The sequence below is a fragment of the Pseudomonas songnenensis genome (assembly GCF_003696315.1).
Classification (GTDB): domain Bacteria; phylum Pseudomonadota; class Gammaproteobacteria; order Pseudomonadales; family Pseudomonadaceae; genus Stutzerimonas; species Stutzerimonas songnenensis.
In genome coordinates this window covers 1-56203 of the sequence record NZ_RFFN01000001.1, presented here as the reverse complement: position 1 = coordinate 56203, position 56203 = coordinate 1, and the positions used below count along the sequence as shown (strand labels likewise).

Here is a 56203-nt window from a genome sequence, read left to right as displayed (position 1 = left end):
CCCGGTGTGCGTCGGCTTCGGCATCCGCACGCCGGAACAGGCCGCCGCCATTGCCCGGCTGACCGACGGCGTGGTGGTGGGTTCGGCGCTGATCGACCAGATCGCCGGGGCCAAGAGCCCTGAGGCTGCGGTGGAAGGTGTGCTCGGCTTGTGCCGCGAGATCAGTGCCGGGGTACGCGGCGCCCGCGGCTGAGGCGGGTTGCCGGAACCGAAAAGCCGCTGCCCTCTCACGGGGGCAGCGGCTTTTTCATTCAGCTGTCGGGCATCCGCGGTTTGCCTGAAAGGGCCTAGCGGATGGGCTTCAAGCCCGACACCGGTCCACCGCTGGCACCACTGCTCTTGCGCAAAGACCACCCACCGCTTCCCTGCGCAGGCGTGGCGCCCCGCGCGGGTTCATCCTTTCTTTTTCTTCTTTTTCAGTGCCTTCAACCGCTGCGCCGCGCGCTCTACCGTGGCCTTCTTGTCCGGGCGCTTCATGCGCTTCCATTTGCGGATCTCGTCCTTGGTGCGACCACAACTGGTACACAGCTCGTCACTGAGCTTGCAGACGGAAATGCACGGATTCTCGACGTCCTTGCCCACAGTCAGTGCCGTGTCGTGGCGTTGCGGGCCAGGCGACGTTGCCAGTCACCGCCATCGCTGCGCGTGCAGGCTTCCTCGCTGTCGAAGCGCACCGGTGCAATCAGGGCGCTCATGTCGATACCCGCCTCAGCAAGCGCCGCTCGGGTTAGCGTCTGCATGCGTGCGGCCTGTCCTGAGCCAATCGCCAAAGCCCTCTGCGCCTCGGTGACGAATATCCAGGTGACCTGCAGGCTCTCGGGAAAGCGCGCGTAATCGACCTCATGGGTGAGCCAGCTGAATCCGACGATCTCCGCCTTGCCCGCTTCGCAGGCCTGGCTCAGGCAGCTGGAGAGTTGCCGTTCCATACGGGTCTGATCGCGTTTGCTGAGAAGCATCGTGCCGTCCTGTTACGGTTTGGCCCCGAATCGAAGGGACAGTAAGGCGGAGTCTAACGCGAGCGCCGCATGCCGGATCGTCGGCACCGCTTGCTGGCAGTACCGCTGATCGATACGTCGCGAGCAGCGGATAATAGGTTGGACGATTAGCATCGAAGATGCGCGACCTGCTGATTCGTTCGATCTGCCAGCAGGTCGCCGACGGCACGCTGGGCATGCCGGACGCGATCAGGCGACTGCGTCACCAGGTTGAACCAGGCCCGCTTCGCCAAGCGGTGCAAGAGCTCATGCGCGCCCTCAACCACCTGGGAATACGGCGACGGCAACTCCACGCTCAAGACGCTGGAATCGGTGTTCAAGGTATCCGGCATGCGGATATCGCTGGCGATGATGACCGGGCCGGCCGATACACAGTGAGGCGCGAGCACAGGCTACCACGCGCATTCACGAAGGCAGGACCCTCGCCGCTACAGTTTGCGGTAGCGGCGACACTGCTGAACAACGTATTTGCGCACATGCTGCACCTTCGCCCAACCCGCCTCATCCATGCCAACCGTCTGCAGTTCAGCTTGCAACTCAGCGCTGTTGGCAGCTGGCTCGAGCAGATCCAGCATTTGCCGCAGCTCCCGCAGTACGAACGGCGGCGCAAGGCCCATGTGGCGCGCCAGCTCTTCCCAATCGGCTCTGCGCAGCTGCTGCGGATGGAAGTTACTGCCGACCGCGAAACCAAGACTGGGGCTGTATGGCAGCACCATCGTACATACCAGGTCATAGGCCGGCGCCAATGACCAGCGCCCGCTGGCGTCTTGTAGCAGCGAAATGTTCTTGGCATGGCCATCGCTGTTGCCGGCCAGCACGTTGAATATCTGCCAGCGCAGCAGCTGGCGCACCTGCAGCGCCGGCGTGGCCGTCACCGCGCGCAACAGGCCTGCGCAGGCTGCCAGCGTCGGGCCGCCCTCTTCCTGGTACTTGAGCCGCCGCGGATAGCCAAGCGCCTGGCACATGTCCTCCTGGTGCACACGCTCGATCTGGTTATCCACGCGCTCACGATCGTAACGAGTCACAGCAAGATAGTGAGCCTTCCCTGCCTGACCTGCGTGCGAGTCGGGAACCATAAGCCCAGCGATCCGAGCCAGGCGGTTCATATAGAGCTCGTTGAAAACCAACGCCGGCTTTAGCGAGAACTTGATCAGATGCGAAGAAGCGGCGGCGCCGCTCGGGAGGTAGAGCTGGCCGCCTTCGAGGATTACGGGAATCTTGTCCTGGGCGCCGGCAAGCGAAAGCCGTGTCGCCTTGCCCGGCTGGAACAAGGCGTAGCGCTCCTTACCCTGCGCCCAGCGCGCCAGCTGATTGGGGTCGACCGGCTCCCGGCCAGATTCAATCAACGCATTGGCCCGCTCCGGGTCAACAATGCGCAACGCACCGGCACAATCGCCACCGATGGCGGCCAACAGCGAAAAGTCGTCATCGGCGATCCCAAGCCGGTTCACCAGCAACTGCCGCGAAGCTTCTTCGGGAAGCAGATTGGCAAACCAGTTGTGTGCCGTGCCAAGCGTTGGCGCAAACATACCGGTTGCAAGCGGCAAGCTATTGGAGATTGCGAACCGCGCCGCTTCGCTATAACGAAAACCCATGCTGCGGCCATCGTCACCCAGCCAAATCTCACCGATACGGCAATCACCCCGGTAGACGCCGAGCAGTCCGCTCACAGGTCGCCCCCGTCACGTCTAGCCGCCAACAGCTCGATGCCAAGCGTATGACACACGTTCAGCACCCGTCCGAACGAACAGCTCTCACGGCCATTTTCCAGCTCGCTCAGAAAGCGCACGCTCACGCCACATAGGCCGGCAGCGTCCACCAGACGCAGCCCCTGACCCTTGCGGGTGCGCTGGATCAGCTTGCCCAGCTCGGCCATTGATACAAATGCGGTAGGCTCAGCCATTTTCCCGTTCCGTACAATTCGTCCTTCGGAAACAGCTCACTTCCAATTTTTTCCCAATAGGGAAAATACTCTCCGCCGCAGGTCGATGCACTGGATTTTTTACCGATCGGGAAAAAGATCTTCCAGTTCACCTCAAAAAACCACCTCCCGAACAAACCATCGCCCATCGATGACCAATATCGACTCGCTTGATTTCGACAGCGCCGGCCGAGGGCGTAGCATGCCCTGCACATCCCCAGTAGCCACCGAGGAGATTGCTCATGCCTGATACCCCTTACGTCCCGCCGAAGGTCTGGACCCACGACGCGCCCTCGGGCGGCAAGTTCGCCAGCATCAACGCCCCAACCGCCGGTGCGCGGCAGGAGAAGGCCCTGCCGGTGGGCAAGCATCCGTTGCAGCTCTATTCGCTGGCGACGCCCAATGGCGTGAAGGTTTCGATCATGCTCGAAGAGCTGCTCGCCGCCGGCCACACGGGCGCCGAGTACGATGCCTGGCTGATCAACATCGGTGAGGGCGACCAGTTCGGCAGTGGCTTCGTCGAAATCAATCCCAACTCGAAGATTCCCGCGCTGGTGGACCGCAGCGTCGAAGGCGAACCGCTGCGCGTGTTCGAGTCCGGCTCGATCCTGGTCTACCTGGCCGAGAAGTTCGGCGCCTTCCTGCCCACGGACATCCGCGCACGTACCGAAACGCTGAACTGGCTGTTCTGGCAGATGGGTTCGGCGCCCTTCCTCGGTGGCGGCTTCGGGCATTTCTACGCCTACGCGCCGGAGAAATACGAGTATCCGATCAACCGCTACGCGATGGAGGTCAAGCGCCAGCTCGACGTGCTCGACCGCCAGCTGGCCGAGAACCGCTACGTGGCCGGTGATGCATACACTATCGCGGACATGGCGATCTGGCCCTGGTACGGCGTGCTGGCAAAGGGCGAGCTGTACGACGCCGGCGAGTTCCTCTCCGTGCAGGACTACAGGCACGTGCAGCGCTGGGCCGCGGAAGTCGCTGAGCGCCCTGCCGTGATCCGCGGACGCAAGGTCAACCGTACCTGGGGCGACGAATCCGAGCAGGCGCCGGAGCGCCATAGCGCCGCTGACCTGGACTGAACCGCAACCCCATCGGGCGGTGGCAGAGGAGCTGTCCTTGCCACCGCCCCTGTGCGCGCCGCCACGCAACCGGCGCGCGCTGCTTCGAAGCCTTCCCCAGCGCCGCGCAGCAACTGCACGGCCCTGGTCCGACCGCTGATCCTCCACGCTGAACTATGCCGGTGCGCTCCGACCCAATGTCTATGAGCGCCGTTAAATCCGCGGAACAGGCGGTTAGCACACGACCGCCGCGTCGCGACAGGCGCAGCGCTCACAACCCGGTTGTTCAACACAACGTGAGGTGGATCATGAGACATACACTGGTAGCAGCGTTTGCAACGCTGACCGACGCCAACCGCACCCGCGGCGATCTGATGTCGCGGGGCATCGCGCGGGAACAGATTCACGCCATTGGCGCCGAGAGCGCCGACATCCATGCCTACGATGCGCCCTACACCACCACTCCCGACGTTCCGGTGGATCGCACGCATCACGAGTCCAAGATCACGCATTTCTTCAAATCGCTGTTCGGCCATGAGCCGCACGAAACGCACCGCCACTACGCCACGGCCTATCCGGATGCCGTGCGCCGCGGTGCCCTGGTCATCGCCGTGGATGTCGAGGACGAAGATCAGCTGGCCAAGGCGCGCGATGCCCTGGAATACAACGGCGCCATCGACATCAACGAGCGCGGCGGCACTGGCACAGTCGAAGGTTACCCAGGCCCGAGCAGCCCCTATGCCGGCGCCACGGGCGGCGACAGTCACCTGGACAAGCATTTCACCACGCCTGCAACCGGCACCGCTGCGACCGGCACGACCGGCACGACCGGCACCGGGCTGCATTCGGCCACTGAACGCTTCGGTGAAGATGCGGGCACCCGCGCCACTGCCGAAGTCGGCGGTCATGCCTCCGCGCCCACCGACTACACCGACCGCAGCTCGGCCGATACCGGCCGCTATGACATCGGCAGCGCGGCAAAGCGGGCCGGGACCGACTACCCGGACACCACCGCCACCACTGTCCCGACTGGTGCAGGCACGACCGGCCACGGCACCAGCAGCGAAATGCCGGAAGTCGTACCGGACGTCGCCAGCCGCGACGCCGGGCTGGGCCGCGAGCGTATCTGCGTGATCCAGCGACCGAGCTGACCGCTGCTGCGCAGTACCACGGGCCGCATCACGCGGCCCGTTTTCCGTCATGTCCCGGCCGGACAGCCACACCCTGACGACGCGCAATCCATCAGGGCCATGGCCTGCTGCGACGATTGGCGCAGGGCCGGACTGCTGAGTGCTGGCTGCGCCTGGCGTATTCTGGCGCTTCAGGCGGCCTGAGCGCTGCCACGCATGCAGAGGGCCACGCCATGCCTACGCTGAGCACCATCTCGTCCTGCCTGATGTTCTGCCTTGCCACTTCGAACGCCTGGGCCGCACAGCCGGCCATGGAGCAGACGGAAGGCGCATCGAAGAGTGCCTTCGTCCTGCATGAAGGCGGCAACATGCACACCGACCAGGCGGCGCTGCGGGAACGTCGCGCCAGAGCCTACGAAGTGGAGGTACGGGAAGCCGAGAACGAGCTGCTGGCCGCCAAATACGCGATCACCCAGAAATACCTGGCCAAGCTGCCGGCCCATGAGCGCGAGGCCATGCAGGCCGAACTCGCCGCGCAGCACGCCACCTTCGCCTACCGCTACCCCGACGCCCATGCGCGTCTGCTCCAGAGCAATCCGCACAAGGCCAAGCACACGCCCGACTGACGGCCCCGGCACCACCGGCGTAGGGTGGAAAACGGCAACGCCTTTTCCACGCGTCCCCCACTGCTACGCGAACGCGAAGAGTGCATGGCTTCTCACTGCCCGCGCCGACCATCTCCCAGCGCCCGCCGCAACCCAGCCCGGCCGACCGTCAACGCCAGACATTCCTCCACCGCACCCAGCGCCGCGTTGACCAGCGGCCTGGGCTGATAGGGCTTGCGCAGGCTCAGTCCGATCTTGGCTGCGACCAGCGCCGCCGTCGCGCCGAGCAGCGCCGGCACCAGCATCGGCTCGCGGCGCACGCCGGCCAGCGCCGCCGCACTCACGCCGCCGGAAACCGCGCGGAACATCATCGACGGCACGATGGTGCGATCCGGCGCGAAGGGCATCTTGTCGCCGATCATCTCGCTGGCCGCGAGCACGGGCAGGAAGGTCTGCGGCGTATCCGATGTGAGCAACTGCGCGGCCTCCCCCGCCCCGGCAAGATCTTCGCGCTCGCTCAACGCCCGGCTGACCAGTGTCGGCGCCAGCATGCTGCGCATGCCCGTCACCGCCCCGATCGCCAGCGCGGCCCATAACAGATTGCTCGAAGTCGACATCGTCAGTTCTCCCGGTGGTTGCTAATACCGACCGGGCGCCCGCCGCAAGCGTTCGGCTGCGCTGCACGGGCAGCGACGGATGACATGCCTGCAGCAAGCCGTGGCATCTGGCCCCGAAACCGCACGTCGGCTCTCACCGTAACGCCAGCCAGCCGTCATCAACCTGCCACCTGCGCTTCCTAGTTTCGGAGCGACCCCATCGCCCGAGGACAACAACAATGCGCAAGCGCGTACTGGATTGGCTGATCGCCGCTGGCCTGGCCGGCCTTGCCGCCCCTGCCCTGGCACAGACTCAGCAACCGCTTCCGAAACAGCCCGAACACGGCTCCATCGAGCAGGACTACCGCGAAGAGCGGCAGGAAGGCCTGCAGGCCAGGCAACAGGCCAGCGAACGGCGCAGCTGGCGTGCGCCGGACTGGCGCCCCGAGCCGGTGGTGTCGGTGAACATCCTCGGCATCAACGACTTCCACGGTCAGCTGTCGCCGCGCAGCGTCGCCGGACGCCCGGCAGGCGGCGCGGCGGTGCTGGCCTCCTACCTCAAATCGGCCAGCCGCGAGTACACCCTCATCGTTCACGACGGCGACCAGGTCGGCGCCTCGCCACCCAATTCCGCGCTGCTGCGTGACGAACCGGCGATCAGCCTGCTCAACCTGCTGGCCAACCCGTTCTGCCGTCCGTTCGGCTGGCAGATGGAGCTGCCCCGTCGTGCGCAGACCCTCGGCCAGCAGCGCTGCAACGTTATCGGCACCCTTGGCAACCACGAGTTCGACTACGGCAAGCAGGAGCTGCTGCGCCAGCTCACCGGCGGCGACCACGCCAACGGGCCTTACCTCGAAGACGGCTGGCAGGGCGCGCGCTATCCCACCGTGTCGAGCAACGTCATCGACCAGCGCACCGGCCAATCCCTGCTGCCGCCCTACTCCATCTACAACGCCGGCGGCATTCGCATCGGCGTGATCGGTGCGGCGCTGAAGGAAACCCCCTCCATCGTCTCGCCCAGCGGCGTCGCCGGTCTGCGCTTCATCGATGAAGCAGAGGCGATCAACCGTTCGGTAGGCGAGTTGCGCAGCCAGGGTGTGCGCGCCATCGTCGTCGCACTGCACCAGGGCGGTCAGCAGACCAGCTACAACGGCCCGACCAACGCCGAGGCGGACACCGTCATCGGCCCGGTGGTCGACATCATCAAGCGCCTGGATGACGAGGTGGACGTGGTGCTCTCCGGCCACGCCCATGGCTTCACCAACGCACTGCTGCCCAACGCCAACGGCAAGCCGATCCTGGTGACCCAGGCCTTCTCGGCGGGCACCGCCTATGCCGACATCGAGCTGCTGGTCAGCCGCCGCAGCCGCGACATCATCGAGAAATCCGCGGTCATCGTCACCACCTGGGGTGACCAGGGCGCGGGCCTGACACCGGACCCGCAAGTCGCCGCGCTGGTGGCCCGGGCCGATGCGCGCGTGGAACCGCTGGTGGCCCGCGTGGTGGGCCTCGCGCAAACCGCCATCACCCGCAGCGAAACACCGGCCGGTGAGTCCGCACTGGGCAACCTGATCGCCGACGCCCAGCGCGTAGCCACCAGTGCGCAGATCAGCTTCATGAACCCGGGCGGCATCCGCGCGGACCTCGACAGCGGCGAAGTGACCTGGGGCGAGCTGTTCGCCATCCAGCCGTTCGCCAACGACCTGGTTTCGATGGACCTCAGCGGCGCGCAGATCAAGACGCTGCTGGAACAGCAGTGGATCGGCCAGAGCTACCCGCGCCTGCTCAAGCCCTCCGGCATCCGGTACAGCTGGTCGGCGAGCCGCCCCGAAGGCAACCGGGTGGTCGAGATGCGCGACGTCGGCGGTGCGCCGATCAATCCGGCGGCGACCTATCGCGTCACGGTGAACTCCTTCCTCGCAGGCGGCGGCGACAACTTCACGGTCCTCAACGAAGGCCAGAACCGCGTCGTCGGTCCGGTGGATCTGGATGCGCTGGTGGGCTACATCGAAGCCCTGCCGCAGCCGTTCAGTGCCAGCGTCGAAGGTCGCATCCAGCGGCTGGACTGACGCGCCAGCACCCAAGGGGACACGGGCACCTGTCCCCTTTTATCGCTCCGTTGCTCCGGGACGCAGCTATCTGCTGCCAGTCCATCACCCCGCACGCATTGGCGGGGCTGGCTGGTCCATACTGGGTCCTGCAGCGCACCTGAACGCTCCAGCCACAGCCGCAAGAGCCGAGGGAAGCAAGACACTTCCCGGTGACCAGGCCCGTTGTGCGGCGTATATCCCGTCACGGAGCAGCCCAATGCGTTTAGCCGACTTTATCCTCGACAACCTCGAGCCGATTCTCCAGTCATGGGAAGACTTCGCCAGAAGCATACCCAGTGCAGCTCGCTCGCTGGACGCGAAGGGTCTGCGTGACCACGCCGAGCAAATGCTCCGGGCCATCGCCGACGACCTTCGCACCAGCCAGTCCGTCACCGAACAGATCGACAAATCCGTCGGCAAGGCGGACAGACGCCTGGACAAAACGGCGGCAGAGATTCACGCGGTCCTGCGGCATGACGCTGGTTTCAGCATCGACGAGATGGTTTCGGAGTACCGCGCTCTGCGCTCCAGCGTGCTCCGCAAGTGGTTGCAGGCGATCAAGAACGGCACCGCCTTCGAAGTCGAAGACATGACGCGCTTCAACGAAGCCATCGACCAGGCGCTCGCCGAATCCGTCGCCAGCTACTCGAGGACCGTGACAACCACGCGCAATGTCTTTCTCGGCATTCTCGGGCACGACCTGCGCACGCCCCTGGGCGCCATTCAGCTTGGCGCCGAAGTGTTGCTGCTGGACGACAACCTGGGCGCCAAACCGACCAAACTCGCGTCGCGGATCTTCACCAGCGCCAAGCGCGCCAACAAGATCGTCACCGACTTGCTCGATTTCACCCGCTCGCAGAGCGGCGCGGGAATTCCCCTGCACCGGCTGGAAATCAACCTCGCCGCGGTGTGCGAAGGCATGGTCGAAGAAGTGCGGGCCTACAATCCCGAGCATCAGATCATCTGCAAGACCAGAGGAAATCTGACTGGACGGTTCGACGCGGCGCGCATGGAGCAGGTGTTTTCCAACCTGATCAGCAACGCCGTGCAGCACGGCAGCAGGACCGCACCGGTCAAGGTCGACATGCATGTCGATGAGGACCATGCCGTGTTCACGGTGCATAACCAGGGAGAACCCATCGCCAGGAGCGCGCTGGCGGATATCTTCAATCCCTTAAGCCGCCATTCCCACTACGCGGCCGGCGAATACGGGCCACAGTCGGGACTGGGCCTGGGCCTGTATATCGCCAGCGAGATCGTGTCGGCGCACAAGGGCACCATTGGCGTCGAGTCGAGTGCCAAACAGGGCACCACCTTCACCGTGCGACTACCGCTGGCATACGAATCACGGCGCCCGGCCGACCCGGTCGATGAAACCTCGCCCTGATCGGGCTGTTGCAACGTTCGCTTCCAATGACAGCCGAGCGGCTCTGCTGCCTTCAAAGCCGCATGACCGCTTTCGCTGTGATGCCTGCATGAGCGGCTTGGCGAATTCAGCGCGAAGCAACAGCTGGCCGGGCAGCGCCCTCACCACTGGTAGAGCCCGTAAGCGAGCACGCCCAGGCCGAAGCCCATCTGTGCCAGCAGCAGCGCCCGAATGGCGAAGGTGTAGCTGATCACCCGGCTCTGCCCCAGCGCATCGGCGGCGAACAGCCGGTAACTCTCGGGATAGTCGGCCTCCATCTCCTTGAGTGCGACGATGGTCAGCTCCAGCAGTTGCCGGCTGCGCGCGTCCACCAGCCAGAACACCTGCGCCAGCAAGACGGTGAAGGCACCGAGCAGGATCAGCAGCCCCGGCGAGAAGCCCTGCTGCAGCGCTGCCAGCACACCGCCATCGGCAAAGATCGCCAGCACCACGAAGAAGTTGAAGCCCCGCAGGCGCTGCTCGGCATTGAGCTTGAAATGCGCCCAGACAAACTCTCGACCATCCACGCGATTGCCCTCTGCTAAGCCAGGCGGCGGCACACCACGACCATCACCCCGGTCGCGACCGTTGGCGGGCTGAAGCCCGCCGCTGCATATCGACCTCAGAGCGGATCGACCAGGTCCTGCCATTGCTCGTGGCGCTCGATGTACCTGGCGATGAACTCGCACTGCGGCACCACGCGCTTGCCGCGCCGCCGTGCATCGCCCAGCGCGCCCTTGGCCAGCACGCTACCCAGGCCCTGCCCGGACAGGCTGGGGTCGACCTCGGTATGGGTGAAGACCATCCGCTCGCCCTGCTCGCTGTACGCAGCGAAGCCGAGTGGCTGCCCCTCCACCAGCAGTTCATAGCGCTGCTGCGCAGCATCGTGGCGGACGCTGGCTTGTTTATCGGTCATGGCAGATTCCCTCTCGGTTCTTTGGCTGTGGCTAGAGGTACGAGTGGACGCGGTGTGGGAGGGTTCAGATGGATCGACGATGAAACGCCCTGCGCCGACTCGCCCAAGGTGGGCCGCAAGTAGGCTCGGGCCGGGTATGAAACTCAATCACCGCTGGTTTGAAGCTCGGCTTGGCCGCCCGACAAGGCGATCGCCTGGTTATTGCTGAATGGTCGGAGATCCAGCGCATCCCCATACTCTTTCAGCACCTGCTCGACAGCCTCGGCAAACGGCTCGTTTCGGTAATGCGGCAGCGGGTAGAAATCGACCAACCCCAAGGCCGCAAAGGACTCGAGATCAGGCGCGGCAGAAACATCGTCCAGCGCCGTTATGTATTCGATGCTGGGGGCGAGTATCGCGGAGCCGGCGGATTCGCCGATGTAGCACTTCCCGGCTTTGACGTGTTCGGCGATCAGCAGGTCCGCGCCTGTGCGCTTGAGCTCCTGCAGCAGAAAGAAGGTGTTGCCGCCGGACACATAGATGTAATCGCCGCGTTCGAGCTTGCTGACGATTTCGTCCTGAGTTGCGGTTGAAACCTCGAGTTCATCGATCACCAGACCGGCTTCGACGAGCGCCTCCCTGGCCGCAACAAGGTAGGAATTGACCTCCTCAACAAGACTCGCCGTAGGAATCAACGTAACCGTCTTACCGCTGCACTCGCCCTTGGTGAACCTGACAAACAAGTCCACGACTTCAGCAAAGGAGGATGTCAGGAAAATGTTCATATGCACCTCTGCGCTCGACTGGATTCAGGCTCGCCCAACCCGCCCCTGGTTATTGAGAACACGGCGGGACAGCTCAGCGCTGCCGCGCCGCGCCTTCCAACAGGCCGACAAGCAGAGTGGACGAAAAACCCCTGGCTTGCCCGTTTCCTATCAATCCACCCCGACAAAGCCACCGGTCTGGTGTTGCCACAGCCGCGCATAGAGGCCACCGCGGGCGATCAGCTCGGCGTGGGTGCCGGTCTCGATCACCTGCCCCTGGTCGATCACCACCAGCCGATCCATGCGGGCGATGGTCGACAGCCGGTGGGCGATGGCGATCACCGTCTTGCCTTCCATCAGGGTATCCAGGCTCTCCTGAATCGCCGCCTCGACCTCCGAATCCAGCGCCGAGGTGGCTTCATCGAGCACCAGGATCGGCGCGTCCTTGAGCAGCACCCGGGCGATGGCGATACGCTGCCGTTGCCCGCCGGAGAGTTTCACGCCGCGCTCGCCCACCATGGCCTCGAAGGCCAAGCCGCCCTGACTGTCGTCCAGGGTCTTGATGAACGCGTCCGCGCGGGCCTTGCGTGCCGCGGCCCAGAGTTCTTCCTCTGTTGCGTCGGGCTTGCCGTAGCGCAGGTTGTCGCGGATCGAGCGGTGCAGCAGCGAGGTGTCCTGGGTGACCACGCCGATATTGGCGCGCAGGCTTTCCTGGCTGACCTCGGCGACGTTCTGCCCGTCGATCAGGATGCGCCCGCTTTCCAGGTCATAGAGGCGCAGCAGCAGGTTGACCAGCGTCGACTTGCCCGCACCCGACGGCCCGACCAGGCCGATCTTCTCGCCCGGACGAATATCGATGCTCAGGCCACTGATCACCCCGCCGCTTTTGCCGTAATGGAAATGCACATCCTCGAAGCGCACGCCGCCCTGCTCCACCTGCAGCGGCCTGGCATCCTCGGGGTCGAGCACGTCGCGCGGCCGGACGATGCTCTTCATGCCGTCCTGCACGGTGCCGACGTTCTCGAAGATGCCGTTGACCACCCACATGATCCACTCGGCCATGTTGTTGATGCGGATCACCAGGCCCAGCGCCAGGGCGATGGCGCCTGTGGTGATCAGCGCCTCGCTCCACAGCCACAGCGCCAGCGCGCCGGTGCCGACGATCAACAGGCCGTTCATGCAGGTGATGAGGAAATCCAGGCTGGTGATCACCCGCGACTGCAGGCGGAACTTGCCGAGCAGCTCCTGCATCGCCTCGCGGGCGTAGCTCTCTTCCTCCCGCGAGTGGGCGAACAGCTTCAGCGTGGCGACGTTGCTGTAGCCGTCCACCACCCGCCCCATCACCTTCGAACGCGCCGCGGACGCCGCCGCCGAACGCGCGCGGATACGCGGCACGAAGTACCAGAGCGCGGCGCTGTAGCCGACGATCCACAGCAGCAAGGGCACGATCAGGCGCAGGTCGGCGGCGGCGAACAGATACAGCGCACTGCCGGCGTAGACCACCACATGCCACAGCGCATCGATCACCTGCATGGCCGAATCGCGCAGCGACGGCCCGGTCTGCATCACGCGCTGGGCGATGCGCCCGGCAAAGTCGTTCTGGAAGAAGTTCAGGCTCTGCTTGAGCACGTAGCGGTGGTTCTGCCAGCGGATCAGATTGGTCAGCCCCGGGTTGATCGCCTGATGCGTCAGCAGGTTGTGCAGGCCGAATACCAGCGGCCGGATGACCAGCGCCACCGCCGCCATCCACAGCAACGCGTTGCGGTGCTCGGTGAAGAAGGTTCGTGCGTCATCGGTCGCCTGGGCCATATCGATCAACTGCCCGAGAAAGCTGAACAACGCCACCTCGATCAGCGCCGCGAAAAAGCCGACCACCAGCACGGCCGTCATCAACGGCCAGACCTGCTTCAGGTAATGGGCATAGAAGCGCAGCATCCCGGCCGGCGGCGCAACGTCCGGGCTGGGCTTGAAGACGTCGATCAGGTTTTCGAAACGGCGGAACAACATGGGGAGGTCTGCTTTGTGGCGGGGTGGGCGGGCGTCTTTCCCGAATTCGACCGCTCGGGCGCGGCATCCGGTTGGACGCCCCGAACCCGCGAGCGTTTCGCCAACCACCTGCCCTGCCCGTCGATTCGCATCGGTGGACAAGCGCAGCGTTGTCCACCCTACGCCACTCGGCCTCCTCTGCCGACACCGTGCATGCGTAGGGTGGAAAACGGCGAAGCCTTTTCCACGCGCTACGTCCAGGCTACCTCGCTAACCGCAAGAGCTGCCGCCTTTAAGACATAGGTAAAAGCTCGAAACACAGCACCCAATAAAACCCAGCGGCGCGACACACCGGCGTGTTTTGATTGGTAGCGTATTGCCCTGTTGATAATCTCTGCCGCCGTCGCCAGCGAGGCGACCGCACCCTTTCGATGACCTGCTGTTGATTGTTCCTGCGGCAAGCCCGGGCACTACCGAAAACCTCGAACTGGAATCGACGATGACCGAGGACGCAGTAAATAACCCAGATACCACAGGGCTGATCCTCTCCGGCGGCGGCGCGCGAGGGGCCTATCAGGTTGGTGTGCTGTCGGCCATCGCCGATCTGCTGCCCGACTCGTCGGGCAATCCGTTTCCGGTGATCGTCGGCACCTCGGCGGGCGCGATCAATGCCGTCAGCCTGGCCTGCGGCGCCCTGCATTTTCGCGAGGCGGTGCGGCGGTTGAGCAGCGTGTGGCGCAGTTTTCATACCGATCAGGTCTACCGCAGCGACTGGCCCGGCGTGTTGCGCCAGGCCAGCCGCTTCCTCGGCCACAGCGTGCTCGGTATCGGCAAGCAGGTGCCGGTTGCGCTGCTCGACAGTTCGCCACTGGCCGGGCTGCTCGAGCGTGAACTGGATTTTTCCGGCATCGCCGCGGCCCTCCGCCAGCGGCAACTGCGCGCGATAGCGGTGACGGCATTCGGCTACGAGTCGGCCGAGGCGGTGACGTTCTATCAGGGGCATGCGGCAATCGACCCATGGCTGCGCCATCGTCGGGTAGGTGTGCCGACCCGCCTGGGGATATCCCATTTGCTGGCCAGCACCGCCATTCCGCTGGTCTTCGAGCCGGTAAAGATCAACCGCGAGTACTTTGGCGACGGCGCGGTACGCCAGACCGCACCCATCAGCCCTGCCCTGCACCTGGGCGCCACGCGCGTGCTGGTGGTCGGGGTCAGTGGCAACCCGGTGGATGATCAGAGCGAGGCCGCTCCAACACCGCGGCCGACCGGCGCCAGCCCCAGCCTGGCGCAAATCTCCGGGCACATGCTCAACAGCACCTTCATCGACAACGTCGAGAGTGATATCGAACTGCTGGAGCGCCTCAACCTGCTGGGGCAACTGGTGCCGGCCGAAAAACGCAAGCGCGCCTACGGCCTGACGCCCGTCGAGGTGCTGGTGATTTCCCCGAGCCAGCCGCTGGACAGGATCGCCGCCCGCCATCGAAAAGAGCTGCCCGCCGCCATGCGCCTGTTCCTGCGCGGCCCTGGCGGCACGCGCGAAGGCGGCGGTGGGCTGCTGAGCTACCTGTTGTTCGAACCCGGCTACTGCAGTGAGCTGATCGAACTGGGTTACCAGGACGCCATGGCCAAGCAAGCCGAGCTCAGGGCTTTTCTCAGGCTTGAAAAGCCAGAGCAGCGCAGCCAGCAGCTCTCGCCAACCGCGCGCAGCGCTTCAGCGGTGAGCGGTGACCGGTGACCGGTGAGCGGTGAGCGGTGAGCGCGTAGCGTGGAAAACGGCGAAGCCTTTTCCACGCGTCACCTCCAGGCCACCTCGGCTCAAGGGCATGCCCCATCGCCTGGATTACCGTAATCCGAGCTCCAGCGGCCTGCGCAGCTACAACGGTAGAGCAGCCATTACCCCTTCGGAACCGACTCCGGCCGCAGAGAGGGCAGCATGTGCGCCACGTAATCCGCCTTGCCCAGCTCGATCCCTTCCTTACGCAGGATCGAATACGCGGTCATCACGTGGAAATAGAACTGCGCCAGCGTCCAGTCACGGGCGTACTGCTCCGCCGTCAGGTCGAAGATCATCCCGTTTGCCAGCTCATGGGCGATCGGCTTGTCCGCCTCCATATTCAGCGCATCGGCGGCGAGGCCGTCGAGCAACGCCACCGTTTCATCGATCCGGGCATAGGCATCGGCCAGCGTGCCCGGCCGCTCACCAGCGTGCCGCCCCTCGTCCAGCAACTCGTTGATCACAGCCGGAAAGGCCTCTCCCCTCAGCCGGCACACCGCCTCCCGCGCCTGCACACAGGCAAAGCGAACCTGAGTCGACAGCGGAAACATATCCGGCGCCAGCCGCGCGGATAACAACCCCTGCGCCTCCGCTTCCGGTAGCTGGGCCTGCGCTTTTTTCAGCCAGCCGGAGAGGGTTTTGAGCATTTGCGTGTAGGTTGGGACGAGGAGGGTTGTGAGCTGCACGGGTTCTTACCTTGTGGTAGACGAGACCGAATTAGCAGACCAAGTGGCTAAACCACTTGTTAGGCTTGTGTAGGTTGCCTTGTTTTTAGCCAGGCTTCGATTTTTCCACGTATTTCAGGACCAAAATAACCGCCCCGTGGATTTTTTACGAACTTTATATGTTCGCACTCTAATGAACTATCGATATTCCAAGCCCAGGCAGCTCTACAGACGACAATGAATCTCTCGCCTCTTTGAGCTTGTGGAATTAATACACTGTGAAGATAGCCGATTGCAACTTGTGAGCTCGGAAGCTTCGCAATTATTGATGGGGTTAAAAGTCTTGCATCCTTGGAGGCGTACGAGCAAACATTGAATATAGAGACATTACTAGCAATCTGCTCTTCTGTCATATTGCCAATTCTGACCCTTGGCAAAAACCATCTCTTCCATCTAGCAAACCAAAGGGGGAAATCACTTTCGCCTTGGATTTGTTTAAAAAGTCGCTCTCTGGATTTATCACTGTCAAAGATATTCCTGTCTTCTTCCTCAAATCCTGGATTCAGAAAGAGCGCCACCACAGGTGCTGTTTTTAACCGGCCGTTGATATGCCCAGGAGGTACATTAAGTTCAAAAACTGCTCGATGTTCATTAAGGACACCAATGTCTTTTGGATGAATGCACGCTTTTTCGGGTAGATCCTTCCAGAATTCAAATATCATAATTTTTAGCAAAAGTTTTTAGATAATCATTAAGCAATTAAAGAATAGCTAACCCGAGCGCAACATGGATGTTTTTTCAAATTGACATTATTTTTTGGCAGCAGTGCCAGGCGATTTATACGCGCCGGGATATCAGGGCGGGAAAGGAACAGAAAATACATCCATCCCTTTTTACGACCATTATGAAGCTAGTCGACGAAAAATAAATTGCCCCGCTTTTCTATAAAGATGAAAGAATGCGGTTACCACTATAATCAAAATCCTTAACCCTAACTTCAATGCTTTCCACCAAATCACTTAAATTAGAAGCAAGCTCACGCACCGAATCAAGCGAAATTGAAAGTCTGTTTCCTTCTTTGTCATAGCCGCCTCTGTGCACGCAATGATGCCTGATTGTTATAGCCTTAAAAAACCAGCCGACATCTCCAAAATCGAAACCCAGCACAGATTTATACATTTCTTTGGTTTTATGTAGATTATGAAATATTAGGTCCTTAAGATACTTCTCAATTTCACTACTTAGAACTTCCTGCCTAGAAAATATTTCCGACAAAGAAAACGTTCTCTTTGAAAATTCCGGGTCGCTTTCCACTAAAGACCTGACTAAGACATCAGAAGATTTAACATGCTCGATGAATGTTGAATACAAATACCCTTCAGCCGCAGCTACGGCGTGACCATGAAGCATCACAGATAGCCCGTGAATTACATCTTCAGAAAACTGAGATTCGACAAGCAAATTTATGGTTTTCAACTGTTGCCGAAAAATAAGGATTCGCTGGCTGTCCTCGCCGAGCCAAGGCAGTTCTTCTTTAGATTCTGATGGATACGGCACTCCAACCCGAGGATCAATGTCTCCATTATCTACGGAACACTGAACCCCATAGAAACTACTTCGTAGAGAAACGATGTACGGACGCCCGCAACTGTCACACTCTAGCTCATGCTCGGTCTCAGTCTCCGCTTTACGCTCTTGCTCCGTTGAAAATCTTGATGCCGGATATATCAAGCTATCCTCAACGACACTCCCGCATTCACAGTCAAAATTCACATCGAGATACATACACTTATCCAAACCGAACAAGAGATAGAAAGGGAAGTAAATAACAAACGGGGCAGATTAATTATTATTCTTACAACTCTCCTGCCGGTTAGCGCGCCTTGGCGCCGGACCGGGACGTTGCTCCAGCAGAGAGGTAGATCGTCTTCCAGCAGCTTTTCCAGCCGCCCGGCAAAACGCCGCTCACCGGGTGTTTCGAATCGGCATTGCGAGCGAACAGGAAACAAACGCGCCATCTGTACCTTCCTTGGTAGCGGACCGGTGCAGATCGTGCGTCGCAGCGGAACCGTGATCGAGTGCGCAATTCCTGCGCGTGATGGCACATTAGCCACTGCTTCCGTATGGGTAAAGCAGACCATGGATCAATCCTCGGTTTTTCACGCCGTCACCTACGCGTGATCACTTGCGCCATTTGCACTTTCCCGCCGCCTACCCTGTCCACCCCTGCATGGCTCAGTTGCGGAGGTGATCGTGGAAGGCATGTTTTTCAGTAGTGGAGCGACGCTGATACGCACGCTGGTGGTGGGCGTGCTGGCCTATATCAGTCTGGTGTTGCTGTTGCGCCTGTCGGGCCGGCGGACGTTGTCGAAGATGAATGCGTTCGATCTGGTGGTGACGGTGGCGCTGGGCTCGACCTTCGCGACGATTCTGCTCAATCGCGATGTGTCGCTGGCCGAGGGGGTGCTGGCCTTGGCGCTGTTGATCGGGCTGCAGTACGCCGTCACCTGGTCCAGCGTGCGGGTGGCGTGGGTGCGGCGTACGGTGACGGGCGAGCCGGCGCTGCTGTTCTTTCGCGGGCGTTTTCTCGGCGATGCCTTGCGCGCGGCGCGGGTGACCGAGGATGAGGTGCGGGCTGCGGCGCGCAGTCAGGGGCTGGCCGCGCTGGATGGCATCGAGGCGGTGGTGCTGGAAACCGATGGCAGTTTCAGCGTGATCACAGATGGCGCCGGCGACAGCCGTTCCACGCTGGACGGGGTGAATGTGCCGGGGCCGAACGAAAAGGGCGTTTGAGGCCGTGGCACCCTTCACCGGCGGCTGATCGACGGGCCTGCCGCCGGGCGGCCGCGCCGGTTCGGTTGCCGCCACGCGGTGGTGCCGCCAGACTCGTTGCTTCCCGCCACCCCTTCGATGCGATTCCCACCGATGAAAACCAACCTCGACGAAATGCTCGCCTTTGTCAGCGTGGTCGACAGTGGCTCGATCAGCGCCGCGGCCGGGCAGCTGGAACAGACCGCCTCGGGTGTCAGCCGGGCGTTGAGTCGGCTGGAGGACAAGCTGGCGGTGACGCTGTTGCGCCGCACCACACGGCGCCTCGAGCTGACCGAGGAGGGCGAGGTGTTCCTGGCGCAGGCGCGGCGCATTCTGGCCAGCGTGGAGGAGGCCGAGGAGCAGATGGCGCTGCGGCGGCAGACACCGGCAGGGCGCCTGCGGGTCAACACCGCCTCGCCGTTCATGCTGCATGTGATCGCGCCGCTGATCGGTGACTTTCGCGTGCGCTACCCGCAGATCGAGCTGGAGCTGTACAGCGACGACCGCATCATCGACCTGTTGGAGCGGCGCACCGACCTGGCCATCCGCATCGGCCCGCTGCCCGATTCCAGCCTGCATGCACGGCCGCTGTGCCACACCATGCGTAGGGTGCTGGCGAGCCCGGCCTATCTGGCGCGGCATGGCGCACCGCAGCAGGTCGAGGACCTGGCGGAGCACAGCCTGATCGGCTTTACCGAGCCGGACCGGCTCAACGAGTGGCCGCTGCGCCATGCACTGGGCGAGAGCTGGCGGATCACCCCGGCGCTGCGTGTCTCCAGCGGCGATACAGCGCGTGAACTGGCGCTGGCCGGCGAGGGGCTGGTGTGCCTGTCCGACTTCATGACGGACAAGGATCGCCAGCGCGGCGAGCTGATGGAGGTGCTGGCGGCGCAGCGCGTCGACGTGCGCCAGCCGATCAATGCGGTGTACTACCGCAACACCGCGCTGGCTTCGCGCATCGGCTGCTTTATCGACTTTCTCAGCGAGCGCCTGGGCGCGTAGCCGGACACCAATCAGCCGTTGCCGAGCATCTCGCCAACCTTGGTGGCGAAGACATCGATGGCGAAGGGCTTGGTGATCACCGCCATGTCCGGGCCGAGAAAATCGTTGGCGGCAAAGCTCTCGGCATAGCCGGTGGCGAACAGCACCTTCAGGCCGGGCCGTTGCTGGCGGGCGATATCGGCCAGTTGCCGGCCGTTCATGCCGGGCAGGCCGACGTCGGAGATCAGCAGGTCGATGCGCTGCTCGCTCTCGGTGATGCACAGCGCTTCGCTGGCTTCGCCGGCCTCCAGCGTTTCATAGCCCAGCTCGTTCAGCACCTCGACCACCAGCGAGCGGACCACCGGCTCATCCTCGACCACCAGGATGGTTTCGCCAGCGCCTGTGGGCGTGCGCTCGGGCTCGTGGGCGAGGGCGGTGACTTCGCCCTGATGCACCGGCAGGTAGAGGTGCACCCGGGTGCCGATGCCCAGCTCGGATTCGATCTGGATGTAGCCCTTGGCCTGCTTGATGTAGCCATACACCATCGACAGCCCGAGCCCGGTGCCCTGGCCGATCGGCTTGGTGGTGAAGAACGGCTCGAACGCGCGGGCCATGACGTTCGGCGCCATGCCGGTGCCGGTGTCGCTGACGCTGAGCAGCACGTACTCGCCGGCGCCCAGGCCACGTTTCTTCGGGTCGGGCGTGTCGCCCATGGTGAAGCTGGCGGTGGACAGGGTGATGCGGCCGCCGCTGGGCATGGCGTCCCGCGCATTGATGACGAGGTTGATCAGCGCGCTCTCCAGCTGGTTGACGTCCATGCAGGCGGGCAGCAGCCCGGCGCTGAGGCGCGTCTCGATGGCGATGTTCTCGCCCGTGGTGCGATGCAGCAGGTCCTCCAGCGAGGCCACCAAGTGGTTGACGTCGACCGGCCTGAGGTCGAGCGCCTGCTGCCGGGAGAAGGCCAGCAGCCGCTGGGTCAGCGCGGCGGCGCGCTGGGCGGACGTCACGGCGGCACCGATATAGCGCTCCAGCTCCAGCGCCTCGCCACGCTGATGACGACGCTGCATCAGGTCGAGGCTGCCGATGATGCCGGTCAGCAGGTTGTTGAAGTCGTGGGCGATGCCGCCGGTGAGCTGGCCGACGGCCTCCATCTTCTGCGCCTGGCGCAGGGCTTCTTCGGCGCGGCTGCGCTCGGCGACCTCGGTGGCTACCCGCGCCTCGAGAGTCTCGTTGAGCTGACGCAGGCTGTTTTCGCTGACGCGCAACGCGTGTTCGGCATGCCGGCGTGCGCTGATGTCGGTGCAGGCGCCGGCAACATAGGCCAGCGCGCCGTTGGCATCGCGAAACGCCTTGGCCTTGCAGGCCAGCCAGCACTGCGCGTCGGCACGCAGCAGGCGAAACTCCGTGGTGTAGTCGTCGCCCCTGGCGTAGTGCTCGAAGGCCAGCCGCACATCGGCGCGGTCTTCGGGGTGAACCTGCTCGACGAAGGCATCGACGCTGGTGACCTTCAGCCCGAGCGGCAGGCGGAAGAGCTGCTCCAGCGCGCTGTCCAGGCTGAGGCTGCCATCGCTGAAGAACCAGGTGAAGGTGCCGATGCCGGAGCCGAGCAGCGCAGCGCGAAAGCGCTCCTCCAGGAAGCTGAGACTGGTGCTGCTGCCCTGGCACAGGACGTCCTCGGTCACGTCTTCGACCTGATGGATGATGTAGAGCACCGCGCCGTGCTCATCGAGCACCGGGACATTCAGCGGCCGCCAGTAGCGCAGTTCGAAACCGCCGCCTTCTGCCGCAGGCCGCGGGATGTCGTAGCGAGTGATCGCCATGCGGTCCGGCGCCCGGGAGCGCAGCACGCGCTCAAGCGAGTCGCGCAATACGCTGGTGCCGAACTCGGTCGGATCGTCCGGGTTCTTGCGGAATACGTCGAACACTGGTCGGCCGATGCTTTCTTCCCGGCGCATGTGGGTGGCGCGCAGTTGCGCATCGCTCGCGGCCAGGATGGTGAAGTCCTGATCGGGCGCGAGGACAAGATGCAGGTTGGGGACGGCTTCGAATATCGCCTGATAGTTGAGCATCTGCGTCATCGGACAAGCGGAACCTTTGAATGGAAACCTCGCGGGGCGGCTATCCACCAGCGCGAAGCTGCATGGTGGGGTTGAGCGTGCGTTTCCCTCGCTGCGGCAGGGCGTAATCAGCGAAGCCGATCAGGCCTGGCGCGTTTGCATATTCAGCAGAGGCGGCGATGGCGACGATGGTTCCAGCCACCTGACGGAGCGCAGGTGAATACCGGGTCAGGACGACGCGCGGGCATTTTTTGCTCGGCCGCGCGGTCGCCGGCAGCTGCAGGAAGCGGCCCCGAGGGCCAGGCGAGGCCAGGGCGGTAGCAGGGTGGTGCAGATGATCGGAACGGCCGCAGCGGGCCCAGGCGATGCGGCCCTGCCCAGCGAAGTGCTGAACAGGGCCGCGGGTCGTTCGCTCTGTGCGGTGGCAGCCGCCGCCTGGCGTTACTGGCCGAGCAGACCGGCGTTGTGCGCCGAGCCGAAGGCGAAACCGACGAATTCCTGCACGCTCATGTCACGGCCGTTGAAGGTCACCTTGTCGTTGGCGTAGTGCAGCGAACTGACCAGGCGCTCGCCTTCCAGGCGCGACCAGCCGGTGTTCAGCGCCATGCCGCTGAACAGCTCGGTGGCGGCGTCCGCTTCCTGCTGCAGTGCCGTCAGGTCGAGCTGGCCGTCACGCCGGTTGTTCTGCGCAACCAGCCCGGCGATGTCACGCACCAGATCCTTGTCGATACCGGCGTCGGCCTTGAGCGAGGCGAGCATGCTGGTGATCATCGCATCCGGGGTGAAAGCCTCTGCGCTCGGGGACTGCAGGTCGAGCACGACGGACAGGCGGGCGGAGCCGTGGGCGGTCTCGAAGCCGAACTCGTCGAGGGCCAGGCTGGGCTTGTGTTCGAGCAGCTCAAGAGCACGGGTTTGCAGTTCCTGCTGCTGGGCGTCGGTCATGCCGGCGAAGGACTCCTGCGGCGTGGCATTGCCGTCGAGAATTTCCCTGTAGCTGGCCACCAGCGCCTTGAGGCTGCTTTCCTCGAGGTTACGCAGGCTGAAGGCGAGGGCGAGGTTGCGCAAGGTCTGGCCTTTGGCGCTGATCTCGCCGATGCGGTAGGCGATGGTCTGGTCGAGACCACGGCTGCCGCGGCTCAGCACCTCGTCGACCGAGGCGTTCTGGATGACCACGGCCGGTTCGTCGCCCGCCTTGATATCCATGCGCTCCAGGGTGATGGCGGACGGTCCGAAGCCGATGCCATCGGCATAGTCCTGCTTGTCCGCACTCAGGCCGATGCCGCGCAGGCTCACCTGTACCGGCTGACCGCTGTCGGTGCGCTTCCGATCGAAATCGACTTCGGCCAACTGGCCGTCCATGCGCACATTGCTGCCGTCCTTGTCTGCCGCGAAATTGAGGGTGGCGGGGGCGATGCGCATGCTGCCGTCTTCATCCTCGATGTTGAAGGCAGGGGTACGCAGATCGCCGGACTGGCCGCCGTCGTAGCCGATGGTCACCTCGCCCACCAGCGGCACGTTGCCGGCGGCGGCATCGAACAGCTTCTGCGTCAGCGGGGTGCGCTCGAGTTCGAAGTGGCTCTGCGCGGCAACCGGCACCAGCTGGCCACGGGCCAGGCGCGATACGGGGAACGGGCCGTGTTCGAGGCGATCGTTCAGCAGCAGGCTGTACTGACGGTCGTTGCCTTCGTCATCCGGGATGTTGAAGTCGATCTGGTAGCGCGCGGCGCTGGACAGCAGACCGCGCTCGAAGCTGAGCAGCGTGAGGCTGACATCGGCAGCCGCGCCGACGCTCATCTCGCGCAGCTTGAGGTTGGCCTGGTCGACGGCATCGCGGGCGGTCGATTCGACCTGGGTGCTGGTGTAGACGGTGGCGGCGCCGAAGAGCGCCAGCGATACGGCAACGGCGAGTGCAAGCTTTTTCATGGAAGCATCCTGTGCGGCGGCTGGGCAGACGTCCTGTCAGCCGGTGGTTGGCAAGCGGCGGCACTCTAGCAGCGCGCTTCGGCGGGCTCCAGCGCGCCTGGCAACGGGATGAAAAGGCTGAGAACGTCGCAGCAGATTCGGGCGGGACGACACGTCATGCGCCTTCGCCGCCCGGCCGGCGGCGCTAGTGGGTGCTGTCGGATTTCGGCATCGGGATGGCCACGCTGCTTTCGATGCCGCCGGCCTCGGCGTCACCTTCCTTGTAGAAGGGCTCGATTTCCTCACGGGCCTGTTGCCAATGCTCGGCGTCCTTGCCTTCGGGCTGGCCTTCGGCTTGCCAGATTTCATAGGCGCGCTGGCGGATTCGTTCGTCGACGTTCATGTGACAACCTCCTGGTCACGGGCCCGCGAACGCGAGCCGCTAAGCAGTGGAAAGGGGGCTGCGGTGGAGGTTCCGGCGGGGCGACGAGCGCGCTTGGCCAAAACGTCGCAGGCTGGATAGCGCCGCGCATGGAACCGCCGCCGCTGGTGCGGTCGAAGCTCTGGATTAATGGCGCCAACTGGCGTTTCATTCGCTTCGCGCTGCGCCCGCCAGGGCCGGCGTACCGCCTTTTCGCACAGGACTGACCGATGAGTATCGCCCCCAACGCAGGACGCCTGCCCGACCCGCACACCCTGACCCACCTGCCGCGCCTGGTGGCGCGCTACTACAGCGACCGGCCGGACCCGTCCGACCCGGCGCAGCAGGTGGCGTTCGGCACGTCTGGGCACCGCGGCTCCTCGCTCAAGGGCAGCTTCAACGAGTGGCACATCCTCGCCACCACCCAGGCGATCTGCGATTACCGCCGCCAGCAAGGCATCGACGGCCCGCTGTTCATGGGCATGGACACCCACGCGCTGTCCGAGCCGGCATTCATCTCGGCGCTGGAAGTGCTGGCGGCCAACGGCATCGAGACACGCATCGACGCCGGCTGCCCGGAAACCGGCGGCGAGCCGGGCTATACGCCGACCCCGGCGATCTCCAACGCGATCCTCAGCTACAACCGCGGCCGCACGAGCGGGCTGGCCGATGGCATCGTCATCACGCCGTCGCACAACCCGCCGGGCGATGGCGGCTTCAAGTACAACCCCACCAATGGCGGCCCGGCCGACACCGGCGTGACCAAGTGGATTCAGGAGCGCGCCAATGCGCTGTTGGTCGCCGGTCTCGATGGCGTCAAGCGCATGGATTACCGCCAGGCGCTGAAGGCCGCCACCACCCAGCGCTTCGATTTCATCGACGCCTATGTCGGCGGGCTGGAGCGGGTGATCGACCTCGACGCCATCCGCGGCTCGGGCCTGAAGTTCGCCGTCGACCCGCTGGGCGGCGCCGGCGTGCACTACTGGCCGCGCATCGCCGAACGCTTCGGCTTGCCGCTGGAGGTGCTGTCCACGGTGGTCGACCCGACCTTCCGCTTCATGCGCCTGGACTGGGACGGCAAGATCCGCATGGACTGCAGCTCGCCGCATGCCATGGCCGGGCTGATCGAGAACAAGGACCGCTTCGACGTGGCCTTCGCCTGCGACACCGACCATGACCGCCACGGCATCGTCACCCGCTCCGGCGGGCTGATGAACCCCAACCATTACCTGGCCGTGGCCATCGAATACCTGTTCACCCATCGTCCGGGCTGGAGCGCCGAGGCCGGCATCGGCAAGACGCTGGTGTCCTCCTCGATGATCGACCGTGTTGCCGCCGGCATCGAGCGCCGCCTGGTGGAAGTGCCGGTGGGCTTCAAGTGGTTCGTCGACGGCCTGATGGATGGCAGCCTGGGCTTCGGCGGCGAGGAGTCGGCCGGCGCTTCGTTCCTCGACAAGCAGGGCGGCGCCTGGTCCACCGACAAGGACGGGCTGATCCTCGGCCTGCTGGCCGCGGAGATCACCGCAGTCACCGGCAAGGACCCAAGCGAGCGCTACCAGGCGCTGACCGACCGCTTCGGCGCGCCGGTGTACCAGCGCATCGACGCCGCGGCCAATCGCGAGCAGAAGGCACGCCTGGGCAAGCTGTCGGCGTCACAGGTCTCGGCCAAGGAGCTGGCCGGCCAGCCGATCACCCGCATCCTCACCGAGGCACCGGGCAACGGCGCGGCCATCGGCGGGCTGAAGGTGGAAACGGCGAACGGCTGGTTCGCCGCGCGGCCGTCCGGCACCGAGGACGTCTACAAGATCTACGCCGAGAGCTTCGAAGGCGAGGCGCACCTGGCGCGCATCCAGGCCGAGGCCAAGGCGCTGGTGGATTCGGTGCTGGCCGGCTGAAGACTACGACCCGGCGTCAGGCGTCAGGCGTCGGGCTCCAGCTGCTGGCGGTCACTGATGTTGACCGCCAGCTGCGCGGCTTCGACGTCATCGGTCAGATAGCGGCTGTTGCCATCGGCATCGGTGACCCGATAGACCATGGCGATATCCGGGTGGCGCAGATGCTCGGGAATGGCGTCGCCTTCGAGCTTGGTCACGGTCACGCTCATGGCTAGGCTCCTGTTGGCGGGATCTGTCTGGCATCTGACTGCGCCGCAGCCGATGCGATCCGCTGCAGCCGGGCGCCGCGCATCCGCTGCGACGCGAGCGACCGCTCAGGGTCGCGCATCCAGCGCTTTTTCCACCTCGAGTTCCAGCGCATACGCCGGCTGCTCCACGGAGCGGTAATCCAGCGTATAGCGCCGGGCGAACTCGGCGACGCCCCAGTCCAGATACTGTTCGACGTGCTTGAGCTCGTGGGCCCAGAGCGCGACGTTGTCCTGCGCGTCGCTGGCGTGGCGGAAGACGATGACGTCGATCAGGGTCACGGCATTGACGTCCGGGTTGCGCAGCAGGGTGTTGCCGGCATTCAGCGCCACCTCGTCGCCGACGCGGTAGTGCGCGCTTTCCAGCACCGCGAGATCGAAAAAGGGCTCGAGCTGCGAGCGGATATGCAGCGGCATCGGCTCGACGCCGCCCGCCACCAGCCGGTCCCGCGACTGCTGAATCCAGTTCTGCAGCGCCAGCGCGGCCATCCGTTGCATGCGGTCGTACACGGCCTGGGTATCGGTTGCCGAGCCGGGCACGCAGAGGCAGCTGCCACTCAGGCAGATCGGTTGCTGGCCGGGCGGGCAGGCCGTCTGTGCCAGAGCCGGAGCGCCGGCCCATGCGATGCCTGCGAGTAGCAGGGTGAGACGGCGAAGAAGCGGGGTGAACGACACGCGAAGTCCTCGAAGGCGAGGGCGAGCCCCGGGCCGGTGCGCACTATAGCCGTGCGCCCGGGGCTCGCGAAGGGGGCCTTCAGATCACCGGCGACGCGGCGCTCACCACGCGCAGGGCCAGGCCTTCGTAGGGGTCGAGGTTGAAGGTCAGCTCGCAGTTCTCGGTGAGATCGCCTTCGACCCGCTCATGGATGATGTCCACCACCGGGCCGGGCGCCACGCCGGGCAGGCAGACGGTTTCGCTGATGGTTTCGGCGCTGAAGTTCAGCGCGGTGATCTGCACGCCTTTGCCGGCTGGCAGCTCGTGAACCATGATCAGCAGGCCCGGCGCCTGCACATCCGGAATCAGGATCTGCTTGCTCCCGGCAATGTCGTAGGCCTGACGCACGCTGAGGATGCGCTTGAGCTGGCAGGCGAAGGAGCCGGTTTCCTGCAGCTGCTGCACCAGGCTGCCGTACAGCGAGCGGGCTTTCGGCAGGCCTTCGGCGGACACGGCGGTATCCGGTGCGAGTTCGGCGAGGTCGTAGGCGCCGCGGTTGATCCAGCGCGTGTCGCCGTCGCCCATCAGGTGCTCGACCTGTTCGGCCGGCAGCGGCAGGGCGCCGACCAGATCCCAGCCGGACAGGGCGAACACGCCGGGCTGCATGGCATTGAACATCACCAGCAGGATATGCAGGCGCTGGATCTGCTCGACCTCGGCCGGGCCGATGGCGTCCAGGTCACGGATGTTCAGCGCCGCCGCGATGACGCTGGCGGTGGTGCAGGCCACGCCGTTGGTGACGAACTTGAGGTTGTAGGGCGCATGCTCGCCGGTCAGCCGTTCGTACAGCTCCTCGCGGATCAGCTCGCGCAGGTGTCCGCCGGGCAGTGTCTGGCCCTTGTAGTGGTAGTGGTCGTAGGCGTGCAGGGTCCAGAAATGCACCAGCTCCAGGGTCAACTCGTCGTGGTTCTGCAGTGCATGGATCAGCGAGGCCGGGTCGATGCCGAAGGCGTGCACCTCGCGCAGCATCATGCGCAGGAACTCGGTGTCACCGGTAAGCAGCGCGTGGTGATAGGCCGGACGGGTGATGAAGTCGTAGGACAGGTCGGCACCGCCATGGGACATCGCGGCGATGTCGTCGATGGTCAGGTTCAGTTCCTGGAAGCTGAAACCGCCGGCCTTGCGGATCGCGCCGGCGAGCAGCTGGTTACCGGTGACCGACAGCGGATGGCCTTCGGACCAGGCGGTGCCCTCGGCACGCCGCTCGACACCGAGAAAGCCGTTGGCATCCAGGCGCAGCACGCGCGCGCCGGCCACGTCGATGGCGTGCAGGGCATCGCCGATGATCAGCTGCTGGGCGGCGAAGGTCGGGTCGAGCCAGTTCAGCGACGGCTGGCCTTCCTTGAAATAGTGCAGATAGACCCAGCGCCTGACCTTGCCGTCGACGCCGGTGATTTCGCCGGTGACGCTCCAGTCGGTGTCCTTGATGCCGGGTTCGAAGAAGATCACCCGCTGCAGCTGGCCGACGATGTAGTGCTTTTCCTTGAGCCGGTCGACCACTGGCGGCTCCAGATTGACCGCATCACGCTCCGGCGGCACCTCCGGCAACAGCTCCCAGTCCTCCTCGCGGATCTCGACCATGTGGTAGAGCCCCGGGTAGTCGCCGTAGGCCATCTCGGCGAGGCGGAAGTCGGCGCCCTTGCCGGTGTGCGCCGGGACGATGTCGTCGATGACGATGGCGTTGTGCGCGGCGGCGACTCGACTGAGCTGGAGCATCTGCTCCTCGGTGCCCAGGGCCGGGTCGATGTCGAAGCTGATGCGGTCGAAGTTGCCGTCGATGGTCGGCGTGAATTCGCGCCCGCGCAGGCCGCCGGAGCGCTTCATCGGGCCGTTGTGAATGCCTTGCACACCCAGTTCGGAGAGCGCGCTCCACAGTCGGTCGTCACCCAGCGCCTCGAGCACCGAGCTGCCCTCGGGGGTAATGATGGCCGCGGGGTAGGCGGTGAACCACACCGAGGCGATGGCGCTGGCATCGCGCGGCCGCGCCTGCGCGTAAGGCCGCTGCCAGAGCCGCGCCTGGCCGGCGTAGAGCCGCGCGCGCTCGCGGGCCGCATGCAACATGGACTGCTCGACCAGCCACTGGATATAGCTATTGTCTGGGGTGCTCATTTCGACGTCGGTTCCCGCTGTGCTAAGGGAAATGTAGTCGTTTGAGTCGGCCGCTCGGCCATCGTTGCATCGAATTGATCGCCGCACGCCTGCCGCCGGCGGGAACCGTGGCGGCAGCGATGCCTCGAAAGGCCCAGGCGATAAGCTTTGCTCATCCAACTGCAGACCAATCGTGGAGTTATCGATGCTGCGTCTTCCCCTGCTGTCCGCGTGGCGGTCGCTGTCCGGCTTCGGTCTGCTGCTGGGCACGCTGTTTTTCTGCGCCGCGCTGACACCCTCGCTGGTGCCGCGCTCGACGCTGAGCCAGGGCGTGCTGGCCGGCGCGGCGCTGGCGGTCGGCTACGGCATCGGCGTGCTCTGGCGCTGGCTGTGGCGCTATCTGGGCCTGCCGGAGCGCCCCGAGCATCTGCACGAACGGGTCAACCTGCTGATTGCCGCCGTGTGCGTACCGCTGGCGGGTTTCTTTCTCAGCCAGGTTGCCGGCTGGCAGAACGCCGTCCGCGCGCTGATGGGCATGCCGCCGGTGAGCAGCGCGCATCTGATCGAGGTGGTCCTCACCGCGCTGGCGACCTTTCTCATCCTGCTGACGCTGGCGCGACTCTATCGGCTGGTGTCGCGCTTCGTCTCACGCCATGCCGACCGCATCCTGCCGCGCCGGGTGGCCAACGTCATCGGCGTGCTGGTGGCGCTGGCGCTGTTCTGGTCGCTGGCCACCGACGTGCTGGTGGCACAGGCGCTGCGGGCGCTGGATGCCTCGTTCGCCCAGTACGATGCGCTGATCGAGCCGGAAACGGCGCCGCCCGATTCGCCACTGAAAAGCGGCAGTGCCGCCTCCGCGCTGCGCTGGGAAGAGCTGGGCCGCACCGGGCGCGGCTTTATCGGCTCCGGTCCGTCGGCGGCAGATATCGCGGCGGTCAGCGGCCGGCCGGCGCTGGAACCGATCCGCGTCTATGTCGGCCTGCGTGCCGCCGAGACGCCAAGCCAGCGCGCCCGGCTGGCACTCGGCGAACTGCAGCGCAGCGGCGCCTTCGAACGCTCGGTGCTGGTGGTGGTGACGCCGACCGGCACCGGCTGGATCGATCCCGCCGCGATGAACACCGTGGAATACCTGCACCACGGCGACATCGCCAGCGTGGCGCTGCAGTACTCCTACCTGAACAGCCCGCTGGCACTGCTGGTGGAGGCGGATTACGGCCGCGACGTGGCCCGCGCGCTGTTCGCGGAAATCTATGCCTACTGGACGCAGCTGCCGCCCGAGCGGCGGCCGCGCCTGTATCTGCACGGGCTGAGCCTCGGCGCCCTGCATTCACAACGCTCGTGGGAGCTGCACGAGCTGCTCGGCGATCCCATTCATGGCGCGCTGTGGAGCGGGCCGCCGTTTCGCAGCGACCTGTGGCGCAGCCTCACCGACAGTCGCAACGAGGGCAGCCCGGAGTGGCGCCCGCAGTTGCGCGATGGTCGTTTCGTACGCTTCATGAACCAGCAGGGCACACCGGAGCCCGCCGATGCACCCTGGGGGCCGATGCGCCTGCTCTATCTGCAGTATGCCAGCGACCCGATCACCTTCTTCGACCACCGCTATGCCTGGCGCCGGCCGGATTGGATGAGCGAGCCGCGCGGGCCGGACGTGTCGCCGTCGCTGCGCTGGTTTCCGCTGGTGACCATGCTGCAGCTGGCGGTAGACATGGCAGTGACCACACCGACACCGCCCGGCTACGGCCACGTCTACGCACCGGCCGACTACGTCGATGCCTGGCGGATCGTCAGCGCCCCGGCAGGCTGGAGCGACGCCGCGCTGCAGCGCCTGAAGCAGCATCTGGCCCAGGAGCTGGCTCGCGCCAGCGAGGAGGACAGCGAAGAAGCCGCCTACGGTAACCGCGGCGGCTGAATGGCGCGCACTGTCCTCGCCCGGGCTCGCCTTGGTCGAGCGCGCAGGCGGCGCCAGCCCAGCAGTACGCCGCTAACGGCGATCGCCAGCATGCCGGCGCTGAACGCCAGCAGCAGGCCGTCACGCAGCAGCGGCCGTTGCAGCAAGGGCAGCCAGTCCCAGCTGTGCAGCAGCTTGAACACCCAGCGCACCGCACGCCGGCGCTGGTCCAGCTGCTCAATCACGGTGCCGCTGTAGGGATCGATGTGCAGCCAGGTCACGGCCGGATCGTCGAAACGCACCCGCAGCAGCGGCATGCGGCGCGGCAGATGGCTGTAGAGGCTTGGTTCGCTGCGGGCGTAATAGTGGAAATCCTCGTGTTCCAGCCAGTCGAAGTGCAGCGACTGCTCCGGCCAGGCCTCGTGGACCTGGCGCTCCAGCACTGCGCGCTCAAGGTGCTCCTGCGCCGGCCCGGCGGATGCCACGGGCAGAATGCGCGTCTCGCCCCTGGCATCGATGCCGAACATATAGGGCTGCTCGCCGAGCATGTGCCACTGCAGCTCCACCGGTTCGATATCGGCCTCGCGGAATCGGGCCAGTGCGGAGACAAGGTCCGTCTTGACCGCCTCTGCGTTCAGCGGCGTACTTCTTAGCGCGGCGGCCTCGATGGTCGAACGTTTCTCGAACAGCCCCCAGGGCTCCATCGACAGCATGCCGCTGACCAGCCAGACCAGCAGCACGACGCCGGCTAGTAGCCCGCCGACGTGGTGCACACGGCCAGCGCCGGCCGGGTAGGGCGAGTGCGAGCCGTTGCGGTAACGCCCGGCGAAGCGCCAGCGCAGCAGCCCGATCAGCATGCCCAGCAGCACCAGCACCGCAGCCAGTAACGCGCCGTAGACCAGCGCCACCGACCAGAGCGCCTTCGGCAACACTTCACGCAACGGGTAGAGCCAGTGCAGCCAGGCGCCCAGCAGGTTCCAGGCGCGCTCGTGGGCAGTGGCGTCGCGCACCACCAGCCCGGTGTGGCTGGAAACGTACAGCAGACGCCCTTCGGCATCGTCCGCCTGTACGCGATACAGCGGTCGCTCGCGAGCCAGGGCGTGGTTGCGCGTCCAGGCATCCTCCTCGACCTGGTCGAGCAAGTGCACCTCGGCACCGGCGAACTGCCGCGCACTGGCCAGGGCCTCGGCGGCGCCGATGTGCTCGATGCGCTTGCCGCTGCGCGCATCGACCACCAGCAACGGGCCGTCGCCGTAGTCCAACAGATAGCGCGGCGAGCCACCGGCGCCGGTCAGACGCAGGCTGAGCGGCGTGCGCGGGTCTGCGCTGACGGCAAGCGCTGCGCCTGGTGCGACGCAGCAATCGCCACCTAGCGGCTGCAGGCGTGACAGGTGCTCCTCTGGCGTCAGCTTGGGGTAGCCGACGAAGAGCATCACCACGCCGCTGACGATCCAGAGCAGGACGAACAGACCGAGCCCGATGCCCAGCCAGCGGTGTGCGAGGTACAGATAGCGCTTCATGCCGGTCAGAAGTCCAGGGTCACGGCCGCATACAGCGCGCGGCCATCACCCGGTGCATGCAGGGTCTGCGCGCCGTCGTACCAGACGTACTCGTAGTAGCGCTCGGTGAGGTTCTTCAGCTGCAGGTCGACGGCCAGCTGCTCGGTCAGCTGGTAACTGGCGCCCAGGTTGAACAGCACGTAGCCGCCGTACTTGCCCTGGGTGTTCTCGCGTTCGAGGTAGTAGTCGGTCTGGCCGTTGAGCCAGGCGCTGAGCTGCAGGTCCGGCGTCGCCTGGTAGGTGCTGCCGGCCGAGTACAGCCGCTGCGGCACGTGGTCGATCTGCTGGCCCTGACTGGCCGGCAGGCTCGGGTCGGCCTTCTCGATTTCGGAGAACTGCCAGGAGTGCGCCAGCCACAGATTCAGATCGCTGGCAGGGTAGAGGTTGAGCTGGGCGTCGTAGCCCCAGCGGCGGGTCTGCCCGAGGTTTTCCGATTCACCGCTGGGGTCATTGAGCCGGCGCCGCACCTCGTCAGTGGCCACCTGTTCCCAGTAGGCGACGCGCCCGTCGATCCAGTGCGCCGGGCTGAACTTGATGCCAGTCTCCCAGCCGTCGTTGATCGACGGCGAGAGATCGCTGGTGCGTGGCGGCACCTTGTAGGCCGCCGCCCCGGTGCCGATCTGGAAGGTCCGCCCCCAGTTGCCATACAGGCTCAGCTGCTCGATGGGGGTGTAGATCAGGCTGATCTTCGGCTGCTCGATGCTGCCGTAGTCGTTGATCGCGTAATCGTTGCCACTCAGCTCGTCGGTGAAGTCACCCCGAATGCGGTCGACGCGAAACGCCGGGATGATCTTCAGTGATTCCACCGGCTGGATTACCGCCTGCAGGTAGGCGCCGTAGCTGTCGTAGTCGAAGCGCTGGTCGCGGGTCTGGGTCACGACCTGGCGCTCGACAGTGGTGTAGCGCTCGCTGCGGTTGCGCTGCTGTTCGGTGTCCAGGCCGCCTTCGAGCGCCAGGTCATGGAGCCAGGACACGTCCGGCCGGTAGGTCAGCGAAGTACGTGCGCCGTAGTGCTTCTCTTCGGTCGAGCGGCGCTGTTGCGGCTGGGCCTGGGAGAAACGCACCCAGCGGTCGTCATCCAGGGTGTTGAGCCAGACCTTGGTCGCCCAGCTGAGGTCGCTGGCCAGCTGGCTGTCCAGGTGCAGGCTGAGCTGGTTCATGCGCCGCTCGCCCATGTCGCTGGACGACAGCGCATAGGACTGGCGGGGCGAGTGCCGTGCGTCCTCACGGGACAGGTAACCCGGCTCGTCGGCTTCGGCCTCGTAGTGCCGGGCGATCAGGCCAAGGCGCCAGTTACCGGCGTCCGGCGTGTAGAACCATTTGCCGGACAGGCTGGTGCGCTCGCTGCCGGCATGGTCGCGGTAGCCATCGCTCTTCTGCTGGCCGATGAAGTAGTTCTGCGTCCACTTGCCGCTTTCGATGCCCTTGGCCAGCTGCAGCTCCTGGGTGTCGTAGCTGCCGTAGCGCAGCCGCGCCTTGCCGTAGTCGCCACCGATGCGCGACTGCACGGCAACATTGCCGGCGATGTTGTACAGGCCGTAGCGCGGATCGTTGGTGCCACGCACCACCTCGATGCCGTCGATCTCCAGCGGGAACAGCATGTCCAGATAGGGCATGTTGCCGTCGTTGCTGTTGCTGGGGATGCCGTCGATCAGCAGCTTGACCGCGTTGACTTCGCCCTCGCCATTGAAGCCGCGAAAGGACAGCTTGCCGGAGCTGGTGCCCTGGCCGAATTCGGTGAGCATCACCCCAGGCGCACGACGGAACAGCTCCCAGCTGTAGAGCACCGGCTGCTGTTCGAGGATGTCGCCGCCAAGCAGATCGACCGAGCTGATCACGCTGCTGGTCGGCAGGCCACCACCCGACTGGGTTGCGGTGACGGTGCTGCTGCCCAGCGAAAGCGCGGAGGCGGCGGTACCGGCAAGGCTTGCCGGCAAATAGGCAGCGGCGATGGCCGCGATGAACAGACGGGGCAGCGCAGGGCGCCGCGAAGGGTGCGCAGGATGGTCGAACATCTCGCATGTTCCTTGTGCAACAGGCATGGCCGTACGGCGAATGGCCGCAGGCAGACGCCAGCACCACGTGGTCGGTGCAGGCAGTTCAGGCGAAGCAACGAGGGGTGACGCCGGCGGCGTCAGGCGAGGGGAGAAGCGCGAGGGTTGAGGGCTGGCCACTGTTGCCGTGGCGACGGTCGATAGACGCGTGATTCGGCGAGCCGGGTCAGCTGGCCGGCGGTGTGTTGCGGCAGTTGCGGCGCTGCACCGGGCAGCGCCGCCAGCCCCACCGAACCGGCACAGCAGCAGCAAGGCGGCATCCCGCCGTGCGCGCCATGGGTGCCCGGATCATGCTCGCCATGGACTGCCGGCGGGTGCAGCGCATGCGCCTGCTGCACCTGCGCCTGCATCAGCGGGCAATGCCCACTCCAGCCGAGCAGCCGCTTGGCATCCGCCGGCAACAGGCCAGACAGCGGCATGCTCAGCAGATGGATCAGCAGTGCCAGGCTGGCGAGCCAGGCGGGGAGGCGGCGGCGTGTCATCGGCGATCCGATCAGGCGCAGGTGCGAATGGCGTTCATGATAGGAACGACTCTCAGCAAAAAGAGTTGAGCAAACTCAAGAATGTTTGCAGAGAGGCCTGCAGACAGGTTCGCTGCGCGACGAACCTCGCTACGCAGCGAACCGTAGAGCTCAGCGGGCGTCGAGCAGCGCCTGCGCCGCATCGGCAGGCTGGCCGGCGAGCTGGCGCTGGGCCTGCTTCTGCTGCTTGTAGGCCAGGGCAGCGGCCGGCACCGGTGTCACCGTGCCGGTTTCCAGCCACTTCTTCAGGCGGTTGGCGTCGGCCATGTGGGTGTACTTGCCGAATGCATCGAGCACCACGAAGGCCACCGGGCGCTGCTTCATGGTGGTGCTCATCACCAGGCAATGGCCGGCGGCGTTGGTAAAGCCGGTCTTGCTCAGCTGGATGTCCCAGTTGTTCTTGCGCACCAGGGCGTTGGTGTTGCGAAAGCCGAGGGTGTAGTTGGGCTTGCGGAAGGCCACGGTCTTCTCGTCGGTAGTGCTGAACTGCTGGATCAGCGGGTACTGACGGCTGGCGCGGATCAGCTTGACCAGGTCATTGGCGCTGGAGACGTTGCGCTCGGACAGCCCGGTGGGCTCGACATAGTACGTGCGGGTCATGCCCAGCGCCCGCGCCTTGGCGTTCATCGCCTGGATGAACGCCGGGTAACCGCCCGGATAGTGGTGGGCGAGGCTCGCCGCAGCACGGTTCTCGGAGGACATCAGGGTCAGCAGCAGCATCTCGCGGCGGCTGATCTCGCTGCCGATGCGTACGCGGGAGAACACGCCCTGCATTTCCCTGGCATCGCGGATGGTCACCGGCAGTGCCTGATCCAACGGCAGCTTGGCATCCAGCGCCACCATCGCCGTCATCAGCTTGGTCACCGAGGCGATCGGCACCACCATGTCGGGATTGCTGGAATACAGCACTTCATTGGTATTCAGGTCGACCAGCAGTGCACTGCCGGAAGCGAGTTCCTGGACGGCCGGCTTGGCGGCCTGGGCATGAAGAACCGGCAACGAGGCCAGGCAGACGACAAAGAGACTGGCCAGGGTACGACGAAAGTTCACGATAGGTTTTTCCCCGCGATGAAAGGGCGAAATGCGCTGAATGCGACGTGGTAGACGTTACGCCAGTATAGGGAATCGCCAGACGGCCCGCCTGTTCCCGATGAACGGTTCGTCGGAAGCAGTCCGCTGGCTGCCGGCACGGCAGAAACATCCTGATGTGTCTCGCACTGCACGACAGCCCGCGACCGGCTGCACCTCTCGGCCATTTCGAGGTCAAACGCTGACACTTACCGAGGGGAGGTCCCGCCATGTCCCGTTTCAGCAAGTCCACCACCCGCGAAGAAGTCCAGCACGAGATCGAGAGCCTGATGCGCGCACTCGATGAACTGAAGCACGATGCCGCCCGTGATTCACGCAAGCGTCTGAGCGCACTGCGCTCGCGTGCCGAATCGCTCTGGCACGATCAGGATTGGGACGAGCACTATGCCGACCTGTCCAAGCGCACCCGCGAGGCCAGCCGCGCGGCGCGTGACTGTGCCAAGGAGCACCCGCTGGGCACCCTGGCCCTGGCGGCCGGCGCCTTTGCCGTGATCGGCTACCTGATCACCCGTCGCTGACCGGCAAACGCCATGCTCAACGCCGAAACGCCGCGGCTGAAGTTCGCCCTGTACGGTGCCCATGACGACCTTGGCAGTGCGCTGCTGGTGGAGCTGCTCAGCCGCCAGCATGAGGCCGTGGCATTGCTCGACGATCTCAATTCGATATCCGCCCGGCCTGGTCTGCGGACCAAGCCGGGCGATCCGTTCGATGCAGTGAGCGTCAGCGAGAGCGTGGCGGGAATGGATGCGGTGGTCTGCCTGTTTCAGACGCCGCGGCTACCCGGTGCCGATGCGGTTACCGGCGAGTCACCCCAGCGTGATTTCTATCAGGCGGTCGAGGCCCTGTTGCTCGGTCTGGAGCGCGCCAGGGTCGAGCGCCTGTTGCTGGTTGCCGACTTTCCGGCGATCGAGCTGCAGCCGGAAGTCGAAGCAGCCCTGCAGCGCCTGATCGCCCATCCGCTGCGCTGGACGCTGGTGGATGCGCCCTCAGCCGGCAATCAGTTGACCGTCGAGGCGCTGGCCGAAGCCGCTGGCAAGGGCGAGGCCAATCCCTATCGGGAATTGCAGCGCATTGCCGCGGGCATCGTCGACGAACTGGAACGACCGCAGCACATCCATGAGCGCATCCACTTCAGCAGCTAGCTGAGTTGCCGGCGCATTTCGGCGAGCACCGGCGCCGTGTCGGGCCGAACCCCGCGCCACAGTTCGAAGGCTTCCGCCGCCTGCTCCACCAACATGCCAAGCCCGTCACGGGTGTTCGCACCCAGCGCTGCCGCCCACTGGCAGAACGCCGTGGGCGTAGCCGCGTACATCATGTCGTAGCAGAAGGTCTGACCCGGCCGGATCAGGCTGTCGGCCAGCGGTGGCAGTTCGCCGCCGAGGCTGGCCGAGGTGCCATTGATGATCAGGTCAACCGGTTCGGCAAGATCGGCGAACGCGCTGGCCGACAGCGGGCCCAGTGCGCCGAATTCCTGCGCCAGCTGTTCGGCCTTGCTCGGTGTGCGGTTGGCGACGATCAGCGCGGCGGGCTTCTGCGCCAGCAACGGCTCGAGTACGCCACGCACGGCCCCGCCGGCGCCCAGCAGCAGGATGCGCTGACCGCGCAGCGCCACACCGGCGTTCAGCAGATCGCTTACCAGCCCGGCACCATCAGTGTTGTCACCGAGCAGGCGGCCGTCTTCGAGCTTCTTCAGGGTATTCACCGCGCCGGCCCGACGGGCGCGCTCGGTGAGCTGATCCGCCATGCCATAGGCCTGTTCCTTGAACGGCACGGTGACATTGGCGCCCTGGCCATCCCGGAAAAACGCCCGGGCGAACCCCGGAAAGTCATCCAGCGGCGCCAGCAGTGCCTCGTAGCAAAGCGCGTGGCCGGTCTGCGCGGCGAACAGGGCGTGAATCTGCGGTGATTTGCTGTGGCCGATGGGGTTGCCGAAGACGCCGTAGCGGTCCATGGGTGAATCCTTGCAGTGTTGGGTGCAGGTAGCAGTCGAAGGTCAGGGCTGCTCGGCGAGCCAGTCGCGGTCCTGCAGGAAGTACTCGGTCAGCCGCGCTTCCGGTGTGCCCGGCTCGGGGTGCTTGTCATAGCCCCAGGCCACTTGCGGCGGCAGCGACATCAGGATGGATTCGGTACGCCCGCCCGACTGCAGGCCGAACAGCGTGCCGCGGTCATAGACCAGGTTGTATTCGACGTAGCGGCCGCGGCGCAGCAGCTGGAACTGCCGCTCGCGCTCGCCGAACGGCGTGGCCTTGCGCCGCTGAACGATGGGCAGGTAGGCGTCGAGGTAGGCATCGCCGACTGCGCGCATGAAGGCGAAACTGGTGTCGAAATCCCACTGGTTCAGATCGTCGAAGAACAGCCCGCCGACCCCACGCGGCTCGTGGCGGTGCTTGATGTGGAAATAGCGATCGCACCATTCCTTGTAGCGCGGATAAACATCCGCACCGAACGGCGCGCAGGCATCCCGCGCGACCCGGTGCCAGTGCACGCAATCTTCCTCGGTGCCGTAATAAGGCGTCAGGTCGAAACCACCGCCGAACCACCAGACCGGTTCCTCGCCTTCCTTCTCGGCGATGAAGAAGCGCACGTTGGCATGGGACGTCGGCACATACGGATTGTGCGGGTGGATCACCAGCGACACGCCGAGGGCCTCGAAGCCGCGTCCGGCCAGTTCAGGCCGATGAGCACTGGCCGACGGCGGCAGGCTGTCGCCATGCACGTGGGAGAAGTTCACGCCGCCTTTCTCGATCAGCACGCCGTTCTCGATCACCCGCGTCCGGCCGCCACCGCCACCGGGCCGCGTCCAGGCGTCCTCGGCGAAGCGCGCGCCGCCATCTTCGGCCTCCAGCGCAGCGCAGATGCGGTCCTGCAGATCGAGCAGATAGGCTTTGACGGCTTCGGTCCTGTGGTTCACGAAATCACCTTGCGAATGACCGCACGCAGCCCTCGAGGCGCGGCTGAGCGGTGCTTGAAACGGGGTCGGCCGGCAAGCATAGCATCCAGCCGATTGACGAACGCAGCCCCGGCGGGTTGGATAGGCGCTCTTTCAAAGACCAGGAGCCAGACATGTCCCAGCGCATCCAATTCAGCCAGCACGGCGGTCCCGAAGTCCTGGAACAGATCGATGTGCCGCTCAGCGCGCCGGCTGCAGGCGAGGTGCGGGTGCGCAACCACGCCATCGGCCTGAACTTCATCGACACCTATTTCCGCGGCGGCCTGTACCAGCCGCCGAGCCTGCCGTCCGGTCTGGGCACCGAGGGTGCCGGCGTGGTCGACGCGGTGGGTGAGGGCGTGCAGCACCTGCAGCCGGGCGACCGCGTCGCCTATGCCACCGGTCCGCTCGGCGCCTACGGCGAACACCACACGCTGCCGGCACGGCATCTGGTCAAGCTGCCGGACTCCATCAGCTTCGAGCAGGCTGCCGCGGTGATGCTCAAGGGCCTCACCTGCCAATATCTGCTACGCCAGATCCACCCGTTGCAGGCCGGCGAAACGGTGCTGTTCCATGCCGCGGCCGGCGGTGTCGGATCGATCGCCTGTCAGTGGGCGCGCGCACTGGGCGCGCAGTTGATCGGCGTGGTCGGCTCGGCGGAAAAGGCCGAGCGGGCCAAGGCCCTGGGTGCCTGGGCCACCATCGATCGCACCCGTGAGGACGTGGTGCAGCGCGTACTGGCGCTGACCGAGGGCAAAAAATGCCCGGTGGTCTACGACTCGGTGGGCAAGAGCAGCTGGGAAGTTTCCCTCGATTGCGTCGCCCCGCGCGGCTTGCTGGTCAGCTTCGGCAACGCGTCCGGCGCCGTCACCGGGGTAAACCTCGGCGTGCTGGCGCAAAAGGGCTCGCTGTTCGTCACCCGGCCTACCCTGGCCGGCTACGCCGACACGCCGGAGCGTCTGCAGGCCATGGCCGACGAACTGTTCGAGATGATCGGCAGTGGCAAGATCCAGGTCGAGATCGGCCAGCGCTACCCGCTCAGCGAAGCGGCCGAAGCGCAGCGCAAGCTGGCGGCAGGGGAAACCACCGGATCGACCATTCTGCTGCCCTGAACACGGTGGCGGCTGACGCTGCAGGGCAGCCGCGCCGCCGTCGATTCGCCGGCTCAGGCCGGACGAATCACCTCGCCCGTGCGCAGATCGCGGATGACGCTGGGATTGCGTCGCCCGCCCAGCGGGCCGTTGAACACCGCGTCGAGCTGCTGTGGGAAATACTGCTCGACCCGCAGCCGCGAGCGTGCCGCCGGACGGCCGGCAGGGTTGGCGGACGTCGAGACCAGCGGGCCAGTCAACGCACACAGCCGCGCGACCAGCGGATGATCGGTCACGCGCAGGGCCACGCTGTCGTGCCGGCCGGTGATCCACTCCGGCAAGCGACCGCGATGCGGCACCAGCCAGGTGTTCGGCCCCGGCCAGGTGCCGGACAGGCGGTCGAGCCAACGCTCGGGCACATCCTCCAGCAGGAAATCGAACTGCTCGATGCTGTCGGCGACCAGAATCAGACCCTTCTCCACGGGCCGCTCCTTGAGCGCCAGCAGGCGCATCACCGCCTCTTCGTCCCACGGGTCGCAACCCACGCCCCAGACCGCTTCGGTCGGGTAGGCGATCACTCCGCCGGCCCGGACCACCCGCGCCACCTGCTGCACACGCCAATCGCCGATCATGCCGACCTCTGCCTGGATGCAAAAAGCGGCAGTTTACCCAACGCATCTGCCGCGGAGCAGAGGCGCCTCATACTGATTCGCAACAAGCTGCAACAGGATCGTGGCTCCGATCCGCCCTGATGCGAGCACGCAAATCGGCGACGAATGTGCCGCATGTCCGCGCAGCCCCGCCTAGCGGCTCGCCACCGCCCAGAGGCCGTTGTCGCAGGCAACCTGACCCTCGACTTCCAGTTCGGTCAGCTGCGCCAGCACCCGTCCCAGCGGCAGTTCGAGCGCCAGGGCCAGTGCTTCGCTGCTGCGTGGCGCCGCGCGCAGCTCGCGCAACAGCGGATCGTCCGTCTGTGGCGGCATTGGCCTAGCCTCAGCTGACAGCTCGACTCGTTGCCAGCCGCGTAGCGCTTCGAGCACATCCTCGACCGACTCCACCAGCGCAGCGCCCTGGCGGATCAGCTGATGGCAGCCACGGGCGCCGGGGTGATGGATCGAACCGGGGATCGCATAGACCTCGCGGCCCTGCTCGGCAGCGAGTCGCGCGGTGATCAGCGAACCACTGGACGGACTCGCCTCGACCACCAGTACGCCCAACGAAAGGCCGCTGATGATGCGGTTGCGGCGCGGAAAGTTGCTCGCTTGTGGCGGGCAGTCCAGTGGCAATTCGGACACCAGCGCACCGCCGCCTTCGACAATCTGCCGCGCCAGGGCGACGTGGCGCTGCGGATACAGCCGTTCGAGGCCGGTACCCAGCACCGCGACGGTCTTGCCGCCTGCATCCAGCGCACCCTGATGGGCCGCACCATCTATGCCCAGGGCCAACCCACTGGTGATGACGAAACCGGCACTCGCCAGGCTGCGGGAGAAGGCCCAGGCGTTGTCCAGGCCGTTGCGCGAGGCGCGGCGGCTGCCGACCATCGCCAGCTGCGGTCGCTCGAGCAGCGTCGGGTCGCCGGCAATGAACAGCAGTGGCGGTGCATCAGGCAGTTCGGCGAGCAGAGCAGGGTAGTCGGGATCGTCCCAGCAGAGCAGGTGCCGGCCGGGCTGCTCCAGCCAGGCAAGGGCGGCGCTGGCACGTTCACGGATTTCAGCACTGCGCCGCGGCTCGGCACAACTGGGCGGCAACCCCAGCGAGCGCCAGGCACTGGCTGGCGCGCTCAGCGCCGAGGCGGCATCGGGAAAGGCACTGACCAGCTTGCGCAGCCGACGGGGCCCGAGTTCGGGCAGCAGATGCAGACGCAGCCGGGCTTCGAGCTCGGCAGGGGAAATGACAGGCATGGGCGAGCACCCCTTGTCTCGTCGCACCGCATCCTTGCGGTGTTATCGCAGCATGAAAAAGCCCCGCATTCGCGGGGCTTTCTTCGTTCAGGGGTTGCGGACCTTGTCCTTCACCGACAGCGAGCGGGTCGCCTGCAGCACCAGGCCGTAGCTGAGCTTGTCGTAGGTGCGGAACACCATCAGCAGACCGGAGCGCTCGTCCGGGATCTTCACGTTCTCGCCGGTCACGCGATCGCGCACGGTTTCGCCGGTCTTGTACACCGCCAGCACGTTGCCGTCCTGCAGACCGTCACGCGCTCCCCTGTTCAGCGTGACCACATCGAACTGGCCGATCTGGGTGACGCCGCGCGGCACATCCAGAATCACGCCTTCGACCTGGGTGGACGGGGCGCTCGGCATAAAGGTGGAGTTGACCGCGCGCTCCTCGCCCGGGAACAGGCGATCACCGATGCGCGCTTCCTGGGTGGTGCGGGTCAGCTGCATGGTGGCGATGTCGCCTTCGATTTCGACGATCTCGACGGTGCCAACGTCATCGGCATTGATGCCGAGGAACTCGCCGGTGTCCGGATCGACGTAGGTCTTGCCCTGGCGGAAGATGCCGTAAGCCGGCATGTTCGCTTCGAAGCTGCCGCGGCCGTAGATGCGATCGCCGGCGCCGCTGATCACGCGCTCGGCATTACCGGCGACGATGTACGGAGCACCCTGGAACTGCTCGGCGGTGTCGATGATGCGGTTGCTCAGCAGAAAGCTGTTGATTGCTTCCAGCGGAATGGTCGGGATGGCTTCGGCCATGGGCGTAGTGCGCACGGTCGGCGACAGCTTGATGGTGCCGCGCGAGGCGCCGCGGTCGAGTACCAGACGCGGCTGACCGTCGACATAGACCAGGCTCAGCGTGTCACCGGGATAGATCAGATGAGGATTGGCGATCTGAGGGTTGGCGTGCCACAGCTCCGGCCATTTCCACGGCTCGCGCAGGAAGCGGCCGGAGATGTCCCAGAGTGTGTCGCCCTTCACCACGGTATACCGCTCCGGGTGATTGTCCTTGAGCTGCACCGCAGCCTGGGCGAGCCCGCCGACGGCCACCAGCAGCAGGGCGAGTAGTGATTTCCTCATGTGGTGAATCCCTTTATTATGTGCCTTCACGTAAAGCGCCCTAGCGCCGCGGAACCCTTTTGGATCGCGGCATTAAGCCGTTTTCCATGCTGCTCGGCATCTTAGCAGCGGCTTTTGACTTTATTCCATAAGTGCATCACAAACGCATATGGCCATTCTGAACATCCTTGAATTTCCCGATCCGCGGCTGCGCACCATCGCCAAACCGGTGGATGTGGTCGATGACGAGCTTCGTCAGCTGATCGACGACATGTTCGAGACCATGTACGAGGCTCCGGGCATCGGCCTGGCCGCGACGCAGGTCAATGTGCACAAGCGCGTGGTGGTGATGGACCTGTCCGAAGACAGGTCCGAGCCGCGGGTTTTCATCAATCCCGAATTCGAATCGCTGACCGACGAGATGGACCAGTACCAGGAAGGCTGCCTGTCGGTCCCGGGCTTCTACGAGAACGTCGATCGCCCGCAGAAGGTGCGGATCAAGGCGCTGGATCGCGATGGCAAGCCCTACGAACTGGTCGCCGAAGGCCTGCTCGCGGTATGCATCCAGCATGAATGCGATCACCTCAACGGCAAACTGTTCGTCGACTACCTCTCCAGCCTCAAGCGCGACCGGATCAAGAAGAAGCTGGAAAAGATCCACCGCCAGCAGGCTTGATTCCCGAACCTCGAAGGCTTGCTACGGCAAGCCTTTTTCTTAGCGAGCTCCCCATGACTCAGCCCTTGCGCATCGTTTTCGCCGGCACCCCGGAATTCGCCGCCCAGCACCTGCAGGCCCTGCTCGATGCGGGCAAATCGATCGTTGCGGTCTACACCCAGCCGGACCGCCCTGCCGGTCGCGGTCAGAAGCTGATGCCCAGCCCGGTCAAGCAGCTCGCCATGCAGCACGACATCCCGGTGTTCCAGCCGCAGACCCTGCGTGACCCCGCGGCCCAGGCGGAGCTGGCAGAACTGCAGGCGGATCTGATGGTGGTCGTGGCCTACGGCCTGATCCTGCCGCAGGCGGTGCTCGACCTGCCGCGCCTGGGCTGCATCAACAGCCACGCCTCGCTGTTGCCGCGCTGGCGCGGTGCCGCGCCGATCCAGCGCGCGATCGAAGCCGGCGACACACAGTCCGGAGTCACCGTGATGCAGATGGAAGCGGGGCTGGATACCGGTCCGATGCTGCTCAAGGTCAACACGTCGATCAGTGACGAAGACACCGGCGGCTCGCTGCACGACCGTCTCGCCGTGCTCGGCGCGCAAGCCGTCGTGCAGGCCGTCGACGCCCTGGCCGCTGCCACGCTGACTCCCGAAGTGCAGGACGATAGCCTGGCCACCTATGCCCACAAGCTGAGCAAGGACGAGGCACGCATCGACTGGACACGCCCGGCGGTCGAGCTGGAACGTCTGATTCGCGCCTTCAACCCCTGGCCGATCTGCCACAGCACGCTGAACGGCGAAACGCTGAAGATTCATGCCGCACGCCTCGGCGAAGGTCATGGCGAGCCCGGACGCATCCTCGAAGCGAGCAAGACCGGGCTGACCGTTGCCTGCGGTGAAGGCGCCCTGTCGCTGACTCGCCTGCAACTGCCCGGCGGCAAGCCGCTTGGCTTCGGCGACCTGTACAACAGCCGCCGCGAGCAGTTCGCCCCCGGCCTGGTGCTCGGCCAATGAACCCGCGCCTGGCCGCTGCCCGTGCGCTGAGCGCCGTGCTATCAGGCAAGGCCTCGCTGGGCAGCAGCCTGCCGGAGGTGCTCGGCAAGGTCGACGCCCGCGACCGCGGCCTGACCCAGGACCTGGCCTTTGGCACTGCGCGCTGGCAGCCACGCCTGGCCGGCCTGGCCGACAAGCTGCTGCAGAAGCCGTTCAAGGCTGCCGATCGTGACGTCGAGGCGCTGTTGCTGGTGGGCCTGTACCAGCTGTTCTATTCCCGCATTCCGGCCCATGCGGCCATCGGCGAAACCGTCGGCTGCGTCGACAAGCTGAAGAAGCCCTGGGCCAAGGGCCTGCTCAATGCCGTGCTGCGCCGTGCCCAGCGCGAAGGCGAAGCCCTGCTGGCCGAACTGGAACACGATCCGGTGATCCGCGTCGCCCATCCGCGCTGGCTGCAGAAGGCGCTCAAGGCCCACTGGCCGGAGCACTGGGAAGCCATCTGCGCGGCCAATAATGCCCATCCACCGATGATGTTGCGGGTCAACCGCCGTCAGGTCAGCCGGGATGGATACCTTGCCGAGCTGCAGAGCGCCGGCATCGAAGCGCATCCCTGCGAGTTCAGCGAGGACGGCATTCGCCTGGCCGCGCCGTGCGATGTGCACCAGCTGCCGGGCTTTGCCGAAGGACGGGTCAGCGTGCAGGACGAGGCCGCGCAGCTGGCCGCCTCGCTGCTCGACCTGGCGCCGGGCCAGCGGGTGCTGGACGCCTGCTGCGCACCGGGCGGCAAGACCTGCCACCTGCTCGAACGCGAGCCAGAGCTGGCCGAGTTGATCGCGCTGGATCTGGAGCCCAAGCGGCTGGTCCGCGTACGCGAAAACCTCGAGCGCCTGAGACTGGATGCAAAGCTGATTGCCGACGATGCCCGCGCCACCGATCGCTGGTGGGACGGCAAGCCGTTCCAGCGCATCCTGCTCGATGCACCTTGCTCGGCCACCGGCGTGATCCGTCGGCATCCGGACATCAAGCTGACCCGCCAGGCCGACGACATTGCTCCGCTTGCCGTGCTGCAGGGCGAGATGCTCGACGCGCTGTGGCCGACGCTGGACGTCGGTGGCGTCCTGCTCTATGCCACCTGCTCCGTGCTGCCGACCGAGAACCGTGAGGTGATCGCTGCCTTCCTCGAACGCACACCGGGCGCCCGTGAACTGGATCTGGCGGGCAGCTTCGGCCTGCCACAGACGCACGGGCGCCAGCTGCTGCCGCAGGAGAACGGCCACGACGGCTTCTACTATGCCAAGCTGATCAAGATCGCAGCGCAGCCACGTGGCGTCAGTGGGTGAGTCGAAACCCCGGCGCAATGCGCGCGGGCCCAACATGGAAGCGGCGGCAAGCGTCCGCCTTTCAGGAGTGATCGCGTGAAGATCATCATTCTCGGCGCCGGCCAGGTCGGCGGCACCCTCGCCGAACACCTCGCCAGCGAAGCCAACGACATCACCGTGGTGGACACCGACGGCGACCGCCTGCGCGACCTCGGCGATCGCCTGGACATCCGCACCATCCAGGGCCGCGGCTCGTTTCCCACCGTGCTGCGCCAGGCCGGCGCGGACGATGCTGACATGCTGGTGGCGGTGACCAACAGCGACGAAACCAACATGGTCGCCTGTCAGGTGGCGTACACGCTGTTCCATACGCCGACCAAGATCGCCCGGGTGCGCGAATCGGCCTATCTGGTGCACTCAGGCCTGTTCAACAACGAAGCGATCCCCGTGGACGTGCTGATCAGCCCCGAGCAGGTGGTCACCAACTACATCAAGCGCCTGATCGAGCATCCCGGTTCGCTGCAGGTGATCGACTTCGCGGGCGGCAAGGCGCAGCTGGTCGCGGTGCGCGCCTATTACGGCGGTCCGCTGGTCGGCCAGGAGCTGCGCCAGCTGCGTCGCCACATGCCCAACGTCGACACGCGCGTGGCGGCCATCTTCCGCCGCAACCACGCCATCCTGCCGCAGGGCGACACGGTGATCGAGGCCGATGACGAGGTGTTCTTCATCGCCGCCAAAGGTCATATCCGCGCGGTGATGAGCGAGATGCGCCGCCTCGACGAGAACTACAAGCGCATCGTCATCGCCGGCGGCGGTCACATCGGCGAGCGGCTGGCGGAGGCCATCGAAAGCCGTTACCAGGTCAAGATCATCGAGATGAACCCGGCGCGCTGTCGCTACCTCTCCGACACCCTGGACAGCACCATCATCCTGCAGGGCAGTGCATCGGATCGCGATCTGCTGGTCGAGGAGAACATCAACGAAGCGGACGTCTTCCTCGCGCTGACCAACGACGACGAGGCCAACATCATGTCCTCGCTGCTGGCCAAGCGGCTGGGCGCGCGCAAGGTGATGTGCATCATCAACAACCCGGCCTACGTCGACCTGGTCCAGGGCGGCGAAATCGACATCGCCATCAGCCCGCAACTGGCTACCATCGGCACGCTGCTGACCCACGTCCGCCGCGGCGACATCGTCAGCGCCCACTCACTGCGTCGCGGTGCGGCCGAAGCCATCGAGGTGATCGCCCATGGCGATCCACGCTCGAGCAAGGTGGTCGGCCGCGCCATCGAGCAGATCGCGCTGCCACCGGGAACCACCATCGGCGCGGTGATCCGCGACGATCAGGTGCTGATTGCCCATGACGATACGCGTATCGAATCGGGCGACCACGTCATCCTGTTCCTCGTCGACAAGAAACACATTCGCGACGTGGAACGGCTGTTCCAGGCTGGACTGACCTTTTTCTGATCAGCTGTTCCGCTTGATAGACGACCCGCCAACTGGCGGGTCGTTTTGTTTTATCAATCGCCGGTCGGCCTGGAGGACAAGCTGGAACACTTCCCGGCGCGGCTATTCCGGCGGCCAGCAGCAACGCGTGGCGATTGCCCGGGCGCTGGCGATGCGGCCGAAGGTGATGCTGTTCGACGAAGTGACCTCGGCGCTGGATCCGGAACTGTGCGGCGAGGTGCTGAACGTGATCCGCCGCCTCGGCGAGGCGCACAATCTGACGATGCTGATGGTCACCCACCAGATGGGCTTCGCCCGCGAATTCGCCGACCGGGTGTGCTTCTTCCATCAGGGTCGGATTCACGAACAGGGCAGTCCGGACAAGCTGTTCAACAACCCGCAGGAGGAACGCACCCGGGAGTTTCTCAGCGCGGTCAACGAAGCGCACTGAAACGCCACACAGCCGTCACAGGCTGCCGGCACGATACGGGCGCAACGGCTAAGACCAATGGCGTATGCTGGCAGCCTTTGCCGGTAATCGCTTTGCACTAAAGTAAGAAAACCTCCCTGGGCGCCGCGCTGCAAAAAGGTCCGAAGATGCTCGAATCACTGGAAAAGATGCTCTCTCAAGGCATGGATAATCCGATGCTGCGCTTCGGCCTCGGCAAGGGCTACATGGATGCCGGGCAGCCGGGCCGGGCAGCGCAGCACTTGCGTCGCTGCGTCGAACTCGATCCGAAATATTCCGCCGCCTGGAAACTGCTGGGCAAGGCGCTGCAGGCCGATGGCGACAAGACGGGCGCCCACCAGGCCTGGGAACGCGGCATTGCCGCGGCGAACGCCCAGGGCGACAAGCAGGCGGAAAAGGAAATGAGCGTGTTCCTGCGCCGGCTCGACCGGCTGACGCCTGACTGAAGCGGCAGCGTCGTGCGCCGAGGAGTCAGTCCTCGCGCACGAACTGCAGGCCGACCCCTTCGGCATCGACCCGCATCACCACCATCCGCAGTTCCGGCGCCGGGATCGGCAGGTCCTGCACCTGCCCCGTGACCATCGCACCCGGTTGCAGTACCACCAGTTCGGGATGGCGCACGTAGACACCGCCGTCCGACAGATCACGGGTATGGGCGAAAACCTCGCCAAACGCCGGATGCGCAATGCGGATGCGGCACTTCATGTTGGTACGTGGATGCTGTCGCTGATTGCGCATACGATCGTCCTTGTCGTTGTTATTCGGTCAGTACCAGCGCTTCTCGCCGGCAGGGCGTTTCTTGAAGCGCTTCATGGTCCACATGTATTGGCTGGGGTAGGCGCGCACGTACTTCTCGATCATTGCGCTCATCGCCGCAACGCCGGTTTCGGCATCCTCGCTGTACATCCCTTCGGGCGCCGCCTCGAGGATCACCTTGTAGCCCGAACCGTCCTCCAGGCGCAACGCGTGAAGAAAAACGCCAACCGCCTTGCCCCCGGCGAGCATGCCCGGCACGAACTTGCTGGTCAGCGCCTGGGTGGCGAAGAAAGGCACGAAGATACCGCTGCCTTCGCTCGGTTCCGGATCGGCCGGGATGCCCACGGCGCCGCCACGACGGACTTCCTTGATGACGCTGAGAATGCCTTCGCGGGTCGACGGCGCGACCCGATTGCCCAGTTGCACGCGCTGTTGCTGCAGCAGTTCGTCCACGGCCTTCAACTTAGGCGGGCGATAGAAAATGATCGGCTTGCACTGCTCGCAGTAGAAGTGATTCAGCACCTCCCAGTTGCCGAGGTGGCTGGTGATGCCGACCACGCCCTTGCCGGACGCCAGCGCCGCCTGCAGCACTTCAAGGCCTTCGACCTGACGGACCAGACCGAGGGTCTTCTGCGCCGGCCAGATCCAGGCGCAGGCGCTTTCGGTGAAGGTCATGCCGGTTTCACGCAGCGTGCGGCCGAGCAGCGCTTCGAGCTCCACGGCACTCAGTTCGGGAAAGCACTTTTGCAGATTGATCCGCGCCACCTCACGCGAGCGGTTCGGCAGCTTCCACATCAGCCAGCCGATCATCGCGCCCAGGCCCTGGACCATGCGCCAGGGCAGTCGAGCGAAGAGTCGCAGGGAGCCGACGACCAGGGCACCTTTGAGCTTTTCCACACCGCACTCCGAAATTTTCAGGTCGCCTAGTCTACCTGCAACCGCGGTCAGCTTTCAGGCGCAGCCGCCGCAATGCCTTGCATCTTGGCAGCACCGCCCTGCAATGGATCAGCCGCTGCGGGCCAGCTCGGCATACCGCTCGCAGTCGGTGAGGTGGTCCATGACCAGTCCGCAGGCCTGCATGTACGCGTAGCAGATGGTCGGCCCGACGAAACTGAAGCCGGCCTTCTTCAGCCCCTTGCTCATGGCATGCGCCTCCGGCGAGACGGCCGGCACCTGATCCAGGCGCTCGAAGCGGTTGATCCTTGGTTGGCCATCGACGAAAGACCAGATGAAGCCTACCGGATCCTCCAGCTGCAACCAGGCGCGCGCGTTGCTGCGCGCTGCCTCGAGTTTGCGCCGGTTGCGGATGATGCCGGGGTCCTGCATGCGTTCGTCGATCTCGGCGTCGCTCATGCGCGCCAGGCGCGCGGCATCGAAGCCGAACAGTACCTGTCGATAGCGCTCACGCTTGCGCAGTACGGTGATCCACGAGAGACCGGCCTGAAAGGCTTCGAGCAAGAGGAATTCGAACAGCACCTGCGGATCGCGAGTTGGCACGCCCCATTCGCGATCGTGGTAGTCGATGTACAGCGGATCCGTGCCGCACCAGGCGCAACGTGGCATGTGGTCTCCTTGCGCAGGCCTCGTCCAATGGCCGAAACCATCGCAAGCGCGACCATGCGGGGGGTATACTTCGAGGCTTTCTGTCGAAGCCCAGCACAGGTGAAATTTTGAGCCAGACTACGCCTGCCGTGCGCACCTTCCAAGACCTGATCCTCGCCCTGCAAAGCTACTGGGCCGAGCAGGGTTGCGTGGTCCTGCAGCCCTATGACATGGAAATGGGCGCCGGTACATTCCACACCGCCACCTTCCTGCGCGCCATCGGTCCCGAGACCTGGAACGCCGCCTATGTTCAGCCTTCGCGCCGCCCGGCCGATGGCCGCTATGGCGAGAACCCCAACCGTCTGCAGCACTACTACCAGTTCCAGGTGGTGCTCAAGCCCAACCCGGACAACATCCAGGACCTGTACCTGGAGTCGCTGCGCCGCATCGGCGTCGACACCTCGGTGCACGACGTACGCTTCGTCGAGGACAACTGGGAATCGCCGACTCTCGGCGCCTGGGGTCTGGGCTGGGAAGTCTGGCTCAACGGCATGGAAGTCACCCAGTTCACCTACTTCCAGCAGGTCGGCGGCGTCGAGTGCTACCCGGTCACCGGTGAGATCACCTACGGCCTCGAACGCCTGGCCATGTACCTGCAGGGCGTCGACTCGGTCTACGACCTGATCTGGGCCGACGGCCCGTTCGGCACCGTGACCTATGGCGACGTGTTCCACCAGAACGAAGTGGAGCAGTCGACCTACAACTTCGAGCACGCCAATGTACCGAAGCTGTTCGAACTCTTCGATTTCTACGAGAGCGAAGCCAACCGGCTGATGGCCGCCGAGCTGCCGCTGCCGGCCTACGAGATGGTGGTCAAGGCCTCGCACACCTTCAACCTGCTCGATGCCCGTCGCGCCATTTCGGTCACCGCGCGCCAGCAGTACATCCTGCGCGTGCGCAGCCTGGCGCGTTCGATCGCCCAGAGCTACCTGCTGGCCCGGGCCAAACTCGGCTTCCCCATGGCCACCCCCGAACTGCGTGACGAAGTGCTGGCCAAGCTGGAGGCTGCAGAATGAGTGCACTGGATTTTCTCGTCGAACTGGGTACCGAAGAACTCCCACCAAAGGCGCTCGCCAAGCTGGCCGAAGCCTTCTGCGCCGGTATCGAGAAGGGCCTGAAGGACGCAGGCCTCGGCTTCGTCAAGACGCAGGCCTATGCCGCGCCGCGTCGCCTGGCCGTGCTGGTCGAACAGCTGGCGACCCAGCAGCCGGACCGCAGCATCAACCTCGACGGTCCGCCGATGCAGGCTGCCTTCGACGCTGACGGCGAGCCGACCCAGGCCGCCCTGGGCTTTGCCCGCAAGTGCGGCGTGGACCTCGCCGAGATCGATCGTAGCGGGCCGAAGCTCAAGTTCAGCCGCACCATCGAAGGCCAGCCCGCCAGCCAGTTGCTGCCTGGCATCGTCGAAGCATCGCTGAACGACCTGCCGATCCCCAAGCGCATGCGCTGGGCCGCACGCAAGGAAGAGTTCGTCCGCCCGACCCAGTGGCTGGTGATGCTCTTCGGTGAGCAGGTGATCGATTGCGAGATCCTCGCCCAGCGCGCCGGACGCGAATCCCGCGGCCACCGCTTCCACAGCCCGGGCCAGGTGCACATTTCCAAGCCGTCCAGCTACCTGGAAGACCTGCGCGGCGCCCATGTGATCGCCGACTTCGCCGAGCGCCGCGAGCTGATCGCCAAGCGCGTCGAGCAGCTGGCGGCCGAGCAGAACGGTACGGCCATCGTGCCGCCGGCGCTGCTCGATGAAGTGACTGCGCTGGTCGAGTGGCCGGTGCCGCTGGTCTGCTCGTTCGAGGAACGCTTCCTCGAAGTCCCGCAGGAAGCGCTGATCACCACCATGCAGGACAACCAGAAGTACTTCTGCCTGCTGGATGCCAACGGCAAGCTGCTGCCGCGCTTCATCACCGTGGCCAACATCGAATCCAAGGACCCGGCGCAGATCGTCTCCGGTAACGAGAAGGTGGTGCGCCCGCGTCTGACCGATGCCGAGTTCTTCTTCAAGCAGGACAAGAAGCAGAAGCTCGACAGCTTCAACGATCGCCTGAGGAACGTGGTGTTCCAGGCCCAGCTCGGCACCGTCTATGACAAGGCCGAGCGCGTCTCGCGCCTGGCCGGACTGATCGCCGAACGTACCGGTGGCGACAAGCAGCGTGCCGAGCGCGCCGGACTGCTCTGCAAGTGCGACCTGGCCACCGAAATGGTCGGCGAGTTCCCGGAGATGCAGGGCATCGCCGGTTACTACTACGCACTCAACGACGGCGAGCCGGAAGACGTGGCGCTGGCACTGAACGAGCAGTACATGCCGCGCGGTGCCGGCGGCGAGCTGCCAAGCACGCTCACCGGCGCGGCCGTGGCCGTGGCCGACAAGCTCGACACCCTGGTCGGGATCTTCGGCATCGGCATGCTGCCGACCGGCTCCAAGGACCCCTACGCCCTGCGCCGTGCCGCCCTTGGCGTGCTGCGCATCCTCATCGAGAAGCGTCTGGATCTGGATCTGGTCGAAGCGGTGAACTTCGCCATCGGTCAGTTCGGTGGTCAGGTGAAAAGCGTCGGGCTCGCCGATCAGGTGCTGGAATTCATCTTCGACCGCCTGCGCGCACGCTACGAGGACGAGGGTGTCGACGTTGCTGCCTACCTCTCGGTGCGTGCCGTGCAGCCGGGTTCGGCGCTGGACTTCGACCAGCGTGTGCAGGCGGTACAGGCGTTTCGCACCTTGCCGGAAGCTGCAGCACTGGCCGCCGCCAACAAGCGCGTCTCCAACCTGCTGAGCAAGTTCGATGCGAAGCTGCCGGAAGCGGTCGAGCCACGCTGGTTCGACAACGCCACCGAGTTCTCGCTGTACTCGGCCATTCAGCAGGCCGAGCAGGCGGTGCAACCGCTGGCCGCGGCGCGTCAGTACCGCGAGGCGCTGGAGCGCCTGGCGCACCTGCGCGGCCCGGTGGATGCCTTCTTCGAGGCGGTGCTGGTGAACGCCGAAGACGCTTCGGTGCGTGCCAACCGTTACGCCTTGCTGGCCCGGCTGAGAGGACTGTTCCTTGGCGTTGCCGATATTTCCGCACTTGGCTAAGCCCGTGAAGCTGATCGTGCTCGATCGCGATGGCGTGATCAACGAGGACTCCGACGAGTACGTGAAGTCGCTGGAGGAGTGGATCCCCATTCCCGGTTCGCTGGAAGCCATCGCGCGGTTGTGCAAGGCCGGCTGGACGGTGGCGGTTGCCACCAACCAGTCGGGTGTCGCGCGCGGCAAGTTCGACCTCAGCACCCTCGGTGACATGCATTTCAAGATGCAGCAGCTGGTGATGGAGCAGGGCGGACGTATCGATCTGATCGTGCACTGCCCGCACGGTCCGGACGATGGCTGCAACTGCCGCAAACCGAAACCCGGGATGTTTCGCACCATCGCCGAGCACTTCGGCCTGGCGGACCTGAAGGGCGTGCCGGTGGTAGGCGACAGCCACCGCGATCTGCATGCCGGGATGTTGCTCGGCGGCGTGCCCTACCTGGTCAGGACCGGCAAGGGCCTGCGCACCCTGGAGGGTACGTTGCCGCCGGGTACCCAGGTCTTCGACGACCTGGCCGCTGTTGTCGATCATCTACTCGAGAGTTCTCGATGAGCCTCCTGTTACCCGTTCGTATCGCCCTGTTCTATTTCATGCTGGCCTTCACCGCATTCGCCTGGTGTCTGGTGAGCCTGGTGTTCGCCCCGTTCATGGCGTTCCGCGCGCGCTATCGCTTCGTGGTACAGAACTGGTGCCGCTGCGCCGTCTGGCTGGGCAAGACGCTGGTCGGCCTGCGCTACGAGGTGCAAGGTGCGGAGAACGTACCCGCGCGTCCCTGCGTGATCCTGGCCAAGCATCAGAGCACCTGGGAAACCTTCTTTCTCTCGGCCTACTTCGAGCCGCTGACCCAGGTGCTCAAGCGCGAGCTGCTGCGGGTGCCGTTCTTCGGCTGGGCAATCATGCTGCTCAAGCCGATCGCCATCGATCGCGACAACCCCAAGGCGGCGCTGCGCCAGGTTGCCAAGCAGGGTCACGAGCGCCTGGAGCAGGGCGCCTGGGTGCTGATCTTCCCCGAAGGCACCCGCGTGCCTGTGGGAGAACAGGGCAAGTTCTCGCGCAGCGGCGCCGCACTGGCGGTGAACGCCGGTCTGCCGGTGCTGCCCATCGCCCACAACGCCGGCATGTTCTGGCCGAAGGCGGGCTGGGGCAAGCGACCCGGCACCATTCAGGTCGTTATCGGCCAGCCCATGTTCGCTGACAGCGAAAGCCCGCGCGCCATCGCCGAACTCAACCAGCGCGCCGAAGACTGGATCAACGCACAGGTCAGCGAGCTTGAAGCTCAGGGTCGTTCGACCCTCTGATCAATACGCCGGGGCAGGGCAGGGACGTCCGCCCATCTTAGCGAGTCCCCTATGCAGCAAATACCCAACCACCAGCTGGTCGCCGAATGGCTGCGCCTGCTCGACGGCTACCCGACCGAAGCGGCTGCTGCACTGCAGGCCGTTGCCGAAGAAAAATGTGGCGAACTGGCCGAGCATTTCTATGCGCAGATGCTGGCCGACCCGCACTCGGCCAGTTTCCTGTCCCACGACCAGGTGAAGAACCGCCTCGGCAAATCGATGCAGAAGTGGATCGTCACGGTGTGCTCGTCAACGGCCCACAGCGACCTCGACGCCGTGGTCGACCTGCAGCGCAAGGTTGGTGAGATCCATGCGCGTATCGAGATTCCGGTCAGCCTGGTGCTGCGCGGGTCGCGCTCGCTCAAGGGCCGCCTGCGCGAGTTGCTGGAACAACGCGAACTCGCCGAGCCGATCAGGCGCAAGGCCGCGCGCATGGGTGCCGATCTGATCGACCTGGCGGTAGAGATCATCTGCTTCGCCTATTCCCAGTCCCACGACCGCAACTCCCGCGCGGAGGAAGCCTATCGGCTGTTCTCCGTGTCACAGAACATCGGCGTCGAGAAGGAACGCCAGCGCGCCGCACTGCTGGACTGGGAGAACCAGCTGATGTTCGACCTGGCCATCGGCAACCTCACCGGCGCGTTGCCGCAGCTGGCGGGGTCCGAGTTCGGCCTGTGGTTCCGCCACAAGGCATCCCATGCCTTCCAGGGCTCGCCGGAAAGCGCGAGCATCCTCGACTACATCACGCAGATCGATGAGGAGCTCAAGGCCATCGCCGCGCTGGAAGATGCCGGTGGACGCCTGGGCAAGCTGCATCAGATTCGCGAACAGACGCGTTCGATCAAATTCCTGCTCGACAGCCTGTTCGAGCAGGCCAATGATCTGGAAGCCGGCCGTGACGTGCTGACGCGCCTGCTCAATCGCAAATTCCTGCCGGTGGTAATGGCCAAGGAAGTGCTCTACGCGCGTCAGTCGAACAACGCCTTCGGCGTGCTGGCCATCGACGTCGATCACTTCAAGCGCATCAACGACACCTATGGCCACGAAGCCGGGGATCAGGTCCTGCAACAGGTTGGCGCACTGCTGGCCAGCAACACCCGCGGCGGCGACTACGCCTTCCGCCTGGGAGGCGAAGAGTTCCTGCTGGTACTGGTGGATATCGATGCCAACAAGGCGCTGGCAGCCGCTGAGAAACTGCGCGAACGCATCGCCCGCGAACACTTCCGCCTTTCCAGTGGCGACGTGCTCCAGGTGACGGTCAGCGTCGGTATGGCGGTACACGATGGCCATCCGGACTACGAGCGTCTGCTGCAGCAGGCTGATCGCGCGCTGTACCAGGCCAAGAACGGCGGCCGCAATCGCTGCGTGCTGCATCAGGACTGATCGGAACACGCTGTCGCATACAAGCAAAAGGGGAGCAGCCTCGC

Annotated in this window: 55 protein-coding genes and 1 pseudogene (1 of these 56 cut by a window edge); 25 read left to right on the top strand and 31 right to left on the bottom strand. The window is 65.0% G+C overall.

Annotation, left to right across the window (positions count from 1 at the left end; all coding sequences use genetic code 11):
* On the top strand, positions 1-193 hold the final stretch of the coding sequence (trpA, locus tag EA798_RS00275; RefSeq protein WP_106156816.1) for a tryptophan synthase subunit alpha. The gene continues 617 nt to the left of window position 1, outside the view; the window shows 193 of its 810 coding nt (coding positions 618-810); the start codon falls outside the window, past its left edge; the stop codon is at positions 191-193.
* Between the two features lie 200 nt (positions 194-393).
* On the opposite strand, the gene EA798_RS00270 is transcribed toward trpA, so the two are convergent.
* The 5 genes from EA798_RS00270 to EA798_RS00250 form a co-directional block, all read right to left on the bottom strand.
* Positions 394-582 carry a DUF1289 domain-containing protein gene (locus EA798_RS00270; protein ID WP_106156818.1) on the bottom strand — a complete coding sequence of 63 codons (189 nt, stop codon included), beginning with the start codon at positions 580-582 and terminating at the stop codon, positions 394-396.
* 2 nt (positions 583-584) lie between these two features.
* The gene (locus EA798_RS00265) at positions 585-956 is read right to left on the bottom strand and encodes a hypothetical protein (RefSeq protein ID WP_122097666.1); all 372 of its coding nucleotides are present in this window, start codon (positions 954-956) and stop codon (positions 585-587) included.
* Between the two features lie 146 nt (positions 957-1102).
* The gene (locus EA798_RS20585) at positions 1103-1327 is read right to left on the bottom strand and encodes a hypothetical protein (RefSeq protein WP_167462858.1); all 225 of its coding nucleotides are present in this window, start codon (positions 1325-1327) and stop codon (positions 1103-1105) included.
* Positions 1328-1423: 96 nt separating this feature from the next.
* Positions 1424-2665: a type II toxin-antitoxin system HipA family toxin gene (locus tag EA798_RS00255; protein WP_122097665.1), complete on the bottom strand. Its 1242-nt coding sequence runs from the start codon at positions 2663-2665 to the stop codon at positions 1424-1426.
* Positions 2662-2898, bottom strand: a complete 237-nt coding sequence (locus EA798_RS00250) for a helix-turn-helix domain-containing protein (RefSeq protein ID WP_224109194.1) — start codon at positions 2896-2898, stop codon at positions 2662-2664. Before EA798_RS00250 ends, EA798_RS00255 begins: the two co-directional genes overlap by 4 nt.
* A 260-nt stretch (positions 2899-3158) precedes the next feature.
* On the opposite strand from EA798_RS00250, the gene yghU reads away from it, so the two are divergent.
* The 3 genes from yghU (at position 3159) to EA798_RS00235 (ending at position 5736) form a co-directional block, all read left to right on the top strand.
* Positions 3159-4001, top strand: coding sequence for a glutathione-dependent disulfide-bond oxidoreductase (gene yghU, locus EA798_RS00245; RefSeq protein WP_106156825.1), 843 nt, complete (start codon positions 3159-3161; stop codon positions 3999-4001).
* 287 nt (positions 4002-4288) lie between these two features.
* Entirely contained in the window at positions 4289-5131 is an 843-nt protein-coding gene (locus tag EA798_RS00240; protein ID WP_122097664.1) for a hypothetical protein, read from the top strand.
* A gap of 212 nt (positions 5132-5343) precedes the next feature.
* Positions 5344-5736 (top strand): hypothetical protein, encoded by a 393-nt coding sequence (locus EA798_RS00235; RefSeq protein ID WP_122097663.1) that lies wholly within the window; start codon positions 5344-5346, stop codon positions 5734-5736.
* A 92-nt stretch (positions 5737-5828) separates the two neighbouring features.
* Here EA798_RS00235 and EA798_RS00230 read toward each other — a convergent pair whose 3' ends face one another.
* Positions 5829-6332 (bottom strand): DUF4126 family protein, encoded by a 504-nt coding sequence (locus EA798_RS00230; protein ID WP_122097662.1) that lies wholly within the window; start codon positions 6330-6332, stop codon positions 5829-5831.
* Positions 6333-6550: 218 nt separating this feature from the next.
* On the opposite strand from EA798_RS00230, the gene EA798_RS00225 reads away from it, so the two are divergent.
* The gene (locus EA798_RS00225; RefSeq protein ID WP_122097661.1) at positions 6551-8380 is read left to right on the top strand and encodes a bifunctional metallophosphatase/5'-nucleotidase; all 1830 of its coding nucleotides are present in this window, start codon (positions 6551-6553) and stop codon (positions 8378-8380) included.
* Positions 8381-8618: 238 nt separating this feature from the next.
* Positions 8619-9788: a sensor histidine kinase gene (locus EA798_RS00220; RefSeq protein ID WP_122097660.1), complete on the top strand. Its 1170-nt coding sequence runs from the start codon at positions 8619-8621 to the stop codon at positions 9786-9788.
* 140 nt (positions 9789-9928) lie between these two features.
* Here the strand turns inward: EA798_RS00220 and EA798_RS00215 are convergent, their stop codons facing one another.
* The 4 genes from EA798_RS00215 to EA798_RS00200 all read right to left on the bottom strand — a co-directional run bounded on the left by EA798_RS00215 (position 9929) and on the right by EA798_RS00200 (position 13472).
* Complete coding sequence (locus tag EA798_RS00215) at positions 9929-10333, bottom strand: hypothetical protein (RefSeq protein WP_106156836.1); 405 nt, start codon at positions 10331-10333, stop codon at positions 9929-9931.
* A 95-nt stretch (positions 10334-10428) separates the two neighbouring features.
* Complete coding sequence (locus EA798_RS00210) at positions 10429-10722, bottom strand: GNAT family N-acetyltransferase (RefSeq protein ID WP_122097659.1); 294 nt, start codon at positions 10720-10722, stop codon at positions 10429-10431.
* Between the two features lie 143 nt (positions 10723-10865).
* Positions 10866-11486, bottom strand: a complete 621-nt coding sequence (locus tag EA798_RS00205; protein WP_122097658.1) for a Type 1 glutamine amidotransferase-like domain-containing protein — start codon at positions 11484-11486, stop codon at positions 10866-10868.
* A gap of 150 nt (positions 11487-11636) precedes the next feature.
* Positions 11637-13472 carry an ABC transporter ATP-binding protein gene (locus tag EA798_RS00200; RefSeq protein ID WP_122097657.1) on the bottom strand — a complete coding sequence of 612 codons (1836 nt, stop codon included), beginning with the start codon at positions 13470-13472 and terminating at the stop codon, positions 11637-11639.
* 478 nt (positions 13473-13950) lie between these two features.
* On the opposite strand from EA798_RS00200, the gene EA798_RS00195 reads away from it, so the two are divergent.
* Complete coding sequence (locus tag EA798_RS00195; RefSeq protein WP_122097656.1) at positions 13951-15186, top strand: patatin-like phospholipase family protein; 1236 nt, start codon at positions 13951-13953, stop codon at positions 15184-15186.
* Between the two features lie 158 nt (positions 15187-15344).
* Here the strand turns inward: EA798_RS00195 and EA798_RS00190 are convergent, their stop codons facing one another.
* From EA798_RS00190 to EA798_RS20505, 3 genes are all read right to left on the bottom strand, one after another.
* Complete coding sequence (locus EA798_RS00190) at positions 15345-15911, bottom strand: DUF1993 domain-containing protein (protein WP_122097655.1); 567 nt, start codon at positions 15909-15911, stop codon at positions 15345-15347.
* Between the two features lie 59 nt (positions 15912-15970).
* Positions 15971-16612 carry a hypothetical protein gene (locus tag EA798_RS20510; RefSeq protein WP_147456773.1) on the bottom strand — a complete coding sequence of 214 codons (642 nt, stop codon included), beginning with the start codon at positions 16610-16612 and terminating at the stop codon, positions 15971-15973.
* A 220-nt stretch (positions 16613-16832) separates the two neighbouring features.
* Positions 16833-17675, bottom strand: coding sequence for a hypothetical protein (locus EA798_RS20505; RefSeq protein ID WP_147456772.1), 843 nt, complete (start codon positions 17673-17675; stop codon positions 16833-16835).
* A 468-nt stretch (positions 17676-18143) separates the two neighbouring features.
* On the opposite strand from EA798_RS20505, the gene EA798_RS00180 reads away from it, so the two are divergent.
* On the top strand, positions 18144-18683 hold the full coding sequence (locus tag EA798_RS00180; RefSeq protein ID WP_122097654.1) for a DUF421 domain-containing protein: 540 nt from the start codon (positions 18144-18146) through the stop codon (positions 18681-18683).
* A 132-nt stretch (positions 18684-18815) separates the two neighbouring features.
* Positions 18816-19703 carry a LysR substrate-binding domain-containing protein gene (locus EA798_RS00175; protein WP_122097653.1) on the top strand — a complete coding sequence of 296 codons (888 nt, stop codon included), beginning with the start codon at positions 18816-18818 and terminating at the stop codon, positions 19701-19703.
* Between the two features lie 11 nt (positions 19704-19714).
* Here the strand turns inward: EA798_RS00175 and EA798_RS00170 are convergent, their stop codons facing one another.
* The 3 genes from EA798_RS00170 to EA798_RS00160 form a co-directional block, all read right to left on the bottom strand.
* Complete coding sequence (locus tag EA798_RS00170; protein WP_122097652.1) at positions 19715-21760, bottom strand: ATP-binding protein; 2046 nt, start codon at positions 21758-21760, stop codon at positions 19715-19717.
* A 420-nt stretch (positions 21761-22180) separates the two neighbouring features.
* Positions 22181-23662, bottom strand: a complete 1482-nt coding sequence (locus EA798_RS00165; protein WP_122097651.1) for a YdgA family protein — start codon at positions 23660-23662, stop codon at positions 22181-22183.
* A gap of 184 nt (positions 23663-23846) precedes the next feature.
* Positions 23847-24044: a DUF2934 domain-containing protein gene (locus EA798_RS00160; RefSeq protein WP_122097650.1), complete on the bottom strand. Its 198-nt coding sequence runs from the start codon at positions 24042-24044 to the stop codon at positions 23847-23849.
* A gap of 248 nt (positions 24045-24292) precedes the next feature.
* Between EA798_RS00160 and pgm the strand changes: the two genes are divergently transcribed.
* A complete protein-coding gene (gene pgm, locus EA798_RS00155) occupies positions 24293-25957 on the top strand; it encodes a phosphoglucomutase (alpha-D-glucose-1,6-bisphosphate-dependent) (RefSeq protein ID WP_122097649.1) in 1665 nt (554 codons plus the stop codon).
* 23 nt (positions 25958-25980) lie between these two features.
* Here pgm and EA798_RS00150 read toward each other — a convergent pair whose 3' ends face one another.
* From EA798_RS00150 to treS, 3 genes are all read right to left on the bottom strand, one after another.
* Complete coding sequence (locus EA798_RS00150; RefSeq protein WP_106156856.1) at positions 25981-26166, bottom strand: hypothetical protein; 186 nt, start codon at positions 26164-26166, stop codon at positions 25981-25983.
* Between the two features lie 105 nt (positions 26167-26271).
* Complete coding sequence (locus EA798_RS00145) at positions 26272-26877, bottom strand: eCIS core domain-containing protein (RefSeq protein WP_122097648.1); 606 nt, start codon at positions 26875-26877, stop codon at positions 26272-26274.
* A gap of 79 nt (positions 26878-26956) precedes the next feature.
* On the bottom strand, positions 26957-29026 hold the full coding sequence (gene treS / locus EA798_RS00140; protein WP_122097647.1) for a maltose alpha-D-glucosyltransferase: 2070 nt from the start codon (positions 29024-29026) through the stop codon (positions 26957-26959).
* Positions 29027-29210: 184 nt separating this feature from the next.
* On the opposite strand from treS, the gene EA798_RS00135 reads away from it, so the two are divergent.
* Entirely contained in the window at positions 29211-30914 is a 1704-nt protein-coding gene (locus EA798_RS00135) for an alpha/beta hydrolase (protein WP_122097646.1), read from the top strand.
* Here EA798_RS00135 and EA798_RS00130 read toward each other — a convergent pair.
* From EA798_RS00130 to pbpG, 4 genes are all read right to left on the bottom strand, one after another.
* Positions 30893-32413, bottom strand: coding sequence for a PepSY domain-containing protein (locus tag EA798_RS00130; RefSeq protein ID WP_122097645.1), 1521 nt, complete (start codon positions 32411-32413; stop codon positions 30893-30895). The genes EA798_RS00135 and EA798_RS00130 overlap by 22 nt on opposite strands.
* Positions 32414-32418: 5 nt before the next feature.
* Entirely contained in the window at positions 32419-34467 is a 2049-nt protein-coding gene (locus EA798_RS00125; protein ID WP_122097644.1) for a TonB-dependent receptor, read from the bottom strand.
* 119 nt (positions 34468-34586) lie between these two features.
* On the bottom strand, positions 34587-34988 hold the full coding sequence (locus EA798_RS00120) for a DUF2946 family protein (protein WP_122097643.1): 402 nt from the start codon (positions 34986-34988) through the stop codon (positions 34587-34589).
* Positions 34989-35138: 150 nt separating this feature from the next.
* A complete protein-coding gene (gene pbpG, locus EA798_RS00115; protein WP_122097642.1) occupies positions 35139-36077 on the bottom strand; it encodes a D-alanyl-D-alanine endopeptidase in 939 nt (312 codons plus the stop codon).
* 248 nt (positions 36078-36325) lie between these two features.
* On the opposite strand from pbpG, the gene EA798_RS00110 reads away from it, so the two are divergent.
* Both EA798_RS00110 and EA798_RS00105 read left to right on the top strand, forming a co-directional pair.
* Entirely contained in the window at positions 36326-36634 is a 309-nt protein-coding gene (locus EA798_RS00110; RefSeq protein ID WP_106156874.1) for an ElaB/YgaM/YqjD family protein, read from the top strand.
* A 12-nt stretch (positions 36635-36646) separates the two neighbouring features.
* Positions 36647-37258, top strand: a complete 612-nt coding sequence (locus EA798_RS00105) for an NAD(P)-dependent oxidoreductase (RefSeq protein WP_122097641.1) — start codon at positions 36647-36649, stop codon at positions 37256-37258.
* Here the strand turns inward: EA798_RS00105 and aroE are convergent.
* Complete coding sequence (aroE, locus tag EA798_RS00100; RefSeq protein WP_122097640.1) at positions 37255-38067, bottom strand: shikimate dehydrogenase; 813 nt, start codon at positions 38065-38067, stop codon at positions 37255-37257. The two genes, EA798_RS00105 and aroE, sit on opposite strands and share 4 nt — an antisense overlap.
* A gap of 42 nt (positions 38068-38109) precedes the next feature.
* Positions 38110-39027: an oxygen-dependent coproporphyrinogen oxidase gene (gene hemF, locus EA798_RS00095; protein ID WP_122097639.1), complete on the bottom strand. Its 918-nt coding sequence runs from the start codon at positions 39025-39027 to the stop codon at positions 38110-38112.
* Positions 39028-39179: 152 nt separating this feature from the next.
* On the opposite strand from hemF, the gene EA798_RS00090 reads away from it, so the two are divergent.
* Complete coding sequence (locus tag EA798_RS00090; RefSeq protein ID WP_122097638.1) at positions 39180-40157, top strand: NADPH:quinone reductase; 978 nt, start codon at positions 39180-39182, stop codon at positions 40155-40157.
* A gap of 53 nt (positions 40158-40210) precedes the next feature.
* Here the strand turns inward: EA798_RS00090 and tsaC are convergent, their stop codons facing one another.
* From tsaC to EA798_RS00075, 3 genes are all read right to left on the bottom strand, one after another.
* On the bottom strand, positions 40211-40768 hold the full coding sequence (tsaC, locus tag EA798_RS00085; protein WP_122097637.1) for an L-threonylcarbamoyladenylate synthase type 1 TsaC: 558 nt from the start codon (positions 40766-40768) through the stop codon (positions 40211-40213).
* A gap of 171 nt (positions 40769-40939) precedes the next feature.
* Positions 40940-42037, bottom strand: coding sequence for a DNA-processing protein DprA (gene dprA / locus EA798_RS00080; protein ID WP_122097636.1), 1098 nt, complete (start codon positions 42035-42037; stop codon positions 40940-40942).
* 87 nt (positions 42038-42124) lie between these two features.
* Positions 42125-43150 carry a LysM peptidoglycan-binding domain-containing protein gene (locus EA798_RS00075; protein ID WP_122097635.1) on the bottom strand — a complete coding sequence of 342 codons (1026 nt, stop codon included), beginning with the start codon at positions 43148-43150 and terminating at the stop codon, positions 42125-42127.
* 148 nt (positions 43151-43298) lie between these two features.
* On the opposite strand from EA798_RS00075, the gene def reads away from it, so the two are divergent.
* The 6 genes and pseudogenes from def to EA798_RS00045 all read left to right on the top strand — a co-directional run bounded on the left by def (position 43299) and on the right by EA798_RS00045 (position 48465).
* A complete protein-coding gene (gene def, locus EA798_RS00070; protein ID WP_015275050.1) occupies positions 43299-43805 on the top strand; it encodes a peptide deformylase in 507 nt (168 codons plus the stop codon).
* A gap of 53 nt (positions 43806-43858) precedes the next feature.
* A complete protein-coding gene (gene fmt / locus EA798_RS00065) occupies positions 43859-44803 on the top strand; it encodes a methionyl-tRNA formyltransferase (RefSeq protein WP_122097634.1) in 945 nt (314 codons plus the stop codon).
* A complete protein-coding gene (rsmB, locus tag EA798_RS00060) occupies positions 44800-46122 on the top strand; it encodes a 16S rRNA (cytosine(967)-C(5))-methyltransferase RsmB (RefSeq protein WP_122097633.1) in 1323 nt (440 codons plus the stop codon). The genes fmt and rsmB overlap by 4 nt, the downstream gene beginning before the upstream one ends.
* Before the next feature lie 75 nt (positions 46123-46197).
* The gene (gene trkA, locus EA798_RS00055) at positions 46198-47571 is read left to right on the top strand and encodes a Trk system potassium transporter TrkA (RefSeq protein ID WP_106156895.1); all 1374 of its coding nucleotides are present in this window, start codon (positions 46198-46200) and stop codon (positions 47569-47571) included.
* Between the two features lie 63 nt (positions 47572-47634).
* Positions 47635-48001: pseudogene (locus tag EA798_RS00050) on the top strand (ATP-binding cassette domain-containing protein); the annotation flags it as partial.
* Positions 48002-48147: 146 nt separating this feature from the next.
* Positions 48148-48465, top strand: a complete 318-nt coding sequence (locus tag EA798_RS00045; protein ID WP_106156898.1) for a tetratricopeptide repeat protein — start codon at positions 48148-48150, stop codon at positions 48463-48465.
* Between the two features lie 25 nt (positions 48466-48490).
* Here EA798_RS00045 and EA798_RS00040 read toward each other — a convergent pair whose 3' ends face one another.
* The 3 genes from EA798_RS00040 to EA798_RS00030 all read right to left on the bottom strand — a co-directional run bounded on the left by EA798_RS00040 (position 48491) and on the right by EA798_RS00030 (position 50338).
* Positions 48491-48757 carry a PilZ domain-containing protein gene (locus tag EA798_RS00040; RefSeq protein WP_015275041.1) on the bottom strand — a complete coding sequence of 89 codons (267 nt, stop codon included), beginning with the start codon at positions 48755-48757 and terminating at the stop codon, positions 48491-48493.
* A gap of 27 nt (positions 48758-48784) precedes the next feature.
* Positions 48785-49672 carry a lysophospholipid acyltransferase gene (locus tag EA798_RS00035; RefSeq protein ID WP_106156900.1) on the bottom strand — a complete coding sequence of 296 codons (888 nt, stop codon included), beginning with the start codon at positions 49670-49672 and terminating at the stop codon, positions 48785-48787.
* A 108-nt stretch (positions 49673-49780) separates the two neighbouring features.
* A complete protein-coding gene (locus EA798_RS00030; RefSeq protein ID WP_122097632.1) occupies positions 49781-50338 on the bottom strand; it encodes a DNA-3-methyladenine glycosylase I in 558 nt (185 codons plus the stop codon).
* 107 nt (positions 50339-50445) lie between these two features.
* Here EA798_RS00030 and glyQ point away from each other — a divergent pair, with 107 nt between their 5' ends.
* From glyQ to EA798_RS00005, 5 genes are read left to right on the top strand one after another with little or no spacing between them, the layout of a single operon-like run.
* Positions 50446-51393: a glycine--tRNA ligase subunit alpha gene (glyQ, locus tag EA798_RS00025; RefSeq protein ID WP_003284253.1), complete on the top strand. Its 948-nt coding sequence runs from the start codon at positions 50446-50448 to the stop codon at positions 51391-51393.
* On the top strand, positions 51390-53444 hold the full coding sequence (gene glyS, locus EA798_RS00020) for a glycine--tRNA ligase subunit beta (RefSeq protein ID WP_122097631.1): 2055 nt from the start codon (positions 51390-51392) through the stop codon (positions 53442-53444). Before glyQ ends, glyS begins: the two co-directional genes overlap by 4 nt.
* A 4-nt stretch (positions 53445-53448) precedes the next feature.
* Positions 53449-53991, top strand: coding sequence for a D-glycero-beta-D-manno-heptose 1,7-bisphosphate 7-phosphatase (gene gmhB / locus EA798_RS00015; RefSeq protein WP_106156906.1), 543 nt, complete (start codon positions 53449-53451; stop codon positions 53989-53991).
* Complete coding sequence (locus tag EA798_RS00010; RefSeq protein ID WP_122097630.1) at positions 53988-54737, top strand: lysophospholipid acyltransferase family protein; 750 nt, start codon at positions 53988-53990, stop codon at positions 54735-54737. Before gmhB ends, EA798_RS00010 begins: the two co-directional genes overlap by 4 nt.
* 51 nt (positions 54738-54788) lie before the next feature.
* Positions 54789-56159: a GGDEF domain-containing protein gene (locus EA798_RS00005; protein WP_122097629.1), complete on the top strand. Its 1371-nt coding sequence runs from the start codon at positions 54789-54791 to the stop codon at positions 56157-56159.
* Positions 56160-56203: the final 44 nt, after the last annotated feature.

Bases quoted from the DNA above. Each gene is read 5' to 3' on its own strand.
- EA798_RS00225 (WP_122097661.1), top strand. From the start codon at position 6,551: ATGCGCAAGCGCGTACTGGATTGGCTGATCGCCGCTGGCCTGGCCGGC.
- aroE (WP_122097640.1), bottom strand. From the start codon at position 38,067: ATGGACCGCTACGGCGTCTTCGGCAACCCCATCGGCCACAGCAAATCA.
- EA798_RS20510 (WP_147456773.1), bottom strand. From the start codon at position 16,612: ATGATATTTGAATTCTGGAAGGATCTACCCGAAAAAGCGTGCATTCAT.
- EA798_RS00210 (WP_122097659.1), bottom strand. From the start codon at position 10,722: ATGACCGATAAACAAGCCAGCGTCCGCCACGATGCTGCGCAGCAGCGC.
- rsmB (WP_122097633.1), top strand. From the start codon at position 44,800: ATGAACCCGCGCCTGGCCGCTGCCCGTGCGCTGAGCGCCGTGCTATCA.
- fmt (WP_122097634.1), top strand. From the start codon at position 43,859: ATGACTCAGCCCTTGCGCATCGTTTTCGCCGGCACCCCGGAATTCGCC.
- yghU (WP_106156825.1), top strand. From the start codon at position 3,159: ATGCCTGATACCCCTTACGTCCCGCCGAAGGTCTGGACCCACGACGCG.
- EA798_RS00090 (WP_122097638.1), top strand. From the start codon at position 39,180: ATGTCCCAGCGCATCCAATTCAGCCAGCACGGCGGTCCCGAAGTCCTG.
- EA798_RS00135 (WP_122097646.1), top strand. From the start codon at position 29,211: ATGCTGCGTCTTCCCCTGCTGTCCGCGTGGCGGTCGCTGTCCGGCTTC.
- EA798_RS00130 (WP_122097645.1), bottom strand. From the start codon at position 32,413: ATGAAGCGCTATCTGTACCTCGCACACCGCTGGCTGGGCATCGGGCTC.
- EA798_RS00195 (WP_122097656.1), top strand. From the start codon at position 13,951: ATGACCGAGGACGCAGTAAATAACCCAGATACCACAGGGCTGATCCTC.
- pgm (WP_122097649.1), top strand. From the start codon at position 24,293: ATGAGTATCGCCCCCAACGCAGGACGCCTGCCCGACCCGCACACCCTG.
- EA798_RS00075 (WP_122097635.1), bottom strand. From the start codon at position 43,150: ATGAGGAAATCACTACTCGCCCTGCTGCTGGTGGCCGTCGGCGGGCTC.
- EA798_RS00235 (WP_122097663.1), top strand. From the start codon at position 5,344: ATGCCTACGCTGAGCACCATCTCGTCCTGCCTGATGTTCTGCCTTGCC.
- dprA (WP_122097636.1), bottom strand. From the start codon at position 42,037: ATGCCTGTCATTTCCCCTGCCGAGCTCGAAGCCCGGCTGCGTCTGCAT.
- EA798_RS00040 (WP_015275041.1), bottom strand. From the start codon at position 48,757: ATGCGCAATCAGCGACAGCATCCACGTACCAACATGAAGTGCCGCATC.
- EA798_RS00200 (WP_122097657.1), bottom strand. From the start codon at position 13,472: ATGTTGTTCCGCCGTTTCGAAAACCTGATCGACGTCTTCAAGCCCAGC.
- EA798_RS00240 (WP_122097664.1), top strand. From the start codon at position 4,289: ATGAGACATACACTGGTAGCAGCGTTTGCAACGCTGACCGACGCCAAC.
- glyS (WP_122097631.1), top strand. From the start codon at position 51,390: ATGAGTGCACTGGATTTTCTCGTCGAACTGGGTACCGAAGAACTCCCA.
- EA798_RS00030 (WP_122097632.1), bottom strand. From the start codon at position 50,338: ATGCCACGTTGCGCCTGGTGCGGCACGGATCCGCTGTACATCGACTAC.
- EA798_RS00175 (WP_122097653.1), top strand. From the start codon at position 18,816: ATGAAAACCAACCTCGACGAAATGCTCGCCTTTGTCAGCGTGGTCGAC.
- EA798_RS00110 (WP_106156874.1), top strand. From the start codon at position 36,326: ATGTCCCGTTTCAGCAAGTCCACCACCCGCGAAGAAGTCCAGCACGAG.
- EA798_RS00170 (WP_122097652.1), bottom strand. From the start codon at position 21,760: ATGACGCAGATGCTCAACTATCAGGCGATATTCGAAGCCGTCCCCAAC.
- def (WP_015275050.1), top strand. From the start codon at position 43,299: ATGGCCATTCTGAACATCCTTGAATTTCCCGATCCGCGGCTGCGCACC.
- EA798_RS00010 (WP_122097630.1), top strand. From the start codon at position 53,988: ATGAGCCTCCTGTTACCCGTTCGTATCGCCCTGTTCTATTTCATGCTG.
- EA798_RS00250 (WP_224109194.1), bottom strand. From the start codon at position 2,898: ATGGCTGAGCCTACCGCATTTGTATCAATGGCCGAGCTGGGCAAGCTG.
- tsaC (WP_122097637.1), bottom strand. From the start codon at position 40,768: ATGATCGGCGATTGGCGTGTGCAGCAGGTGGCGCGGGTGGTCCGGGCC.
- EA798_RS00265 (WP_122097666.1), bottom strand. From the start codon at position 956: ATGCTTCTCAGCAAACGCGATCAGACCCGTATGGAACGGCAACTCTCC.
- EA798_RS20585 (WP_167462858.1), bottom strand. From the start codon at position 1,327: ATGCCGGATACCTTGAACACCGATTCCAGCGTCTTGAGCGTGGAGTTG.
- EA798_RS00165 (WP_122097651.1), bottom strand. From the start codon at position 23,662: ATGAAAAAGCTTGCACTCGCCGTTGCCGTATCGCTGGCGCTCTTCGGC.
- EA798_RS00005 (WP_122097629.1), top strand. From the start codon at position 54,789: ATGCAGCAAATACCCAACCACCAGCTGGTCGCCGAATGGCTGCGCCTG.
- EA798_RS00220 (WP_122097660.1), top strand. From the start codon at position 8,619: ATGCGTTTAGCCGACTTTATCCTCGACAACCTCGAGCCGATTCTCCAG.
- EA798_RS00160 (WP_122097650.1), bottom strand. From the start codon at position 24,044: ATGAACGTCGACGAACGAATCCGCCAGCGCGCCTATGAAATCTGGCAA.
- EA798_RS20505 (WP_147456772.1), bottom strand. From the start codon at position 17,675: ATGTATCTCGATGTGAATTTTGACTGTGAATGCGGGAGTGTCGTTGAG.
- EA798_RS00150 (WP_106156856.1), bottom strand. From the start codon at position 26,166: ATGAGCGTGACCGTGACCAAGCTCGAAGGCGACGCCATTCCCGAGCAT.
- EA798_RS00105 (WP_122097641.1), top strand. From the start codon at position 36,647: ATGCTCAACGCCGAAACGCCGCGGCTGAAGTTCGCCCTGTACGGTGCC.
- EA798_RS00125 (WP_122097644.1), bottom strand. From the start codon at position 34,467: ATGTTCGACCATCCTGCGCACCCTTCGCGGCGCCCTGCGCTGCCCCGT.
- EA798_RS00045 (WP_106156898.1), top strand. From the start codon at position 48,148: ATGCTCGAATCACTGGAAAAGATGCTCTCTCAAGGCATGGATAATCCG.
- EA798_RS00120 (WP_122097643.1), bottom strand. From the start codon at position 34,988: ATGACACGCCGCCGCCTCCCCGCCTGGCTCGCCAGCCTGGCACTGCTG.
- EA798_RS00230 (WP_122097662.1), bottom strand. From the start codon at position 6,332: ATGTCGACTTCGAGCAATCTGTTATGGGCCGCGCTGGCGATCGGGGCG.
- EA798_RS00205 (WP_122097658.1), bottom strand. From the start codon at position 11,486: ATGAACATTTTCCTGACATCCTCCTTTGCTGAAGTCGTGGACTTGTTT.
- treS (WP_122097647.1), bottom strand. From the start codon at position 29,026: ATGAGCACCCCAGACAATAGCTATATCCAGTGGCTGGTCGAGCAGTCC.